This is a genomic window from Amycolatopsis sp. NPDC114484 (assembly GCF_055633755.1).
The window spans coordinates 334,960-390,957 of sequence record NZ_JBVKDQ010000006.1 but is presented as its reverse complement, the minus strand read 5'-3'; the positions used below and the strand labels follow the sequence as shown (position 1 = coordinate 390,957).

The following is a 55,998-nucleotide window of genomic DNA, read 5'->3' as shown; positions in this document are numbered from 1 at the left end:
ACCTGGCAGCGCGAGGCCGCGTTGCTGCCGCTGGCGTTGTACCTCGAAGCCGAGGAGACCGGCGGTGCGGGGTTTCTCGACCGGATCACCGGACCGGCGGTGCTGGCCGTGCGGGAAGGCGGGCCGGGACTCCGGTCGATCGAGGCCCGCCCGCCGACACCGGCGGAACGGGCGCTGGCGTGGCGGGAAGCGCTCGGGAGCGATCAGCCGGTGCTCGACGCGCTGGCCGCGCAGTTCGCGCTCGACCTGCCGGGCATCGCGGCGGTGGCCGCGGTCGCCGGGGCCGATCCGGAAAAGGTGTGGCAGGAGTGCCGCGTCCGCACCCGGCCGCGGCTGGACGGCCGCGCGCAACGGCTCGAATCCACCGCGGACTGGGGCGATCTCGTGCTGCCGGAGCAGGCCCGCCGGTTGCTCGGCGAGATCGCCGACCAGGTGGGGCAGCGCACGAAGGTGCATGACCTGTGGGGCTTCGGCGAACGCGGCCTCGGCTTGAGCGTGCTGTTCGCCGGACCGACCGGAACCGGCAAGACCATGGCGGCCGAGGTGCTCGCAAACCGGCTGGCGCTGGACCTTTACCGGATCGATCTGTCCACAGTGGTCAGCAAGTACATCGGGGAGACCGAGAAGAACCTGCGGAAGCTGTTCGACGCGGCCGAGGGCGCGATCCTGTTCTTCGACGAGGCGGAGTCGCTGTTCGGCAAACGCGGCGAGGTCCGGGACGCGCACGACCGGTACGCCACCATCGAGGTCGACTATCTGCTGCAGCGGATGGAAGCCCACCGCGGTCTCGCGATACTGGCGACCAACATGCGTTCGACGCTGGATACCGCGTTCATGCGCCGGCTGAGGTTCGTGGTCGAGTTCGTCTTTCCCGGCCCGGCCGAGCGGAAGATCATGTGGCGGAAGGCGTTCCCGACGCGAGCACCGTGCGAGGGCCTCGACTTCGACCGGCTGGCGCGGCTTCAGACGAGCGGCGCGATGATCCGCAATATCGCGCTCAACGCGGCCTTCCTCGCCGCGGCCGCCGGGTCGCCGATCACGATGGAGACCGTGCTGGCCGCCGCGCGCACCGAGTTCCGGAAGCTCGAACTTCCCGTGCCGGAACGGGATTTCCGGCAGTGATCGAGATCCGGATCGACCGGCTGGTGCTGACCGGGCTCGCCGAGGAGCCCGGTCAGCTTCGCGCTGCCGTGCGAGCGGAGTTGGCTCGTCAGCTGGCGGACGCGCCGCGCCGGGGTTGGCGGGCAGCGCGGCGGCGCCGGGTAGTGGTGCCGGAACTGCCGGAGGGAACGCTCGCGGAGGCGATCGCCCGCGCGATTCACCGCGGGATTCGCGAGGCGGCCGGCTGAGCGGTGACGCCTCGGTGACGCGGTCCCGGCACGCTTTGGGGCAAGGCGTTCCGCCGTTCGCTGGGGAGGACTACGACGATGACCACCTTTCCGCAGAGCCTGAATCCCGTCCGGGGCGGGTTCGTGCTGGTGGATCCGGACAGCGGGCGGGCGTCGAAGACGATTCCGTTCCAGTACAACCCGGACACGCTCACCCGCACCCTGCAGGTGCAGGGCATCGGCGGGGAACCGGGCGACCGGCTGGAAGCGTTGCGGCTCAAGGGTCCTTCGCACGAGTCGTACCGGTTCGAGGCCGAGTTCGACGCCACCGCGGCGCCCGACAAGTTCCCGGACGGATTGTTTCCGGTGCTGTGCGCGCTCGAAAAAAGCCTTTCGCCGACGTATGACCAGCTGCGCAACGAAGACCTGCTGGCCGGACAGGGACAGCTGGAAATCGTGCCGGTGGAGGCACCGCTGACGGTCCTCGTGCTCGGTCCTAAACGCGTGTTGCCGGTGCGAATCACGGACTTCAGCGTCGCCGAGGAAGCGTTCGACGCCGCGCTCAATCCGATCCGGGCCAAGGTCAGCGTCACCGTCCGGGTGCTCACTGTGGACGATCTCGGCTATCCGCGTCCCGGCGATCCGGGAGGGCGCGCCAAGGGCGGAACGCTGTACCTGACGTATCTCCAGCAGAAAGAACGATTCGCCGAGCGCGTCGCCAACCCGGTGACCGACGTCGGCGTGCCGACCGTCTAGGAGGTGCTTGATGTTCTCCGCGACCAGTCGATACTACGGCCTGCCCACCGCGGTCCGCGACCTTCCGGACGGTCGCTCGGTCCGCTTCGTTCAGCGGCGGTTGCTGCCGCGGCCCGAGCAACTCGCGCAGATCGGCGAGCGCGTGGTCAAACCCCGGGACCGGCTCGACCGCATCGCGGGCGACGTGTTCGGCGACGCCGAGCAGTACTGGCGGATCGCCGACGCGAACCGGGCGATGGATCCGGACGCGCTCACCGCGGAGCCGGGCCGTCGGCTGCGGATCACCCTGCCGCCCGGGATCCCGGCGGGAGGGACCGGTGGGTAAGAGCTTTCAGCTGCAGTTGATGATCGGCCGCGTCCTCGCCGCGCCGGTGCCGCACGAGCTGATCGACGCGTTGCAGTCGGTGCAGGTCACCTCGTCCGCGGGCGAGCGCAGCGGGTTCCAGCTGACGTTCGCGGTGAGCCGGAAATCGGTGCTCACCACGGCGTTGCTGCCGTCCGGGCTGCTCGATCCGCCCGCGCGGGTCGTGCTCGCGGTGATCGTCGGCGGTTCGGCGGACGTGCTGATGGACGGGGTGATCACCCGGCACGAGATGAGCCCGGGCGCGGGTCCCGGCGAGTCGAGGCTCACGGTGACCGGCGAGGACCTCACCGCGCTGATGGACCTGCACTACGAGCGGGAGGTCTTTCCCGGGATGTCGCTGCAGCTGCGGGTGCTGAAGATCCTGGCGAAGTACGCGATGTACGGAATCGTGCCCGCGCCGGCGCCGGTGCTGCTGTGGGAACCGGAGCTGCCGCAGGAGAGGATCGCCGGCCAGTCCGGCACCGACCTCAGCTATCTCCGGCAACTGGCGCAGGACGCGGGCTACTCGTTCTACCTGATCCCGGGCCCGGTGCCGGGCGCGAGCATCGGGTACTGGGGTCCGGAAGTCCGGGCCGGGATCGTGCAACCCGCGCTCACGGTCGATTCCGGGACGGCGACCAATGTGGAATCCCTGTCGTTCGGTTTCGACGGGATGTCCGGGAAGCAGTACACGATCCGGATCACCGAACCCCGGACGAAGATCGGGCTCCCCATTCCGGTGCCGGACATCGCGTTGCTGCGGCCGCCGCTGGCCGCTCGTCCCGCGGTGGCCCTGCACGAGGAACCGTTGCCGGACTTGGCGGGCCGGTCCACGACGGAGATCTTGCTGCGCGGCCTCAGCAAAACCGCGAAGGCCGCCGACGCGGTGACCGGACAGGGAAAACTCGACGTGCTCCGGTACGGCCACGTGCTCAAGGCACGCGCGCTGGTCGGGGTGCGCGGCGCGGGGCTCGCCTACGACGGCCTCTATTACGTCAACCGGGTCACCCACGAGATCAAACGCGGTGAGTACAAGCAGAGTTTCGGCCTGGCCAGGGACGGTTTCGTCCCCTTCTCCCAGCAGGTGAGCGCATGACCGAGGAAACGCGGTTCGACGGCACCTACCAGGGCGAGGTGGTGTCCAATGTAGACCCGCTCGGGCTCGACCGGCTGCTCGTGCGGGTCGGCGACGTACTGGGCGACAACGCCGTCTGGGCGCGGGCGTGCACCGCGACGCCGGGCATGAACGTGGTGCCGCTGATCGGGTCCGGGGTGTGGGTCGAGTTCCAGAGCGGCGATCTCGGCCGCGCGGTGTGGACCGGGTTCCGGCGCGACGTGGCCGAGGAGGGACCGCCGATCGCGTCGAGCATCCTGCCCGGCGTGCCGCAGGTCGTCATCGGAACGCCGCTGGCCCCAATCGGCCCGCTGCCGCAGAACTACCTGCTGATCACCCAGCAGCCCGGGCCGACCGGCGGCATCCAGCTGCAGATCATGGGGCCGTCCGGGCCGTACGTGAAGCTGAACGAGACCGGGATCGAACTGTCCTGCGGTCCCGGTCTCGCCTCGATCCGGCTCGCCGGGACCTCGGTCATCATCAACAACGGCACCTTCGTCGTTCCGAACTAGGGGGGTGCGGACATGCCGGGATTCCTGCTGCACAGCGGAATGACGATGACCTGCCCGCATGGTGGCGCGGTGACCGCGATCCCGTCCGGGCCGCCCGCCGCGCTGGTGAACGGAATGCCGGTGCTCACCGCGAAAGACCAGCTGATCGTCGCCGGGTGCGCGTTGACTCCGCCGTGTGCGACGGTGCAGTGGACGAACATGTCGTCCCTGCTGGCGGGCGGGACCCCGGTGCTCACGCAACTGCCGCCGGCCGGACAGGGCGGCGGCACCTGTCTCGGCTCTCTTTCACCCGGTCCGCCGATAGTGCTTGTCATGCAACAGAACGTCGCGGGGAGGTGACCACTGTGGACATCGACTTCCCGTTCCATTTCGACCAACGCGGGCGGGTCGCGGAAACCGGCTACGCGAACCACGTGCTCGACCTGATCGAACAGCTGCTCTTCACCACGCCGGGGGAGCGCGTGATGCGCCCGGACTTCGGCTGCGGACTGCTGGACCTGGTGTTCGAGCCGAACAGTCCGGAGCTGGCGGCGGCGGTGCAGGCGTCGGCGGAGGGTGCGTTGCACCGCTGGCTAGGCGACCTGATCACCGTGCAGCACCTGGAGGTCACCGCCGAGGAAAGCACTTTGCGGATCGAGATCGGCTATCTCCTCCTCGCGACCGGCGAACGGCGCGAGGACGTCATCATCGGGAGGGCGGCATGATCGGCTGTGCGGACGAACGCCGCCGAGCGGACGTGCGCGTCGCGGGCGGCAACGGGATCGACTCGGTGGGCGTGAGCGACGACGGTCGTTCGCTCACGGTGGGATTCTTCGGCAAGGCAACGGAAGGACTGGTACCGGCCAACTTCCGGATCGACGGCGGACGGCGTGTGACCGGGATCGCCGTGGTGGCCGTCGAACTGTGGGGCAGCGATGATCCCGACCTCGCCGACGCGGTGCGGCTGACGGTCGACCGCGCCGGAGACCTGTCGACCTACCGGTTGTCCATTGTGGAGTGCGGACCGATCGGCAAGCCGGGGACGAGACCGTATCCGGGCTTCGATCCGCGGTACTCCTATGTGGACTTCACGTTCGGCAGCTGCGGCGACGTCGACTGCGCGCCGGTCGAGGAAAGCGTGCCACCGGCGGAAGCCGCGGCCGAGATCGATTACCTCAGCAAGGATTACGCCAGCTTCCGGCAACTGCTGCTGGACCGGTTGAAGCTGACGATGCCGTCCTGGACCGAACGACACATCCCCGACCTCGGCATCATGCTCACGGAACTGCTCTCCTACGAGGGCGACCGGCTGAGTTACCAGCAAGACGCCGTGGCCACCGAGGCGTATCTGGACACCGCGCGCCTGCGGGTTTCCGTGCGGCGGCACGCGCGGCTGGTCGACTACCCGATGCACGACGGTTGTTCCGCGCGGGCCTGGGTGTGCATCGAAGCGGCCGACGAGGTCACCCTTCCGAAGGGGACTTTCCGGTTCAGCACGCTGCCCGGTGCCTCCTTGAAGGAAAGCGATCTCCGCGGTGCGCCGGAGGTATTCGAGCCGGTCCACGACGAAGAGGTCCGCCTGATTCCCGCGCGCAACCGGATCAGCCTGTGGACGTGGGGCGACCACGATTGCTGTCTGCCGGTCGGGACGACTTCGGCCGTCCTCGTGGACAGCGACCGGGAGTTGTGTCTCGCACCGGGCGACGTGGTGCTTTTCGAGGAACTGGTCGGCGCGCAGTCCGGTCTTCCGGCCGACGCTGACCACGCGCACCGGCAGGCTGTCCGGCTGACCTCAGTGAGCGAGACAGAAGACGAGCTGTACCGGCAAAAGCTGCTGGAAGTGACGTGGTCTCGCGAGGACGCGCTGACCTTTCCGTTATGTGTCAACGCTCGTGGCGGTCCGGACTGTGTCGACCTCGAGGTCGGGGTCGCTCGGGGAAACGTAGTGCTGGTCGAGCACGGCCAGCGGATCGGCCCGGAGTGCCACTGCGTTCCCGACCCCGCGCCGGAAGAACCACAGTGTCCGCGCGACTGTGGCTGTGGTTGCGGAGAAACCGAACCGGTACCTGCTTACCCGCCGTTACCGGTGGTTGTTCAGCCGCAGCTGCGACACCAGCCGGTCACGCAAAGCGTTCCGTTCCCGGATCCCGCCGACCTCGCGGCCGCGCAGGCGCGCTGGCTGGTGGGTCTTCCCGTCCGGATCCGCGCTCGGCTGACCAAGCTGTGGCGAAGTGAACTGTCCGAAGAGGACATCAAGTTCGTCACCGTGCTTTTCGGGGCCAAGCTCGTGAAGAAGTTCGGCCTCCGTGAACATCCACGACGCGCGCTGCGGTATCTGCTGGCCGGTTTCGACGATTTGCTGGAAACGAAACTGGAGCGGCTGGAAGACCTCGTCCGCCAGGCGCGTGCGGGATACGTGCTCACCGCGAAGAACGAGGGCTGGGAGATCAGCCAGAGCTGGGGTGCGGAGGAAGGCGCGAAGCTCGATGAGCACCGGGCAGCGTTCCGCGGTCCGGCAAGTCTCGCCACGCGACCGGATCCGCGCGCGGCGCTGCCCGCGGTGACGGTCACCGACCGAAACCAGAGTATTTGGCTGCCACAGCGGGATCTGCTCGACAGCGGACCAGCGGACCGGCACTTCGTCGGCGAGGTCACCGACACCGGCGCGACCGTGCTGCGGTTCGGCGACGGCCGCAATGGCGCGAAGTTTCCCTTGGGCGGCGAGCTCACCGCGGCGCTGCGGGTGGGAACCGGTCTGGCCGGGAACGTCGGCCGTGAAGCGATCAGCAGCATCATCTTCGACCGCACGGAGGTGCCCGGCATCCGAAGCGTGCGGAATCCGTTGCCTGCTAACGGTGGAGTCGATCCCGAGCCAGTATCCGAGGTACGGCTGCGGGCTCCGCAGGAGGTCCGGCGTCGGCTGTTGCGCGCCATCACGGCTGACGACTACGCGACGCTGGCCGGTGCCTCGCCGAGCGTGCAGCGGGCCGCGGGCGACTTGCGGTGGACGGGCAGCTGGTACGAGGCGCAGGTCGCGATCGATCCGCTCGGCATGGAGGTCGCGCCGGCCTGGCTGCTCGACGAAACCCGCGCCGGGCTGTACCGCTACCGGCGGATCGGCCATGACCTTTCGGTCTTCACCGCGACCCTCGTCCCGCTCGATCTGACAGTGCACGTCGAGGTGCTGCCCGATCACATCGCCGGACACGTGCGGACGGCGTTGCGGCGGGCGTTCGGCGCGTTCTTCCACCCGGATCGCCTCACCTTCGGCACGCCGATCCGGGTCGGCCAGCTCGTCGCGACCGCGGCGGCGGTACCCGGGGTCCGGCACGCCGAGGTGACCCGGCTGGAGCGGCTGTTCGGCCCGCCCGGCACCGCACTCGCCACCGGCGTCCTCCCGATCGGACCGCTCGAGGTGGCGCAACTGGACGACGACCCGAGCCGGCCCGAGAACGGGCAGCTCACCCTCGACCTGGCAGGCGGACGATGAACGAGTGTGCGCGAACCGGCACAGGGTCCCCGGCCACCCCGGCGACGACCTACCAGCGCCCCGGCCTGCCCGCGCTGTCCCGGCGGATCGGCACCTACGCGCGGTTCCGCCAGTCCATGCTGGCCCGGCTGGCGAGCCGGGAGGCACTGCTCCCGCTCACCACCCGGGACCCGGACGACCCGGCGATCGCGCTGCTGGACTGCTGGGCCGTCGTCGGCGACGTGCTGACCTTCTACCAGGAGCGGATCGCCAACGAGGGTTACCTGCGGACCGCCACCGAACCCGAATCGCTCACCCACCTCGGCGCTCTCGTCGGCTACACGCCGCGGCCCGCGCTGGCGGCGACCACCTACCTCGCGTACACGCTGGATCCCGGCGCGCGGACGGTGATTCCGGCGGGTACCGCCGCGAAGAGCGTGCCCGCGCAGAACCAGCTGCCGCAGACGTTCGAGACCACGACAGAACTCCAGGCCCGCGAGGAGTGGAACGCGCTCCGGGTCGCCACTGCGGACCCGGTGGACATCACCACCGACTCCGCCCCGATCGTCGGACAGATCGGGATCGAAGGCACCGCGGCGGCGCTCAAGCCGGGGGACCGGTTGCTGCTGCTGTTCGGCACGTTCCCGCCGAAGATCCGCGTGGTCGCCGAAGCGACGGCGGACTTCCAGGCCAACCGGACGACCGCGAAGCTGGCCACCACGGGCGTCCGCCTCGAAGACCTGGACCAGGCGATCTCCGTCCTCGTCGAGGCGATCGCCACCGCGGTGCGGCTCCAGCCCGCGCCATCGCCCTGGAGCACCGTCACGATAACCGCGCTGAACGCCACGAAGACCTATTTGCTCAGTCTCGGCACCCCGGCCTCGATGAGCTTCGTCCTGGCCCGCACGGCCTACCACGTGCGCACCGAGCTGGCGGAACACGCCGCGCTCGCCCGGGCGCACGCGAGCTGCGCGATCCAGGAGTGGTTCCGGAATTTCGTCGGACAGGTTGTGGACGCGACCGAAGCGCTGCTGAAGATCTGCGTCGCGGCGTTTCGGGAAAGCGATCCGGAGCTGCGTTACCTGAACAACTTCGCCCGCGGACTGTTCTGTTCGTCGCCGCGATACCGCTCCGACGATCGCGAATCCGACTGCGAATCCGACTGCGGATCCAGCTATGGCACCGATTGCGACCGGGGGACGGCGCTGGTCGGGCTCACCCCGATCCTGCCGTGGCTGCGGCGAGAGCCTTCCCGGCCGCCGCGCAAAGCGATCGACCTTCCGTCCACAGTGGACCAGCTGTTCCATCCCGGTTCGGACGTGCACCCGAAACTGCTCATCGAGGCCGACCCCCGGCTGGGGCCGAACCTGCACCACGCGTGGGCGAACGAGCAGATCGCGCCGCCGCCCGCGTTGTCCGGCCTGCAGGTGCTGCGGATCAGAGCGGTCGCGGGGGATCGGCCAGCCTGTGCGAAGGCGGACGCGGCGGACACCACGACGGTGTGGCTGGACGCGGTGTACGACGGCATCGCCCGCGGCAGCTGGGTCGTGCTGGAATCGCCGGACGGCCAGCAGTCCGCCGCGCAAGTGACGGCTGCGGTGCTGGACACCGTCAAAGTCACCATTCCGGGCAAAGCCGAGCAGATCGGGACCAAGCAGGTCACCAAGATCACGGTGAACCAGGTCGTTTCGCCGGTCCCGGCGGCAGGCACGGTCGTCTGGGCGCGCGGCGAAGCGCTCACCGCGGTCGGCGACCCGATCACCAAGGACGTGGAAGGCGACGAGATCGAACTGTCGCGGGTCTACGACGGGCTCCGGCCGGGCCGGTGGCTGGTGGTGTCCGGCGAACGCACCGACGTGCCGCACACCAGCGGGGTCCAGGCCGCCGAGGTGACGATGGTCGCCGGCATCCGGCAACGGGTCGAACCGTCCCGCCACGGCAGCCGCGTCCGTACGTTCCTGTCGCTGGCCACGGCGTTGTCCTACCGGTACCGCCGTGACACCGTGACCCTCTACGGCAACGTCGTGGAGGCGGATCAGGGCGAGACCCGCACCGAGGTGCTCGGCAGCGGCGATCCGGGCGTGCCCAACCAGATCTTCCAGCTGCGCCAAGCCAATGCGGACAACCCGCTCACGTTCCGGCCGTCCGCCAACGCTTCCGGCGCGGAAAGCACGCTCACCGCGCGCGTGTCCGGCGTGCGGTGGCACGAAACCGACGGGCTGGTCTGGTCCGGGCCGACGAGTCACGACTACGAGGTCTCCGTCGGCGCGAGCGGAACCCGCACGCTTCGGTTCGGGGACGGCGTCCACGGCGCGCGCATCCCCGCCGGCACGGAGAACGTGACGGCGGTTTACCGGATCGGCGCGGGCCACGACGGGAATGTCGCGGCCGGGCAGATCAGCCAGGCCACCGGACGGCCACCGGGCGTGCGTGCGGTGACCAACCCGCTGGCGTCCGGCGGGGGAGCGGACGGCGACGGACCGGCGGACGCCCGGGCGTCGATCCCGCTGCGGATGCTCGCGCTCGACCGGCTGGTGTCGGTCCGCGACTACGAGGACTTCACGCGCGCCCGGGCCGGGATCGGGAAAGCCAAGGCAGTCAAGCTTTCCGACGGCGGACGGCGGGTCGTGCACGTGACGGTCGCGGCGACCGGCGACGCGCGGATCGACTCGTCCTCCGGTTCGGTGGTCGCGCTGGAAGCGGCGTTGGCGGGCTTCGGCGATCACGGCGTCGAGGTGCGGGTCGCGGTGCGGGAACGGGTGCTGCTCGTGCTGCGCGCCGGGATCAAGGTGCTGCCCGACTACTCGTGGGAGCTGGTGGAACCCGCTGTGCGCGCCGCGTTGCTGGACAGGTTTTCCTTTGCGCACCGGGAACTCGGCCAACCCGCGTTCCTCAGCGAGGCGTTCGCCGCGATCCAGGCCGTGCCGGGTGTCGATTACGCCGCGATCAACGTGTTCGACGGGATCGGCGGCGATGTCACGCCGATCGAGCTGGCCACGGTCGCGGACCGGCTCACCGAGGCGAAGCCGTGCGTCGGGGCGTCCGGGGCGCGGTTCGAGGAGGTTTTCGACGAGGTGGGCCATGTGGACTCTTTCGGTACGGACACCTTGACGACCATGGCGCTCCGGCACGGGCTGACGGTGGACGAACTGGTCCGGTTGAACCCGGGGCTGGATTCGACCCAGCTTGAGCCGGGAGAGAAGTTGGCCGTGTACCGCGGAATCCGGCCCGCGCGGCTCGCCGTGCTCCCGGCCGGGGTGCCGGAGGCGTTGATGTTGGTGAGGATCCCATGACCCGCAATCCGGACCGGCTCTACGACCTGATGCCGTCGGTCTACCGGCGGCGCGACGAGGAGAACGCGGGGCCGCTCAAGGCGTTGCTCGGCGTGATCACCGAACAGGCCGACCTGATCGGCGCCGACCTGGACGCGCAGTACGCGGACTGGTTCATCGAGACCTGTCAGGACTGGGTCGCGCCGTACCTCGGCGATCTCGTCGGGTACCAGATCCTGCCCGGTGCCGACGAAACGCTCGCGACGGGATCAGCGGCGGCCCGCCGGTTGTTGTCGGCTCTCGCGCCTCGGCGCGATGTCGCGCACACCGTCGGGAACCGGCGGCGCAAAGGAACCTTGGCGCTGCTGGAACAACTCGCCGCGGACGTCGCGGAGTGGCCCGCGCGGGCGGTCGAATTCCGGCAGCTGCTGGCGGTCTCGCAAGCCGTCCGGCTGCACGGCCGGGATCCGCGAGCGGACCGGCGGAGGCTGACCAGGGGACAGCTGGCCGACCTCCGCGGAGCCGACGCGCTCGACCGGCTCGACGGGCCGTTCGACGAGCTGGCACATTCGATCGACGTCCGGCGGATCACCTCGCACCGGGGGACCGGCCGCTACGGCATCCCGGAGACCGGCCTGTACGTGTGGCGGCTGAAGCCGTATTCGATCACGCGCGGGCCCGCGTATTGCGAGGACCGGGCGCGGACCCGGTTCACCTTCAGCATTCTCGGCAACGACACTCCGCTGATCGTCTCGCCGGTGCGGGAGCCGTCGCCGAATCACATCGCGGACGAGACGAACGTGCCGGTTTTCATTCGGCGGCAAGCGTTCGCCGAGCGCCCGGCTGTCTACTATGGACCCGAAAAGAGCCTGTGCGTCTACCTGAGCGACGGGAATCCGATCCCGCTGGCCGACATCGTGCCCGCGGATCTGTCCGGTTGGCGGTACCGGCCCGCGCACGGGAAGGTCGCGCTCGACCCGGTGCTCGGCCGGCTCGCCTTCCCCGCCCGGCAGGCACCGGAATCCGGAGTCTGGGTCGACTATCACTACGGGTTTTCCGATGACCTCGGCGCTGGTGAATATCCGCGCGCGACGGAAGCGTCGAAGCACGTCTATCGCGTCGGTCCTGGGCATCACGAACTCGTCATGGAAGCCGTCGAGGAGTGGCAGCGGGACAAGGAAACCGATTCGACGGCACGCCAGGCGGTCATCGAATTCACCGACAGCGGGGCGTACCAAGAACAAATCAAGCTGGTGGTCGACCGCGGCGATTGCCTGACACTGCGGGCAGCCGACGGAAAACGTCCGGTGCTGCGCCTGCTCGACTGGACCAGCAACCGTCCGGACGCGCTGCGGATCATCGGGACCGACCGCGGCGCGAAGGACGATCCGCTGCCCAAGGTCGTCTTCGACGGGCTGCTGATCACCGGGCGCAGCGTTCAGGTGCACGGTCCGGTCGGGCAGTTCGCGGTGCGGCACTGCACTTTGGTGCCGGGGTGGTCGCTCGACGCGCGATGCTGTCCGGAACACGAGGAAGAGGCGAGCGTCGAACTCACTGACACGTCAGCGTGTCTCTGCGTGGAACACAGCATCCTCGGCACGATCCTTGTCACCGCCGACGAAGTGCGCCGCGAACCCAACCAGATCCGGCTCACCGACAGCATTCTCGATGCCGCCGGTCCGGACCTCGCCGCGCTCTGCGGTCCGGACGACGGCTGCGCGCACGCGGTGGTCGACGTCCGCCGGTGTACGGTGTTCGGTTCCGTCTTCGCGCACGCCGCCGGATTGCTCGAGAACTCCATTATGGACGGTCGAGTGCGGATCGCCCGGCGTCAAGACGGTTGCGTGCGGTTCTGCTGGCTGCCGGAGAGTTCGCGCACCCCGCCCCGGTTCCATTGCGAGCCGGAGCATTCCGGCGATCCGGTCCGCGTCGTCCCCCGGTTCACCTCGATCCGCTACGGCACCCCGGGCTACGCGCAGCTCGCGCGGCCGGGGCCGGACGAAATCGGCCGCGGCGCGGAGGACGGTTCGGAGATGGGGGTCTTCCACGACTTGTTCCAGCCACAACGCGAGGACAGTCTCCGGCTGCGGCTCGCCGAGTACACCCCGGCCGGCACGGACGCCGGCATCCTGTTCGCCACTTAGGAGACCGCCATGCAAGCCGACTACTCGCGCCGCACCTTCGACTCGCTGAAGCACTTCTCCGCGGTGCTGGCGCAGCAGGGCCGGGTCCAGCTCGACGCGGACGCGAACGAGCAGGCCGCGATCCTGCTCTACCAGCTGCGGACCACGGTGGCCGACCTGCTCGGCCAGTCCGCCGCGCCCGCCGGGGCGCCCGGGTTCCGGATCGACCCGCACCAGGACCACTCGAAAATAGACAACCTGAAGATCTCGGCGGGCCGGCTGTACGTCGACGGGCTGCTGGTCGAGAACGACCAGGCCACGACCTATTGGGCCCAGCCCGAGGGCTACCTCGACCCGGAGAAGGACGAACTCCCCGAGACCGGGCCGTTCGTGGTGTACCTGCGGGTGTGGGAACGGCTGATCACCGCGCTGCAGGACCCGGCGATCCGCGAGGTCGCGCTCGGCGATCCGGGGCCGGACACCGCGGCGCGGGCCAAGGTCGTCTGGCAGGTGGCCTGGTGCGCGGGACAGGGCGTCGGCGATTTCGCATCGTTCCGGCAATCCCTGAACCCGGAGCCCGGTCTTCTCTCCGCCCAGGCGAAACACCCGGGCGACACCGATGCCTGCCACCTGCCGCCGGAGGCGCGGTTCCGCGGCCAGGAGAACCAGCTGTACCGCGTCGAGGTGCACACCGGCGGTCGCGGATGGAGGGATTCCTTGCCTACCAAGGGTTTCGGCCGGACGCTGCACGGCGCGACCTTCAAGTGGTCGCGGGAGAACGCGTCGGTGGTGTTCCCGATCGTCTCGGTGTCCGGCGCGACGGTGACGCTCGGCACGCTGGGCCGGGACAGCAAACTGGACCTGGACGTCGGCGACTGGGTCGAACTGCTCGACGACGCGGCCGCCACCCGCGTCGCGGACGACATCCCCGCGGAGGACCGGCCCGAAGCCGCGCCCGCGCTGCGGAAGGTCGTGGCGATCGACCCGGCGGACCGGCTCGTCACGCTGGACGACGAGCTCGACGAACGCTGTGGCCCCGGCTCCGACGCCGACCTGCATCCGTTCCTGCGCCGCTGGGACCACCTCGCCCCGGACGACAGCGAGGACGGCGCGGTGCCGCTGGTCGAGAACACCTGGATCGACCTGGAGGACGGCGTCCAGGTCCGGTTCGAGGCCCCGCCGAGATCGTCGGCGGAGGTCCCGGCCGGTCAGCCGGGCACCTACCGGCGCGGCGACTACTGGCAGATCCCGGCGAGAACGGTGACCGGAGACGTCGAATGGCCCCGCGACGACGACGGCCCGCGTCCGGTGCCGCCGCACGGGGTCGAGTACCGCTACGCCGTGCTGGGCGTGCTCGACGCGGACGGTGCGGTGACCCATTCGCCGGACGCCTTCGAACCGCTCTTCCGGCCGGGACCGAATCCCGTCGCGCCCGCGCCTCCGGCGGAGACCCCGAAAAAGGCGGCTGAGATCGATACGCCGCCGCCGGTCGCGCATCCGACTGATTCGGTGGTGTTCGCGGCGGAGAAATCAGCCGGTGCGACCGCGGCCTCCGGCTCGAAAGCCGTTGCCCCGGCGGAGAGTCCGGCTCACGCGACGGGCACCGCGGGCGCGGGCGGCAACGGTTCGACCGCATCCGTCGTCGCCGCGCCCGAAGTCGCCACCGAACCGGATTTCCCGAACGACACTGTCACTTCGCCGATCATCACCGAGCCGTCCGCACCGCCGACCCAACCTTCCACCGAGCCGGAGAAACCAGCCATGCCGCAACAGACCACGCAACCGACCACGCAACTCGGCGACCATCTCACCTCCTGGCTGCGCACCGTCGTCCCCGGCCTGTGGTCGGCGCTCGTCGCGTGGCTCATCTCGCTCGGTCTGCCCGCTTCGGTGACCGACGCGGTGTCCGGGCTCGGCAACCAGGTGATCGTTCCGGTCGTGCTGGCCATCGTGTACGCGTTGCTGCGTCAGCTCGAACCGCAGATGCCGCCGTGGCTGACGCGAATCCTGCTCGGTTCCAACCGGCCGCCGAGCTACGCCGAAACCGGGTCGGACCACCATGCGCTGGGCTGACTATTCCGCGGGCCAGCCAAGCCCGGGGTCGCTCAAAGCGGCCGGTTTCGACGGCGTGATCCGCTACGCCGGGCTGGGCCGCGGCACGAAACGGCTCACTGACACCGAATACCGGAGACTTGTCGGCGGCGGGATCACCGTCGCGCTGGTCATCGAACTGGGCACCGACGACGCGTGGGGAAGCGGCAACGACGACGACTTCGCCCGCGGCGTCGCGTTCGGACATGCGGGCCTCGCCGACGCGCGCGCGATGGGCGTCCCGGACTCCGCGCTGATGGCCTGCGCCGCCGACAGCCACGCGGCGGCTTACCAACTCGACGACGTCGTGCGATTCGCGAGCGGGTTCGCCAGCGTGGTCGGCCGGAACCGGGCCGGTTTCTACGGGTTCTCCGAGACGCTGCGCGCGGTCCACGACGCCGGAGTCGTGTCGTGGTACTGGCGCTGCGGTTCGCAGCCCACGGCCGCGGAACGGACCTGGACCCATCTGTGGCAGCGCAACGACGGCAAGGTCGAGGTCGACCGGATCACGTGCGACATCGACGAGCAATACATCCCGCTTCCCGGCGGCGGCGCCGGACCCGCCCCCGGCAATGACGAGGAGACTCTGATGCTGATTCCCGCAGCCCCGAACGGCGACCACTTCTACCTTCCGCTCGCCGGCCGTCCGCCGTATCTGTACCTGTTCGCCGGATACGGCGACACCATCGAGATCAAGCAGATGGACTTCGTGCGGTCGACCAAGGAAGGCAACCAGGGCGACTTCGTGCCCGGCGCGCAGATCCGGAACTTCACGTTCCTCTCCGACCGGCCCGGCCCGCTGGACCTGCGCAGCGCGGCGGCGGCCGGGGCGATCGGCATCTCGATCTGGTACCAGGCCAAGCATTCCTTCACCGCGTACGTCGGCTGAGGTGGGCTCGTTACGGTGCCGCGGAACACCGGCTCGCGCCAGGGGAGAACCCCGAGCGCCGCCGATACTGCACTCCCCACTGAGAAACCTTCATCGGACGCGCCCGATGAAGGTTTCTCAGTGGGGAGTGTGCGGCACGACCTCTCGACGGGGTTTTCGGGCTGTGCTCTGTGTGGCGGGGTTTGCGGTCGGAGGCTCGCCAGCCAGAGAACCACCGCGCCCTGTCGACGTCGAACCGGCTACCGGCAAATCCAATGCGATAGCTCAGCCAGGCAGCTGGGCGCCGTCCGGAAAATCGGTGGACCGGCTCAACTCGGCCCACTCCTCGATCTCCTTGTCGACCGCCGCGCGGCCATTGGCGACGAGACGCAGCGCGTCCGAGCCGAGGACCAGGTGCGCGGGCGGATTCGGGACGTCGAGGATGTGCAGCACGGCTTCAGCGGCCTTCCGCGGGTTGCCGAGCTGTTTGCCGCTGGCGGCGAGGCGGTGTTCTCGGATGGGGTTCATCACCTGGTCGTAGTCCGGCACGGAACGCTCGGTGCGGACCATCGACCGGCCCGCCCAGTCGGTGCGGAACGATCCCGGCGCGATCGCGGTGACGTGCACGCCGAACGGGGCGACCTCTTTGCCGACCGTTTCGAGAATGCCTTCCACGGCGTACTTGCTGCCTTGGTAAAAGGACGTGCCCGGCACGGTGATCAGCCCGGCCATCGACGTGACGCCGAGGATGTGCCCGCGCCGCCGCTGCCGCAGATACGGCAGCACCGCCTTCACTGTCGCGACGACGCCGAACACGTTCACCTCGAACTGCGCTCGCAGCTCCGCCATCGTCGACTCTTCGAAGACACCCTCGTGGCCATACCCGGCGTTGGCGATGACGACGTCGATCGGGCCCACTCCGGCCTCGATCTCGTCGACGGTCCGGAACACCGCCTCGTCGTCGGTGACATCGAGGATGCGCGCGAGGGATTTCCCCGGCTGGAGCCGCTCGAACTCCGAAGCGTCGGCCTGCTTGCGGACGGTGCCGACGACGGTGTGGCCGTGCTGGAGCGCGGCTTCGGCGAACGCGCGGCCGAGGCCGGAGCTGGCGCCGGTGATCAGGAAGATCTTGGTCATAAAACAAACTCTACACCGCGTTGAGAAAAATCTGCACAGTGTCAAAAATAGTCGGCGTGTGATAGAACGTGCTGGTGGAAGAGCGAGGCACCCGTACCCGCCGCCGGACGGCTCCGACCAAGGGCGACCTGCGCGAACGCGCGATCCTCGACGCGGCGGAGCAGCAGTTGGACGCCGCGGGCGCGGACGGCATGACCGTGGCGACGATCGCGCAGGAGGCCGGGATCACCCGGGGCGCGCTCTACTTCTACTTCGGATCCAAGAACGAGGTGCTCGCCGCGCTGGTCGAGCGGACGGTGACGAGACTGCGCACCGAGGTCGACGCGGTGGACGCGGCCGCCGCGGCTCCCGGCGACGCGGTCCGGCAGGGGATCGAGCAGACCGCGCGGATGTGGCGCGAGCACGGCACGGTGATGCGCACGGCCGTGGAACTGTCGCCGTCAGTTCCAGCGATCGATCAGGCATGGCGCTCCGCGGTGGTCGCGCTCGCCGACACCATGCGCGGTGTCGCCGAGCGCGCCGGAATGCCGTCCGGAACCGCGGCGGAGGTCGCCTCGGCGCTGGTCTGGATGACCGAACGCGTCTTCTACCAGGCGTTTGTCGCGGACAGTTCGCTGGACGACGCGGCCGCGACGCTGACTCGGGTGTGGCTGGCCGCGCTCGGCATCTTGGCCTAGCCCGCCGCGATCGCGACTTTGGACGTCCGCCAGCGGAGCCGCCTTCCACCAATGCGTGTGCTTGCGCGATGTCGGACAGCGGCAGCACGGCATCGATCACCGGCCGGAGCTTGCCCTGGTCGACCAGCCGGCCGAGGGCTTCGAGCTTCGCGCGGCCGGGGCTGACGAAGAGAAAGTGGTAGGTCCCGTTGACGCGGCCACGCGGCGAGCAGGTTCTGCGGTTCAAGAATATCCACAATGGACACCACGCGGCCGCGGTCGGCGAGTGCTTCCGGTCTGTGGGTGAGGGTGTCTCCGCCCACCGTGTCCAGCACGACGTCCGCCCCGCCTAGTGCGCGGACCTGCGGCACGTAGTCGCCGGTCGAGAAGTCGATCGCGGTGCTGGCGCCCAGCTCGGCGTAGTTGCCCGGCCCGGCGAACACCGGTGCCAGGTACCAAACCTCGTCGCCCGGCTCGAAGTCGTCCGCTCCGGGGCCGGTTTCGACCACCACGCCGGAGACGTCGTTGCCGATCACCGCGGGCAGCGCGACCTGGTCGCGGTAGTCGCCGCTCCGGGTCTGCAGGTCGAGCGGGTTCACGGAGGTGGCTTCCACCCGCACCAGCACCTGGCCGGGGCCGGGAACGGGTCTTGGCAGCTCGCGGGCGGTGAACGCGGTGTCCGCGGCACCGAAGCGGACGAGTTCCGCCACGCGCATCGAAGTCGGCACGCGGCGCGCCCTGTCCAACCCGACCCGCCGCCAGATGCTGGTCTGGCTCAAGGATCCGCTGGGCTTACCCGGCCAGGAGCCCGAGGACGTCGAGATCGGCGTCTGCGTGACCGACATCCAGCGGCGCGCGGGCCTTGGCCAGTCGACCACCTCGCAGTACCTCGCGATGTTGCGGCAGGCGGGGCTCGTCGTCGCCACCCGGCGGGGCAAGTGGACCTGCTACCGCCGAGACGAGGCGAACATCGCCCTCCTTCTGGAGACCCTGCGCGACGTGTTCTAGCCGGGGTTGCGAAGCCCGCCGTGGTCCTGCCCGCACGGACCAGGCGGGGGCGACATTGGGGCAACTATGGCTCCCCGCGGAACTTCGGAGCAACGTCCTCCGGTGCTTCACGTCTTTGGGGTTAGAGATTCGCCAAAGACGCCAAAGACACGGAAGCCGGGGAGAGCACAATGGGATTCACCGCGATGAAGTCGATGAAGCTGGTCATGGTCGGCGGGGCGGTCGCCGCGACCGCGTTGCTTTCCGCGTGCAGCGGAAACAATGTCGACGGAAATGGTTCCGCGGCGAAGAGCGTTTCCGACGCGGCGGCGGTCAAGCAGGGTCCGCAGGGCGGTTCGGCCGGTGCCGCGGGCACCGCGGCCACGTCGAACGGCGACGTCAACTGCAGCAAGCACGGCGGACAGGTCGGTCCGGCTGGCGGCGAGCAAATGGACCTGATCGCGGTGCAGAGCACCAACGGCAGCATTCCCGGATGCACCGAGGCATTCAATGTGATGACGAAGTACTACGAATTGGTGCCGTCGCAGGGCGAAGGCCCCGGTCACCGCGTTCTCGGCGTTGAGGGACACTGGGACTGCGCATTGGGCGCGGAAGAAGAATTCACCCAGGGCGTCGTGAACTGCGGCAAGGACGGCGGCACCGAGTTCATGATCAAGACCGCGCCGACCGCGGGCAAGGGCCAGCAGCCCGCCGCCCCGACGCGCCGCTTCCCGAACACGACGCAGACCGTCAAGTTCACCGGGTTCGACCGTTCGGTCAACATGGCCCAGTTCCAGCTGATCACCTGGCAGAAGGGCGGCCCGGACAACGGCCACTTCGTGCCGGTTCCCGGCGACGGCAAGACCTACCGCCTGCCGGTGAGCAAGACCGCCCAGGTGTTCGGCGCGGCCGAGCTGTGCCCGGGCGGCGACGTCGCCCTCGACCCGCAGGGCCGCGGCACGAACCCGTGCACCGAGCAGGCCCTGATGGAGGCGCTGTCCGGCGCGAACCCGCCGCACGCCGAGATCCACGTCGACAAGAACGACAACATCGACGTCGTCAAGGAGCTCTACCGCCCCTGAGCGGATAGCTGTTGCGACCGGCGGCCGGGTGCTCGAAACCCCGGCCGCCGGTTCGCGTTACGCGTCGAGTTTCTGTTGCCCAGCATCGAAACTGCGCAACGCGGCACCCACGGCTGCGGCGACGGTGATCTCGTAGACCTCGTCCTCCTGATATTTCGAGGCCAGCTCGGCGAAATCAGCGTCGGTGAGCCGGTAGGACGCGTCGCGGACCTTCGCCGCGAACGGCTGCAACGGCGCGGGCAGGCCATCACCGCTCGCCGCCGCGCCGCGAAGCGCCTGATCGGTCACTGCGGGCGCGGTGAACACCGAATACCGCATGTTCTCCACCGGATCCTCGTGCGTGTCCGCCGGGCCGCCGGCGAGCAGGAAGCCCGGGAACCGGTACCCGAATTTGTGCAGGGCACGGGTTCCGCTCTCCAGCTGACCTTCGCGGAGCACGAAACCGAATGCGTTCGCAAGCCGGTTCACGATGTTCCACACCAGATTCACCCGCAGCGCTTCGCGAATCGCCGCGGGCGGGAGATCCGGTAGCGCGATCTGGTCCGGGTTCAGCGTGACGGTCTCCAGAAACGCCCGGATGGTGCGCACTTCGGGCCGCGCCGCGTCGGGCCGCGACGGGTCGATCTCGCCTTGTCCGGCGATCCGGGTCAGCTCCGCGTGCGAGTCGACGCAGAACGGGCACTCGTGCAGCAACGCCGTTGACATGGCGAGGAATTCGCGTTCCCCGGCCGTCCAGTACGACGGGCCGCGCATCGCCGGAGCGGTGAGATCCAGCAGCGGCCGGGTGAGAAAGCCGGGACGGTACAGCAGCATCTTCACGATGTCCGGCGGCTGTTTCGAGGTGATCGACAGAAACAGCCTGGCCCGCAGGCGATGCCCGTTGTCGAGAATGGACAGTCTCATCAGGACTCCAAGGTGGCTAAGCGGCCCGCGAGGAATCGCCGGTCGGCTGGGTTGACGGCGAGTTCGTGAGCGCGCCGGTACGCGGCCATCGCGTCGGCGGCACGGCCGAGACGGCGGAGCAGATCGGCGCGCGCGGCGTGCAGCAGGTGATACCGGTCAAGGCCTTCGATGCCGTCGATGAGCGCGAGACCTTCCGCCGGGCTGGTGGCCATAGCGACCGCGACGGCGTGGTTCAACGCGATCACCGGCGACGGATTCGTTTCGGACAACCGCTGATACAGCCCGGCGATCGCCGCCCAGTCCGTGTCCGCCGCGGAACGAGCCTGAGCGTGCTGAACGGCGATGGCGGCCTGCAGCTGATACGGCCCCACCAGCTCGAATCGCAGCGCGCGGTCCAGCAGCCCGATCGCCTCGGCGATTTCGCTGTGGTCCCAACGACTTCGGTCCTGGTCTTCGAGCAACACGACGTCGCCGTCCGGGGTATACCGGGCGGCGGCGCGCGAATCGTGCACGAGCAGCAGCGAAACCAGGCCGAGCGCTTCCGGTTCGTCCGGCATGAGCGTCGCGACCAGTTTCGCCAGCCGGATCGCTTCCTGTTGCAGCTCCCGGTGTTCCGGTGCGGTGTAGCCTTGGGTGAAGATCAAGTACAGCACCGCCAGAACCCCGGACAGCCGCTCGGACAGCAGATGATCGGGCGGGACCGCGAGGCTGATCCCGGCGTCGCGGATCTTTCGCTTGGCCCGCACCAGCCGCTGCGCCAGCGTCGCCTCGCTGACCAGGAACGTCCGCGCGATCTGCCCCGCGGTCAGCCCGGCCACCGCCTGCAGCGTCAACGCGACGCGCGCTTCCTCGGCGAGCGCGGGGTGGCAGCAGGTGAAGACGAGGCTGAGCCGTTCGTCGCCGATCGCGAGCAGGCGTTCCTCGGCCGGCCCCACGCTCGTGGCTGGTTCTTCGAGCTGAGCGAGTTTCTCCTGGCCGCGGCGGGCGCGCCGGAGCCGGTCGATGGCGCTGTTGCGGGCGGCGGTCAGCAGCCACGCCACGGGGTCGTCCGGCGGCTCGTCGCCCCAGTTGCGCAGGGCGAGCGCGCACGCGTCCTGCAGTGCGTCCTCGGCGAGTTCGAAGTCGCCGAGGACGCGGACCAGCGCCGCGAGCATCCGGGCCCGGTGCTCGCGGTAGGACTCCCGCAGCAACGCCGACGTCATGCCTGGTCGGACAGGCCGGGCACGTCGGCGACCGGACGCACCTCGACGGTGCCGACCTCGGCCATCGGGCACAGCGCGGCGAGTTCGAGCGCTTCGTCGAGATCGCGGCAGTCGAGGACGTAGACGCCGCCGAGATGCTCGTGGGTCTCCAGGAACGGCCCGTCGGTGATCAGCGTCTTCCCGTCGCGGACGCTGACCGTGGTCGCGGTGTGCTCGCCCCGCAGCGGATGGGCGGACACGAACGCCCCGCGCCGGCGGCATTCGTCGGCGAACGCGTTCACCCTGGCCAGCGCGTCCGGGAAGGCCGGGTCACCGGGTTCGGGACGGTCGCAGTCGTAGATCACCAGCAGGTACCGCATGTGTCCTCCGAGGGCCGGTCCGGCGTCGTCGTAATGGAAGACGAATGAGCCGACCGTAACTCGACACCGCGGTCCGGGCTTCCCGGAAAAACGGAGAACGGCGGGCCCGGGGGAGCCCGCCGTTCTCGTGGGAGGGGATCAGCCCTTCTGCCACAACGCTGGCGCGTTGGGAGGTTCCCAGCCCTGCTGGGCGGTGTGGCCCTGGAGGCACACGTAGCCGACCCCGTTGAACGTGACGCGCGTGCCGGCGGAGTACGCCTTGCCCGCGGACCAGGACGTCCCGCCCGGCTGGCCGGTCGGCGTCGTCGGCCCGGTGCTCGGCCCGCCGGTCGGCGTCTGCTGGACGCTGAGGACGAAGTCGAACGCGGCCTCCTTGGCGTTGTTCGGGGCGTCCCGGACGGTCATGAGCAGCCGCGGGTCGAAGATCGTGTCGGTGTTGTTCCGCGGTTCGCCCGGGAAGTACAGCTGCGTCGTCAGGATCGGCTGGCCGGGGGCCTGCACCTTGACGTGGATGTGCCGCGTCCGGCCGGGGTAGAGGCCGGGCACGATCGTGGTCAGCTTGAACTCGCCGAGATCGTTCGTGTACTGGTGGCCGCGGAAGTTGAAGCCGTCGTTGTCGTAGGCGCCGTTCACGTCCGCCTGCCAGAAGTCCAGCAGGGCGCGGCCGATCGGCTGGCAGGCCAGTCCGAAGACGTACCCGCTCACGGTGAGCCGCTGGCCCGGGGTGCTGTCGTCGACGAGCACGCCGCGCTCGGGCGAGTCCGGCTTGAAGTACGGGCCTTCGGTCTGGTCGATCGTCGGCTCGTCGCCGTCATGGCAGTACGGGGTCGGCTCGACCTTCTGCCCGCCCGCGAAATTCGTGCGGGCCAGCGCGGGACCGCCGACGAGCGCGACCGGCGCGGCGACTCCGGCGGCCAGCGCGGCCTTCAACACTGCTTTGCGGCTGAACTTCCTGTCTTCGTTCATGCCTGCTCCTCGGTGGGGGCTCGGGATTCCCCTCGACCGTAGGGAGGAGATCAGCCCGCAGCGATGGACGGAGTCATGCAGTCGTGGTGAATCTTCGGGGCGGTGTCGCCGGTGCGGCGGAATCCGCCGGGGCTCAACCCGGTTTCGCGCCGAAAGAACCGACAAAAGTAGGCTGGATCGGCGAATCCGACGCGGCTCGCCACCTGCCGCACGGACAGATTCGTCCGCAGCAGGAACCGTTTCGCCTCCTGCGTTCGCGCTTCGCGCACCAATTCCGCCGCGGTACGCCCGGTTGCCGCCTTGACGGCCTCGGTGAGATAGCCGGGAGTGACGCCGAGCCGTTCGGCGTGCGCGCGCACCGACCACAGTCCCAGCTCGGATTTTTCGGCCTGCTGCGCGAATTCCGCCGCTACCGCGCGGGCGCGGGCGGGTGCTGGCGCTGGCGGAATGCCGGGAAGCCTTCCGGCGCGCACGATCAGCACGTGCAGCAGCGCGCGCAGCACGGATTCGCCGTCCTCGCCGCCTCGGCGGAATTCCTCCTCGAGTTCGGCGATCAGCCGCGCGGTCCGGTCGTGCTCGTTCCGGTCCAGCCGCAGCCACGGCCGTTCTCGCAGCCTGCGCAGGGTTTCGCGGTCGGCCGGATGGTCGAAGAGGAAGTCGTCGGTGAACAGCACGACCGATCCGGTGAGCCCGCTCGCCTCCCAGTGGTGCACCTGGCCCGGTGTGACGACGCCGAGGTGCGGCGGGCTCAGTTCCCACCGCGTCAGGTCGACGACGTGCGCGCCGGTCCCTCCGGTGACGAGCACGATTTCGTAGAAAGTGTGCCGATGCGGGAATTCCGCCCGCGACAACGGTCCCACCGCGTCGAAAGAGCCGACCGCGAACGGCACCGCGTCGGGCGCGGGCACCTCGAGCCGGTGCAGTGGAAGTTCACCGGTTTTGACCGGTCGGCAGCACATTCCCGGGGGCACGGTCGTCCCTCGCATCAGTCCGTCCTTTTCGCCGGTTTCGGAACGAAAAGTCTAGACCAATTCCCGGGTTGATGCCTCCGGCGGAAGTATCAGTAACTCGGCGGAGTGACGCTCACGAGGAACCGGGCGGTGGTCCGGCCGTCGTTGCGGAAGCGATGCGGGATGGTCGAATCGAAGTGGCAGCTGTCGCCGGTCTTGAGCACGTGCGTCTGCTCGCCGACCTGGACGGTCAGCCGTCCGGCGATCACCACCACGCATTCCTCGGACGGATGCGAGCGCAGTTCGTCGGACGAGACGCCGCCGGGTTCGAGCACGCCCTCGAGCACTTCGAGCTTCGCGCCGCCCGGAGACGCGCGGGTGTAGGTGATCGCGTGGTGCGGCGAGGAGATCCGGTAGCGGTCGTCGTGCCGGATCACCGCGACGGTCTCCTCGTCCGGCTCCTGGAACAGGCTGAACAGCGGGATGTCGAGCACCTCGGCGATCCGCCGCATGGTTTCCAGGCTGGGGTCGGTGACGCCCCGCTCGACCTGGCTGATCAACCCGGTCGACACTCCGGCCTGGTCGGCAAGCTGGCGCACGGTCAGCCCGCGCAGGGTGCGGAACTCGCGGATCCTCGTCACGGTCACTCGATCATTATCATCAAACGGCGCTTCGGCGCAGGTCACCGGCCTCTGCGGGCCCCGGTGAGCGGTCCCCGGCCCCGACGTCGATCGCGGTTTCCGATGGCGGCCGGGTCACCAGGCTGACCGCCACCGTCACGATCAGATTGACGACGAGCGCGGGCAGTCCGACCACGGTTCCGGGCGGCATCGTGTGCGCGACGAGCGAACCCAGCGCGGGCACGCCGACGATCAGTCCGCCGCACAACGCACCCGCCGCCAGCCCGGGCGCGGTGACCCGTCGCCACAGCATCGAGAGGAACAACGCGGGGGCGAGCTGCCCGACGGCGCTGTACACGTTCGTCATGATGCTCAACAGTTTTTCGTTGCTGTGTGCGACCAGAAGTACGGAAAGCGCAGTGAAAGCGAGAACGCCTACGCGCATCGCAGGCAACGACGAGGCCAACTTCTTCGAGCGAGCGCCGAGCACATTGCGGGTGAACAGGCTGCTTGCCGCGAGCACGAGAACAGCGGTCGGCACGAGCGCGACGAGAATGCCCGCGCCGCCGAGCAGTCCGATGACCCATTCCGGGTACTTCTCGCGCACGAAAATCAGCAGCGACGCGTTGGCCTGTTTGTCGGTCAGCTTCGGCAGCGCGAGCACCGCGGCGAGCGCGATCATCACGATCAGGACGTAGAACAGCGAATACAGCGGCTGGACGACCTGATTGCGGCGGATCGTCGCGACGTCCTTCGCGCTGTAGGACACCTGGAACATGTGCGGCAGCGCGAACGAGCCCAGCGGGGTGAGCAGCAGGAAGCTCATCCACCACCAGGTGTTCGTGGCGGTCGACCCGTGCAGTCCGGGCAGCGTCGCGCCGCTCGGATGCGCTTGTTTCATCGCGTCGAACACGCCCATCGGACCGCTCACGCCCGCCGCGTTCGCCGCGCCGATCGCGACCACGAGCAGGATCGCGATCAGCAGCACGTCCTTGACGATCGCGGTGAACGCGGCACTGCGCATCCCGCCGACCAGCACGAACCCCGCGACCAGCGCCCCGCCGGCGATGACGTAGACCAGCGACGGGACCTCACTGCCGAACAAGCTCGCCAGGATCAGGCTCAGCCCGGTCAGCTGGACCTGGGCATACAGCAGCAGCGCGACGATGCCGAAGACGGCGACCAGTCCGCCGAACCAGCGGGCTTCGAAGCGGGTGGTGAAGTAGTCGGCCATGGTGACCAGGCCGTGCTGCTTGCCCGCGCGCCAGATCTTGGGCACCACCCAATAGCCGATCGCCGCGGTCAGCACGACCGTGCCGAGGACGTAGAACCCGGGCGCGCCGTTGCTGAAAACGCCTTGCGACGCGCCGAGCAGTGCGAAAGTGGTGAACGTTTCGCCGACCAGCAGGAACCAGAACAGCCAGGTGCCGAACCGGCGTCCGCCGACGGACCATTCCTGCAGGTTCATCGCCCGGCCGCGCGCGGCGGCGAGGGTGCCCCAGACGATCGAGCCGACCGCGATCAGGAGAGCGAGCGCCAGTGCCATCGCGCTACACCCGGTCCAGGTCGCCGCGGCGACGATCGATCGCGTAGACCAGGCCGATCGCGCCGGAGCCGATCAGCACGCCCGCGGTCATCCACACCAGCAGGAACGGGATCGAGCCGAAGACGTAGTCGATCCGGTTGACCAGGGGAATCGCCGCGACGCACCACGCGAAGGGGACGACGAGCAGCAGCCAGTGCCAGCGGCGTCTGACGGGTCGGGCCATGATCGCTCCTCAGCTATCCACGTCGCTGTGTTCAGCCTGGATGAATGTGCATCAGTGTGAGCGATGACTTGTATCGCGTCAATGACGACAATTGTGGCGGCGCGAGAGAGGCTTGCGTAGTGGGAGTGCTGGCTGTTCACTGTGGCTGACGGCAGTTCTCGCGGAGGTGACTCGTGGATCCCGACCGGTTCCGTGCCCAGTTCCCCAGTTTGGTCGACACCACGCACCTGGCTTCGTGCAGCCAGGGCGCGGTTTCCACGCAGGTCACCGCGGCGTTGGGGGAGTTGGCGTACTCGCTGCGCGACCAGGGTGCGCCCTGGGGGCCGTGGATGACCGAAGTCGAGCGATTGCGTTCTGCGGCAGCGGGTTTCCTCAACGCGCAGCCGGGCGAGATCGCTTTGGTGCCGTCCGCGTCGCACGCCGCTTTCCAGGCGGTCAACGCGGTCGACTTCGACGACGGCGGCGTGATCGTGTCGATGGCGTCGGAGTTTCCGAGCGTCGGACAGGTGCTGCACGCGCGGCGTCCGGCGGGCGAGCAGATGCGGTGGGTCAGCCAGGACGCGATGCGGTCGCTCGGCGTCGTCGAGGCTTATCGCGCTCAGATCGACTCGTCGACCCGGCTCGTGTCGATCCCGTTCGCCTTGTACACCAACGGTTCCTTGCAGCCGGTGAACGAGATCGCCAAGCACGCGCGGGCTGTCGGCGCCCGCGTGCTGGTCGATGCGTACCAGGCGGTCGGTGTCGTTCCGGTCGATGTCGCGCAGCTGGACTGCGACTACCTCGTCACCGGAACCCTCAAGTATTTGCTCGGCCTGCCCGGAATCGCGATCCTGTTCGCCCGCTCCGGCGTCGAAGACCACCAGCCGCCGCGCATGACGGGCTGGTTCGGCCGCGTCGACCCGTTCGACTTCGACCCCGCGCTCCTCGACGTCCCGGCCAGCGCCCGGCGCTTCGAATCCGGCACTCCGGGAATCCCCGCCGTCTACGCTGCCCGAGCAGGCCTCGAAGTGCTCGGCCAACTCGACCCCGGGGCGGCCTGGGCCCACGCCGAACGCCTAGTGGCTTCAACGGCCGAACGCCTCGCCGACACTGGCGAAACGCTGAACGGACCCGCCCCGGACGCCCGCCCCGGCCCGCAAGTCGCACTGGTCGACGCCGATCCCGTTGCCCTGGCGGATTTCCTGGCCGCCCGCCGGATCGTCACCGCACCACGCGGGTCGAACCTCCGGCTGTCCTTCCACTGCTACAACACCACCGGCGACATCGACCGCCTCTGCGCGGCGATCGCGGAGTACCGGAGGCAAGCATGATCTTCGCAGCCGCGCGACTGCTGACCGACGCGTCCGCCCCGCTGATCCACGACGCCGCCGTGGCCGTCTCGGACGGGGTGATCACCTATGCCGGGCCACGGAATTCCGCCCCCGCCGGCGAAGTCGCCGACCTCGGCGACGTCACCCTGATGCCCGGCTTGATCGACTGTCACGTCCACCTCTGTCAGGACCCGGGTTCTGGCGAGGTCACCCTGGAAATGTCCGCCGACGACGACGCATTGACCCGCCGGATGGTCGCCAACGCGCAGCGATTGCTGGACGCCGGGGTCACCACCGCCCGCGACCTGGGCGCTCCCGGCACCCTGAGCACCCGCGTACGGGACTTGCTTGCCGCCACCCCGCAAGCGACGCCACGGATGCTGGCCGCGAACGCACCGATCACCGTCGCCGGCGGCCACGCCGCGTCGATGGGCGGCATCGCGGACGGAGTCGACCAGGTTCGCGCGAAGGTCAAGCAACACGCTGACGACGGCGTCGACCTGATCAAAGTCATGACCACCGGCGGCTTCATGACTCCCGGCAGCCATCCTTCCGAAGCGCGGTACACCGTGGCCGAGTTGACCGCTTTGGTGGCTGAAGCGCACGCCTGTTCCTTGCCGGTCACGACGCACGCGCTGGGCGTCGAAGGCATCGAGCGAGCCGTACTCGCCGGTGTCGACTGCATCGAGCATTGCGGCTGGGTCACCCGTACCGGCACGGAATTCGATCCCCGGGTCGCCGAGATGATCGTCGCGCGCGGAATCGCGGTCAGCCCGACGATGAACACCGCTTGCACCGCAACGGATTACATGTGCCCGTGGGATGAACGCGACGCCGTCGTCGGCAACCTTCGCGCGCTGATTTCCTTGGGTGCCATCATTGTCGCCGGGACCGACGCCGGAATCCCGTTAGTCCACTTCGAACGCTACGCCGACTGTCTGGACACCTTCGCCGAGGCCGGAATGTCTCCCCGGCAGGCAATTGCCAGTGCCACCTCGGTCGCCGCGCAAGTCTGCGGCTTGGCAGGCGTAACCGGTCGATTGGTTCCCGGGCTCCGCGCGGACATCATCGCGGTAGACGGTGATCCAACCGAGTCGCTGGACTCCCTGCACCATCCACGCTTCGTCATGGCCGATGGGCTCCGCCACGAAGTCCGCAGCAGGGACCTGGGAACGGGCGATTCGGCGGCCAGGGACCGGATCCGCCGAAACCTCGAACAGGGAGCCGGACGATGACAGACTGGAGGTCCGCTGTCCGAAGGGGGACTTGATGCTTTTCGACTGGACGCCGCAGGCGGTCGTCTTCGACTGCGACGGCCTGCTGATGGACACCGAACCCTGCTGGTCTGTCGCCGAAACGGAGCTCTTCGCCCGTCGCGGCCTCCCGTTCGGTCCCGAGCAGAAGGCGCTGGTCATCGGCAAATCGGTCGCCGCGGCCGCCGGCGCCATGGCCGAGGTGTTCGGCGAACCGGGCAACGGCCCCGCGATCGCGGACGAGCTCCTGTCGATGGTGACCGACGTGGTGTCCGCCAAGGCCGAAGCGATGCCCGGCGCCCACGAGCTGGTCGAACTGGCCGCCGCCGCGGTACCGGTCGCAGTGGCCAGCAATTCGCCCCGCGCGCTCTTGGAAGCCGCGCTGGCGCGAGGCGGCTTCGAGTTCCAGATCAGCGTGGCCGCCGACGAGGTCGCGGAGCCGAAGCCAGCACCGGAGATCTACCTGACGTCCTGCGCCCGGCTAGGCGTGGCTCCGGCGTCCGCCCTCGCCTTCGAGGACTCGATGACCGGTCTGCGGTCCGCCCGCGCCGCCGGCGTACCGGTGGTAGGCGTCCCGACGTTGTCCGCCGCCGAGTTCCCCGCCGACGTCGTGGTCCCGTCCCTGCGGGACACGGAACTCCTGACCTGGGTCAAGCGGTGGCGATGACCCCGCCGGAACGACCACGCCAATCCTCTCCTCGGGCATCCCGCCCGGCTCGTGATTGACTGGCCGGCATGGCCGTACTTCCGCATCCGGGTGCTCGGGGTCCGCAGTGACCTCCGAACCGGCCGCGGCCACCCGTCCGCGCAACCGCAAACAGCTCATCGTCGAAGCGGCGGGCCGCGCCTTCAGCGAACGCGGCTACCACGCGGCGTCCATGGAAGAGATCGCCGCCGCCGTCGGGATCACCGCGGCGGCGCTGTACCGGCATTTCCCGAACAAGTACGCCCTGTTCACCGAATGCGCCAACGTGATGGCGGACCGGCTCGTCGCCGCCCTGGACACAGTCCCCGCCGAGGCCCCCGCGGACGACGTCCTCCGCCCGCTGGCCCGGGTCACCGTCGCCCACCGCGAGTCCGGCGGCCTGTACCGCTGGGAGGCCCGTTACCTCGACCGTGCGGACCGGCGCGTCCTCAGCGCGAAATTCGCCCAAGTCGTCGCGCGGGTGACAGACGTGGTGCAGCCGTCGCCGGACGCGGACCTCCGCGCCGCAGCCGCGCTCGGCGCGATCGGCTCGATCACCATGCACCGCACCTCGATCGCCCACCACCGCGCCGAGAACTTGCTGACCGAATCCGCCCTGCGCCTAGTTACCGCGACGACCACCGTGCCGGTGCCCTCCGTGGCTCTGCCCGCCCAGCCCGTCCCGCGAACCCGCCGGGCGCAAATCCTCGCCGCCGCCGTCCCGCTGTTCGAACGCGACGGATTCGCCACCGTCACCAACGCCCGAATCGCCGAGGCAGTGGGCTTGGTTCCTTCTGCCCTCTACCGCCATTTCCCCAACAAAGCCGAGATCCTGGCGGCCGCCTGCCTGCAAGCCGCCGGGCTCCTGTCGCAAGCCGTAGAACAAAACCTCCACGGCACCACCGGCGCGGAAGCCTTGCCCGTACTAGCCGCGACCTACGTGGCCTACAGCTTCGAACACACCGCCCTGACCAACGTCGCCGCCGCCGAACTAGGCGGCCTCCCCGCCGCGTTGCAACGCCCGTTGAACCTCGCCCAACGCGAGCACATCGCCGTCTGGGAACAACAACTCCGCTTGGCACGCCCGGATCTGGACGCACACCAAGCCCGCGTGCTGGTGCACGCGGGCTTCGGCGCGGTAGTCGAAACCGGCCGGCGGCTGCGGTGGGAGGACACCCCCGGCCACCGCGCCGCCGCCACCGCCTTCCTGCTGAGTGCGCTGGGGCTCTAAGCGCCCGGCCGATTCGCCGCGGGTAGCGTGATCGGCGTCTGCGTCGGCGACGTTCCGTTGTTGAGGTACAGCATCGAAATGCCGCGCACGAACTGATCGAAGAGATAGAAACTGCCCGGCATGATCTTGGACGCGCCCTCCCGAAACGCGACATACGCCGGCCACTCGATCCGTATCAACGCCGCCTGGGCGTAATCGCGGGGGAGTCCGAGCCAATCGCCCACCTGGTCATTGAGCAGATACCGCACCAGTTCGTTGACGAACCCGGAATCGAGCCCGAGCGTCGGCTTCTCGATATACCCGAGAAGCGTCTTCGCCAGGCTGACCCCTTCGTCGGTCGGCCCGAGCACCGGCCACAACATCTGCTGCGCCTGTGCTTCCGCGTCCGCCCAGGTCTGCGGAATGAACTGCTCCTGCACGCCAAGCAGATGCAGCGCGACCTGCCAGGCATGCAGATCCGCGTCCTGCTCCGCCGTCGACAACGCGATGTTCCACTTGAGCATGTTGCTGCGCGCGAACGTCGCCACCGAATGGAACGTCCGCAGAATGTCGCCATTGCTGATCGGCTTCGGTTGATCCGCTCCGGCCTGGTACTTCGCCGAGGTCGGCAGCAAATTCCGCACTACAGCGTGCACCAACCGGGTCTTGTTGGCGGTAACGACGAAATGCCCGTCCGGTGCCCAAGCCTTGGAATTGTGCAGGTCGTACCCGAAAGTGAACGTCTTGGCCGCCCGCTGCTTCATGTCCGCGCCGCCGGCCGACCAGTAAACCGCCCGCGCCTCTCGCGGAATGACGGTGCTCATGATCCCGCTGCCCAGAGTCTCCGAGACGAACAGATAACTGCTCAACCGGGTATAAAGCTTCTCCGAAGCGGCGAGCTTGGCCGGATCCGCCCACGAGGGAAGCTTGTTGACCTGCCGCAGATACGCCACCAGATAGTCCGGCATGCCCGCGGGCAACGGAGCGCTGTTGTCGATCCAGCCCTGCCAAGCCGTATTGACCGCCGGAATCCTGCCCTCGTTGAGCAATGCCCTGGCGACCGCGTCCGCCGTGTCGTCCCAAACCTGGAACGGATCGGCTCCCGTCCCGCTCCCGGCGATCGACCCCTTGCCCGACCACGCCCACGCACTGCCGGTGGTGCCCGCCATCCCCGCGATGCCCAACGCCGCGCCGAGGGTCAGCATCTTCCTTCTGCTGAGATTCTCCATGTACTTGTCTGCCTCTCTGGTAGGCGTCGTTGCCATCCCATCACCGGCCAGGAGCGGCTCGCCGCTCCCTGTCGACAGTCTCGGAAGAAGTGATTTCTCATTAACATAACGGCGCCGGTCGGCTGGTGGCAAGAGGTGTCGCCGCTCCGGATCAACACGGAAGCGGCGACACCTGCGACCATCGGTCAGGCGCAACAACCCTCGGGCTGGGCGGCTTCCTCGGACGTGCAGCAAGAGGCGAGCGCGGCACTGTCGGAGCCATACGTCTGGGAGTCCGCCTTGACGGTATAAACCTCCCAGGGCTCCTGGCCGGGACCGTGCACCCACACCTTGTCCTGCACGGCGTAGCAACAGGTGGTGTTGTCCTCGGTCAGGGTCTCCAGGCCCTCGCCGGTGAGGCGCTTGCTGGCCTCGTCGACCTCGTCCGTCGACTCGACCTCGACGCCGACGTGGTCCAGAACGGTGGCCTGGCCGGGCTCGCCTTCCAGCAGCACGAGCTTGAGCGCGGGCTCAGTGACGGCGAAGTTGGCGTAACCGGGCCGGAGCTTGGCCGGTTTGACGCCGAACAGCTTCGAGTAGAAGTCGATCGAACCCGTCAGGTCTCCGACCCGCAGTGCGAGCTGAACTCGGGACACCGGTCCTCCTTGAATAGATGATTGTCGAAACAAGGCAGGACCTAGATTGCTGTCTATCTAGAGACCTGTCAAGATAGACGCATGTCGAAGCAACTGCCGCTGGTCGCGTTGGACGCGTGTTGCTCCCCGTTGGCGCGCGAGCCGCTGACGGCCGACCAGGCCGTGGAGCTGTCGAAGCTGTTCAAGGCGATGTCCGACCCGGTGCGGCTGCGGTTGCTTTCGCTCATCGCGTCCCACGCCGGCGGGGAAGCGTGCGTGTGCGACCTGACCGACGCGTTCGACCTGACCGGTCCGACGATTTCCCATCACCTGAAGGTGCTGCGCGAATCCGGTCTGATCACCGGGGAACGGCGTGGCACCTGGGTCTACTACCGCGTCCACCCCGAAGTGCTGGCCCGGCTCTCGGCCGTGCTGGTCCCGGGCGGCGCGGAGGCGCTGGCATGACGACCGAAACCGGCGTCGTCGGCAAGCTGTCCATTTTGGACCGATTCCTTCCGGTGTGGATCGCTGCCGCGATGGTGCTCGGACTGCTGGCGGGCCGGTGGATTCCGGGCCTGGCCGGGGTGCTGAACGCGGTCTCGGTCGACGGAATCTCGTTGCCGATCGCGCTCGGACTGCTCGTGATGATGTATCCGGTACTGGCGAAAGTCCGCTACGACCGGCTCGGCGACGTGACCGCCGACCGGCGGCTGCTGTGGCCGTCGCTGGTGCTGAACTGGCTGATCGGCCCGGCGCTGATGTTCGCGCTCGCCTGGCTGCTGCTGCCCGACCTGCCGGAATACCGGACCGGACTGATCATCGTCGGCCTCGCCCGCTGCATCGCGATGGTGATCATCTGGAACGACCTGGCCTGCGGCGACCGGGAGGCCGCCGCGGTGCTGGTCGCGCTGAACTCGGTGTTCCAGGTCGTCATGTTCGGCGTCCTCGGCTGGTTCTACCTCGCCGTGCTGCCCGGCTGGCTCGGTCTGCCGCAAGCTGATCTGAGCGTTTCCGCGTGGCAGATCGCGAAGAGCGTGTTGGTGTTCCTGGGCATCCCGCTGCTCGCTGGCTATCTCTCGCGGAAGCTGGGCGAACGCGCCAAGGGGCGTACCTGGTACGAATCCCGGTTCCTGCCGAAGGTCGGGCCGGTCGCGCTGTACGGACTGCTGTTCACCATCGTGGTCCTCTTCGCGCTGCAGGGCGACCAAATCACCAGCCGTCCGCTCGACGTCGCCCGGATCGCGCTGCCGCTGTTGGTCTACTTCGGACTCATGTGGGCAGGTTCCTACGCAGTCGGCAAGGCGGTCGGCCTTTCGTACGAACGGACCACGACGCTGGCGTTCACCGCCGCGGGCAACAACTTCGAGCTTGCTATCGCCGTCGCGATCGCCACTTTCGGCGCTACGAGCGGACAAGCCCTCGCCGGAGTCGTCGGACCGCTCATCGAAGTCCCGGTCCTTGTCGGACTGGTCTACGTATCGCTCGCGCTTCGACGTCGATTCGCAACTGCGGAGGTTTCGCCGTGACTGTCCCCGAAGTGCTCTTCGTCTGCGTCCACAACGCCGGGCGTTCGCAGATGGCGGCCGGACTGCTGCACCATCACGCGGACGGCAAGGTCGTCGTCCGCTCCGCCGGTTCCGCGCCGGCCGACACGATCAACCCCGCCGTCGTCGCGGTCATGGCCGAACTCGGCATCGACCTGTCCCGCGAGTTCCCCAAGCCCTTGACCACCGAAGCGGTCCGCGCCGCCGACGTCGTGATCACGATGGGCTGTGGCGACGCCTGCCCGGTGTTCCCCGGCAAGCGCTACCTCGACTGGAAGCTGGACGACCCGGCGGGCCTTCCGGCCGACCAGATCCGCCCGATCCGCGACGAGATCGACCGGCGGGTCCGGGCTTTGCTCGCCGAACTGGCCAGCTGACCCCTTCATCGTCTATCGTCGATGGACGATGAAGGGGGTCGTCATGCTGGACCGAGCCGCCGCGGAGACCTACGCCGGATGGTTCCGCGCGCTCGCGGATCCAACGCGCGTCCAGGTTCTGCACCTGATCGCCTCCGCGGATCGCCCGCTGTCGGTCGGCGAGATCGTCGAGCAGGTGAGCGTGAGCCAATCGACCGTCTCGGCGCATTTGAAGATCCTGACCGAAGCCCGGTTCGTCCTCGTGCAACCGCACGGCACCGCCCGGATGTACCGGGTGAACGAGCAGTGCCTGTTCTGCTTCCCCAGTGCGGCCGACGTCGTGATGGGCCGCGCCGCCGTCCCCTTCGCCGACATCGCTTGCGAGGTAACGAGATGAGGCCAGACCAGGACGCGATCCGTGACCGCTACGCCAATGCCGCACGCCGGGCACTGGCAGGCGAGGCCACCGGCCTGCTATCCGAATCCGAACGACTCGGCGCAGTGCACTACACCGAAGAAAGCGTCCCGGAAACGCTGGCAGCCACCAGCCTCGGCTGCGGAAACCCGCTCGCCGTCGCCGACCTGCGACCCGGTGAAACTGTCCTCGACCTCGGCTCCGGCGGAGGCTTGGACGTCCTGCTTTCCGCCCGGCGCGTCGGGCCCGCCGGCCGCGCCGTCGGCCTCGACATGACCGACGAAATGCTCGCGCTCGCTCGGCGGCACGCCGCGCAGGCGGGGCTCGCGAATGTCGAGTTCGTCAAGGGCGCGATCGAAGCCATTCCCTTGCCGGACAACACGGTGGACGTCGTGATCTCCAACTGCGTCATCGCCCTGTCGCCGGACAAACCGGCTGTCTTCGCGGGCATCGCACGCGTTCTGCGTCCTGGCGGCCGCCTCGGAGTGACTGACCTCCTCGCAGAGGAAACCCTGACCGACGCGGAGCGTGCCGCCGCTGACGAGGAATGCCTCGGCGGAGCACTCACAGCTGACGATTACCTGGTCCTGCTTCACTCCGCGGGCCTCGTGAACGTGGACGTCCGGCGTACTCACGAGGTCGGAAACAAGCTGTACTCGGCAATCATCCGCGCCGGCAAGCCTCACTGACGGGGCAGCGGCCTCACTCCCGGAACCCGGGTGATCTCCTCCGCGAGAAAGTCCCGCAAAAGCCGCACCCGAGTCAGCTCCGCTCGCTCCGGCACGACGAGCAGATTCAACGGCAACGGCGCACACCCATATCCCGGCAGCACCGCTTGCAGCATCCCGTCGTGAAGAAGATCGTCCACCAGCCACCGCGGCACCGGCGCGATCCCGCGTCCAGCGACAAGCGCCTCCCGCGCAGCAAGCCCATGATCGACGCGAAGCCGAGGCGTGAAGGTCGCGACGTGCGCCGTGCCCTGCTCGTCGATGAGCGTCAACTCGCCGCTCTTGGCGACGCTCGTCCGCCGGATCACGTCGTGCGACGACAGGTCTTCCGGCGAATCAGGCGTCCCACGCCGCGCGAGATAGCCGGGTGACGCGACGAGGATCTGGTGCGCCATCCCGAGCGGACGCAGGCGCAGTTCACTGTCCGGCTGCGGTCCGATCTGGATGGCGACGTCCACACCGTCGCGGATCAGGTCGGAGCGTTCGTCGGTGAGGACGAAGTCGACGCGAATGTCGGGATAGCGATCCTGGAAGTCGAAGATCAGCCTGCTCAGATGCATGACGCCGAAGAACGCCGAACAGGAGATCCGCACCTTTCCGGACGCGCCCGCCTTGGCGTCCTCGACCTCCTGCCGCGCCTCCTCGACCAGCCGGAGGATCTCCGTGGCGCGGGCGTAATAGCGACGCCCTTCCTCGGTCAGCGAAATACTCCTGGTGGTACGGCTGAATACGGACACCCCGAGCGCCTCTTCCAGGTCGCCGACGTGCCGGGTGACGGTGGACTGCCCGACGCCGAGATCCCGTGCGACAGCGGAAAAGCTGCCGCTCTCGGCGACCCGGACGAACGTGCGCATTCGATCGAGCGTGACTTCTGGCTTATGCATCGTGTGGATAAATCCTCTCCGCCGACGAGGCTAAATGAATCGCTCTTCCGCGGCTACCGTCAGGACCATTCCGACGGAAAGAAGCGGAGAGTGCCCATGGGACCTGTGCGGGCTTGGCCGGACGGCAAGAAGGTCGCGGTGAAGATCTGCGTCGCGCTCGAATCGTGGTCCGACGGTCATTGGCCGGTCTACGCGCCGATGGCCGCCGCGTGGCCGCTGCCCCAGGTCGAGTGCCGGCACAGCATGTCGTGGGCCGAATACGGGGCGACGACGGGAGTCTGGCGGCTGCTCGAGATCCTGGACCGGCATGACCTGCCCGCGACATTCGGCGTCAGCGGCCTTCTCGCGGAACGGCACCCCGAACCCGTGCAAGCCGCGCACGCCGCCGGTCACGAGATCGCCGCGCATTCCTACGCCCAGGACATCATCCCCGGACAGCTCAGCGCCGAAGCCGAAGCGGCGAACATCAATCGCTGCACCGACATTCTGCGCCAGGTCACCGGCACCCGGCCCACCGGCTGGCTCAGCCCCCGCGCCACCGAATCCCGCAACACCCCCGCTCTGCTCGCCGCGTCCGGCTACCTCTGGTCCGGCGACCGCAGCGACCAGGACCTGCCCTACGTCAGGACCACTTCCGCAGGCCCCTTGGTGTACCTCATGCACAGCGACTTCACCGACGTACGCGGCGTAATGGCGGGCCCGCGCGCGTACCGGGACATCCACGTCGACTTTCTCGACTATCTCCTCCGCCAGCCGACGCCAGGCATCCTCAACCTGACCGTCCACGCACATGTCGGCGGCCGCCCACTGTTCGCCGACCAGTTCGAACAGTTGCTCCAGCAGATCGCCCTCCTTCGAGACGACCTCTGGATCGCCACCCATCACGAACTGGCCGAGCATGTGCTCAACACCGAGAAGGTCGCATCATGACCCGCACCCTCATCATCGGCGGCACCGGAGCCATGGGCAGCCGAGTCGTCGCGCGCCTCCTCGCCGACACCGACGACGAGGTCACAGTCCTCACCCGCGACCCAGATTCGCCACGCGCAGCGGCCCTAGCCCACGACCGCGTGCGCCTGGTCCGAGGCGACGCGGGCGATCCGCGAAGCATCCAGACCGCGCTGCAGGACGTGTCCAGGGTCTTCTGCAACACCGACTTCTTCTCCGCCAAAAGCCCGCTCGCCGAGTTCACCCAAGGCACGAGCATCCTCGAAGCAGCCCGACAGCACGGCGTCGACCGATTCGCATGGTCATCGCTGGACAGCGCCGCGACGCTGACCTCCGGACGCGTTCTCGCGCCGCACTACGAGGCCAAAGCCGCTGTCGCCGCACACATTCAACTCCACCGATCCGAAGAAATGATGCGGCACGAATCGGACGGCTGGTACACCGAACACGTCTCGGTCCTGGTGACCTCGCCGTACTTCGAGAACCTCCAATCACGCCTGTCACCCGCCGCCGCACTCGACGACGGCGTGGTCTTCACCCTGCCCCTAAGATCCGGCCGATACCCCATGATCGCCCTGTCCGACATCGCCTGGTTCGCAGTGCATATGTTGGAATACTGGCAATCCTGGGGCGCACGCGATCTAGCCGTCTCCGCGGACAGCCTCACCGGCGCCGAGATCGCCGCGACTTTCGAACGAGTGACCGGAACGCCCGCCCACTACAAAGATCTGCCACTCGACGCCCTCCGAACCGAAATCCCCGACGTCGGCCACGACTACGCCGGAATGTTCGGCTTCTTCCAACAACACGACGTCGCCACTCACGACCGCGACCTCGCCTTGCTGCGGCGAATCCACCCCGGCCTAATGACCTTCGAAGACTGGCTGCACCACACCGGATGGGACGGCAGCCGACGCGAGGTCCAGCAATTCAGGCCCCGCTCATGACCTACACGTCCGTCCAAACCGAACTGCGCACCGCTCTAGACAAACTCCGCGCCGCAGACCTATACAAGACCGAACACCTTCTCTCCTCCCCACAATCACCGCGGATTGTCGTTGCCGGACAGGAGTTCTTGAACTTCTGCGCCAACAACTACCTAGGCCTGGCCAACCACCCCGCAGTAATCGACGCCGCCAAACGAGCCCTAGAAGATCACGGATTCGGAATGGCAAGCGTCCGCTTCATCTGCGGCACCCAAAGCCAACACGCCGACCTCGAAGCACGCCTGTCAGCATTATTGGGAACCGACGCGACGATCCTCTATTCCTCCTGCTTCGACGCGAACGGCGGCGTATTCGCCACCCTGCTGGACGAGCAGGACGTCGTGCTCTCCCACGCCCTCAACCACGCCTCAATCATCGACGGCATCAGACTTTCAAAGGCGCGCCGCCACCTATACCGCACCCTGATCGACCTAGAAACCCAGTTGGCGCCCGCCGCCCGCCGCCGCCTCATCGTGACCGACGGCGTCTTCTCCATGGACGGCACCATCGCCCCACTGCGAGAAATCTGCGACCTAGCCGACCGCTACGACGCCCTGGTCATGGTCGACGACTCGCACGCCACCGGAATCCTCGGCCCGACCGGAGCCGGAACCCCCGAACTGCTGGGCGTCCGCGACCGAGTAGACATCGTCACCGGCACCCTCGGCAAAACACTCGGCGGCGCCTCCGGCGGGTATGTCAGTGCCCATACCGAGATCGTGGAACTCCTGCGGCAGCAGTCCCGCCCGTACCTGTTCTCCAACGCCCTCCCACCCGCCATCGTGGCAGGCGCCCTGGCCGCCCTGGACCTCGCCGCCGACCCCTCCCGCCGCGAGGCCCTCCACCGAAACGCCGCTCACTTCCGCTCTCGGATGAAGCGGTCAGGTTTCCGCCTCCTACCGGGCGAACACCCAATCGTGCCAATCATGTTCGGCGACGCAGGCGAGGCTGCCCGCGTGGCCGAACGAATGCTGCGGCTGGGCGTCTACGTGACGGCGTTCAGCTATCCAGTGGTGCCGTTGGGGGAGGCCCGCATCCGGGTGCAGATCTCGTCGGAACACTCCCGCGAGGACCTGGATCGCTGCGTCGCCGCATTCGTCGCCGCACGCGATGCGCACGGCTCCGAGGCTAGGTGTTGAGGCGTCGAGCCAGGTAGATGTGCCAGTTGTAGGCCGCGCTTGCGGCGAAGAACGCCACAAAGATCCACGAAGTCCACGGGCTCAAGAACACGGCCAGGGCAAGCCACATGAGGACGCCGCACGTACTGGCGATGGCGCAAGCGAGAACCCACCGTCGCTGACGCCGACTGAGCTGGGCTGGATAGCCGCCTATCCATCGCTGTCGGTCCACCTGCACATTTTCCACGTGGCCTGCCCTGAGCGAAGCGTCGCCGGAGGGTCAATAGTGCGCATTAGCTCGGACGTGCGGCGATTCAGATGCACAAAAACGGGACGGCAGCCGAGGAATTCCCTCGACCGCCGCCCCGTGCCCGGTAGGTCGTCACCTGATGCCCTTCAACGGCCCGGTGACGCCCCCTCGCATCACACGTCGTAGTACAGCGAGAACTCGTACGGGTGCGGGCGAAGCCGCAGCGGGTCGATCTCGTTCTCGCGCTTGTACTGGACCCACGTCTCGATCACGTCGGGCGTGAAGACGCCGCCCTCGAGCAGGTAGTCGTGGTCCTGCTCCAGGGTGTCCAGCACGGTGCCCAGGTCGCCCGGGACCAGCTTGACGTTCTTGGCCTCCTCGGGCGGCAGCTCGTAGAGGTCCTTGTCGATCGGCTCCGGCGGCTCGATCTTGTTCTTGATGCCGTCGAGCCCGGCCATCATCATCGCGGAGAACGCGAGGTACGGGTTGCCCGAGGAGTCCGGGCAGCGGAACTCGGCGCGCTTGGCCTTCGCGTTGTTGCCGGTGATCGGGATGCGCACGCAGGCGGAGCGGTTGCGCTGCGAGTACACGAGCGAAACCGGTGCCTCGAAGCCCGGCACCAGGCGGTGGTAGGAGTTCACCGTCGGGTTGGTGAAGGCCAGCAGGCTCGGCGCGTGCTTGAGCAGGCCGCCGATGTAGTGCCGCGCCGTGTCGGACAGGCCCGCGTAGCCGGACTCGTCGTGGAACAGCGGCTGGCCGTCCTTCCACAGCGACTGGTGGCAGTGCATGCCCGAGCCGTTGTCGCCGGCGAGCGGCTTCGGCATGAACGTCGCGGTCTTGCCCGCGGCGAACACGGTGTTCTTCACGATGTACTTGAACAACTGCAGGTCGTCCGCGGCGTGCAGCAGCGTGTTGAACTTGTAGTTGATCTCCGTCTGGCCGGCGGTGCCCACCTCGTGGTGCGCGCGCTCGATCTCGAAGCCGGAGTTCGTCAGCTGGCGGACGATGTCGTCGCGCAGGTCGGCGAAGTGGTCGACCGGCGGGACGGGGAAGTAGCCGCCCTTGAACTTCGTCTTGTAGCCCTGGTTCCCTCCCTCGGTGTCGGCGCCGGTGTTCCACCAGCCCTCGATCGAGTCGATCTCGTGGAACGACAGGTGCTCGGCGTCCTCGAAGCGGACCGAGTCGAAGATGTAGAACTCCGCCTCCGGGCCGAAGAAGACGTTGTCGGCGACGCCGTACTCCGCGATGTACTGCTCGGCCTTGCGCGCGATGTTGCGCGGGTCGCGGCTGTAGGCCTCGCGGGTGAACGGGTCGTGCACGAAGAAGTTCAGCGAGAGCGTCTTCGCCTTGCGGAACGGGTCGATCCGCGCCGTCTCGGGGTCCGGCAGCAGCAGCATGTCGGACTCGTGGATCGACTGGAAGCCGCGCACCGAGGAGCCGTCGAAGGCGAGGCCCTCTTCGTACGCCTCCAGGTCGAACGCCTTGGCCGGCACCGTGAAGTGCTGCATGACGCCCGGCAGGTCGCAGAACCTGACGTCGATCGACTCGACCTTCTCGTCGGCGATGAGGCGCTGAATGTCGTCTGGAGTAGTGGGCACCCTCGGTGACTCCTTCTCGTTCGTTACCGGCGGCTGTACTCTCTTCGGCTCACGCTAAGAGGGCGGTGTTGCCCGACCGTCACCCGAATGTTTCGCGGGTGTTAACGGGCCGCCGTCACTGCCCAGTCGACCAGGCCGGATGTGGTCCGCGCCACCGGCATACCCTGGACGGGTGGCGAGATGGACGGGTGAATGGCTGCCGGGCGCGGGCGACGGCTCCACCACTGCGGGCCCGCGCGAGGCCCCGAAGTGGCGCGGCGAGTCGATGGGCCTGCCCGAAACCGGCGTGGGCGCGGTCGCGAGCGGCGGCCCGCGCTTCCTCGCGCTGGTCATCGACCTGGTGCTCGCGTCCCTGATCACCGCCCTGTTCGTGCGCTATGACCTGCAGAACGCCGCCGCGATGCAGACGTTCAACCTCTGGGCGGGCGCGGTCTGGGCGGTCATCACGGTCGCCCCGGTGACGTTCTTCGGTTTCACCCCCGGAATGGCGATCCTGGGCATTCGGGTGGCTCGCCTGGACGGCGCGACGATGGTCGGCGCGTGGCGCGCGCTGGTGCGGATGGTGCTGACAGTGCTGTTGCTCCCGCCGCTGGTGCGCAACGCCGACGGCCGCAACTGGCTCGACCGCGTGACCGGCACCGTCGTCATCCGGATGCGCTGACCTCGGTCTCCCGAACACAAAGAACCCCCGGTCGGCACCCGACCGGGGGTTCTTCGCAAGAGGTGTCAGCGACGGCGGATGGTGCGCTGCACGTTCCGCATCTTCGCGCCCGCGGGCATCGGTCCCTTCGGCATCGCCGCGCCGCGCGAGCCGAGGGCGGCCAGCTTCGCTTCGAGGGCGTCGACCTGGGCCGGCTTGAGGTTGCGCGGCAGCTTCGCCAGGTGCGACTGCAGCTTCTTGAGCGGGATCTGCTTGTCCTCGTGGCCGATCGTGACGTCGTAGATCGGGGTGTCGCCCACCAGTCGCGACACGCGTTTCTTCTCCTGCGCGAGCAGGCTCTTCACCCGGTGCGGGGCGCCTTCGGCCACGAGGATGACGCCGGGGTGGCCGAGCACGCGGTGGACGGCGTCGAGCTGGGTCGTCGCGGCGACGGTCGGCGTGACCTTCCACTTGCCGCGCATGTTCTCCAGCGCCCAGGCTCCGGCGCCGGGCTGGCCGTCGGCCTTCCCGTAGACCGTGCGCTGCACGCGCCTGCCGAAGATGATCACGGCGAGCAGGATGCCGAGCACGATGCCCAGCGGAAGCAGCGTCCACTGGATGTCGAAGAGGAACCCGATGCCGAACAGCACACCGGCGACGACCACGATCGAACCGACCATCCAGGGGATGAGCATCGGGTCTTCGCGGCGCTGCATCTTGAACGCCTCGAACAGCTGGCCGCGCCGGGCCTTGCTCGCAGCGCGCTTTTCCCGCTTGGCCTGCTTGGCCGCTTCCTTGTCCTGCTTGCCCGCCATATGACCAGGATACGGCCGCGTGCCCGGCCGGGAATCCGTCGGCCCCCTCTGCGAGGATCGCGGGGTGGCCATCGCATCGTCTCCCCAGAGCCGGCAGAGCCGCCAAGGCCTGCTCGACGGGCTTGATCCCGAGCAGCGAGCCGCGGCGGCGGCCCCCCGCGGTCCCGTGTGCGTCCTCGCCGGCGCGGGCACCGGCAAGACCCGGACGATCACGCACCGTATCGCCCACCTGGTGCAATCGGGCCACGTCTCGCCCGGTCAAGTACTGGCGGTCACTTTCACGACGCGCGCCGCGGGGGAGATGCGCACCCGGCTGCGCGGCCTCGGGGTCGACGCGGCGCAGGCGCTGACCTTCCACGCCGCCGCCCGCCGTCAGCTCCGCTACTTCTGGCCGCGGGTCGTCGGCGACCGGCCGTGGGACCTGATCGACAACAAGTTCCGGCTCGTCGCACAGGCCGCCCAGCGCGTCCGGCTGAGCACCGAGACCGAGGTGCTGCGCGACCTTTCGAGCGAGATCGAGTGGAGCAAGGCGTCGCTCGTGTCGCCGGACGACTACCCCTCGGTCGCCGCGCGGATGCAGCGCGACACTCCCGCGCCGGTCGCTCAGGTCGCCGAGGTCTACCGCTGGTACGAGGAGCTGAAGACGAACGCGCAGGTCCTCGACTTCGACGACCTGCTCCTGCAGACCACCGCGGTGCTGGAGAAGCACGAGGCGGTCGCGGCCGAGTTCCGCGACCGGTACCGCTGCTTCGTGGTCGACGAGTACCAGGACGTCACGCCGTTGCAGCAGCGGCTGCTCGACGCGTGGCTCGGCGGCCGCGACGACCTCACCGTCGTCGGCGACGCCAACCAGACCATCTACTCCTTCGGCGGCGCCTCGCCGAAGTCGCTGCTGGAGTTCACGCGGCGCTTCCCGGAGGCGACTGTCGTGCGCCTCGAACGCGACTACCGGTCCACGCCGCAGGTCGTCGCGCTGGCGAACCGCGTGATCGGCGCCGCGCGCGGACGTCCGGCAGGCTCGCGGCTGAAGCTCATCGGACAGCGCCCGGAAGGCCCGGAGCCGCGGTTCGCCGAGTACGAGGACGAGGCCGCTGAGGCCAGCGCGGTCGCGCGGCGGGTCCGCGAACTGCTCGACGCGGACGTGTCGGCGAGCGAGATCGCGGTGCTGTTCCGGGTGAACGCGCAGTCGGAGGCTTACGAGCAGGCGCTCACCGAAGCTGGAATCCCGTACCTGGTCCGCGGCGGCGAGCGGTTCTTCCAGCGCACCGAGGTGCGGCAGGCGATGTCGGCCTTGCGCACGGCGTCGATGGAACCGACCTCGTTGGAGCTGGTCACCGCGGTGCGCTCGGTACTCGCGCGGGTCGGGCTCACCGAGCAGCCGCCGTCCGGCGGAGCGGCGAAGGAACGGTGGGACGCGCTGCTCGCGCTGGTGGAGCTGGCCGAGGAGCTGGCGGCGTCGGTCGAGGACGCGGACCTGCCGCGCTTCGTCGCGGAGCTCGAACAGCGCGCGGCGGCGCAGCACCCGCCGACGGTCGAAGGCGTCACGCTCGCGTCGCTGCACGCGGCGAAGGGGCTCGAGTGGGACGCGGTGTTCCTCGTCGGGCTGTCCGAGGGCACCATGCCGATCCTGCACGCGGACGGCGACGACGCCGCGATCGAAGAAGAACGGCGGCTGTTCTACGTCGGAGTCACGCGGGCTCGGGAGCATCTGTCGCTGTCGTGGTCGCTCTCGCGCGGGCAGGGCCGAGGACGCAACCGGCGACGGTCGCGGTTCCTGTACGGGCTGATCCCGGAGGACCACCCGGCGGCGCGCATCGCCCGTTCGCAGCAGGTGTCGAAGCCCGGGTCGAACGTCGCGCGCTGCCGGCTGTGCGGCGGTCCGCTGGTGCAGACCATGGAGGTCAAGCTGGGGCGGTGCGGGAAGTGCCCGTCCACAGTGGATGAGGATCTGCTGGAGAAGCTGAAGACCTGGCGCGGGGAGCGTTCGCGGGAGTTGAAGGTCCCGGCGTTCGTCGTGTTCACCGACGCGACGCTGATGGCGATCGCCGAACAACGGCCGACCGACGACGGCGCGCTGGTGTCGATCTCCGGGATCGGCGCGACGAAACTGGAGCGGTTCGGCGCGGAAGTGCTCGACGTGGTCCGCGCGTCGATGCGATCTTGACCGCGTCTTCGCGGTGATCGATGCGGCGAACCTGCTGCTAGGGGGCGATCTTCGTCTCTTCGGCAGAGATTTGGGAAAATAAGTTGCCCCGGTTGAGGCGGGGCGCATAACCTGCGTAGGCACCCGGGCGAGAGCCCGGTCTGGGGATGAACACGACGGCTGCCGCTTCGAGCGGCGCGGTCCGACAGAGAAAGGCGGTGCCGGTGAAATGATCAGCAATCTGATGCACACGAATCCTGGCACCGGTCTGTCGCTGTGCATGACCGTCCCCGCTCCGCGCCAGGGCACCGGTGTGTCCTCGTTCGCGCACGTCGACGGAACGCGTCGTCACATCGACGGATTGCGTCGCATCGAGCGCAACGGGGCCCCGGCCGGCATCACTCTCGCGACCGCCGCCGTTGTTGCCGCGTACCCGCAGGTTGATGTCGATCTGCCGACCATCAAGCAGTTCCGTGTTCCGTTGTCGATACGGGAGCGAAGTTCCTGACCTAGTCAGGACTCAAGGCTCACGAAGGCCGCGGAACCGGTAACCCGGATCCGCGGCCTTCGTGTTTTTTTGGCTGCACAACAAGAAGGAACAAGTTGTCCAGTTCGATCGCCCACCGCCACACCACCACCGAATCGCAAAGGAGCATGGAAATGTCGTCTGCCATCGCCCTCGCCGAGGGCCCCTTAGTCGAAGGGTTCGACATCGGCGACCTGCTCGACGGGGTAGCTGAGCCCGAACTCCCCTGCCGCTCGCGCGACGCGGACCTCTGGTTCGCCGAATCGCCCGCGGAACTCGAGCGGGCCAAGGCGTTCTGCGCCGGCTGCCCGGTCCGCGAGGCCTGCCTCGCGGGTGCACTCGCCCGGCGTGAGCCGTGGGGTGTCTGGGGAGGGGAGATCTTCGAGCGCGGTGCGGTGATCGCGCGCAAGCGGCCCCGTGGCCGTCCGCGCAAGAACGCCGCCCTCGAACCCGCCGCCGCAGCCCGGAGCGCCGCCGCATGACCATCGACCTCATCACCACGCGCGATTTCGAGGCCCGCACCGGAAAACCGGTCCGTGTGCAGCCGAAACCCAAGCAGAACAAGTCTCAGGAGACCACGAAGATGTTGCTTCACGAAGAACTGTCCCGAGCGCGAATACGCGACCTGATAACCGAACACGAGATCCAACGCCCATGGCGCCAAGCGCGAGCCGCGCGCCGCTGGTCGCGGGTAGCCCGCTGGGCGACCAGCCGAGCGGAGCGATACCAACCACCGAACTAGAGGGTGGCCCGGCCCGGTCAGGCAGATCCAGCTTCGGCTGTCCCCGCCTGACCCGGCCGTTGCCCCGTGCCCGGGAACCCGTGCCCGGGAACCCGTGCCCGCCACCAGGATTGTCTCCAGTCCTGGTCGGCGAGCGTCGGTCGCCCGGGCTGCTCCCACCTCCGGCACGATTCCGCACTGCCCGGCTCATCCCCGGCCGCGCGGCTTCGGTCAGGTCCCGTCGCCCGATCACCCGGCTGCGAACCAGGCGATCAGACGTCGACCTGATTCGCCTTGCCCAACCGACTCGGACGACGAGCAACCCTTCGCGGCGAGCGCCCGCGCAACCGCTTCGGGGCAGGCGACCATTCCGCCGCTGATTCACGACTTCACCGGAAAGAGCCTGGACAGTCCGTCGGGGGACCGTCCAGGCTCATTCTCGTCCGAGGCCCGCGGACGGGTGTTCAATGAGCCCCGTGTCCGGACATACGCACGACCACATCGACTGGGCTGACCGGCTGGTTCTCCTCCGCGCAGCCGACACTCTCGACGCTCCCGCCCAGGCCGCCATCGCAGCACGCCTAGTCGCGAAACTCCCCGCCAACCCGACAGTGATCGACCTGGGCTGCGGCGCTGGCGGGATGAGCACCCACTTCGCCGAAGCCCTGGCCGCCGGGGACGGCGGCACGATCATCCTGGTCGACGCGACCCCCGAACTGCTCCACGAGGCCGAGCGAGCCGTACGCGCCGCCGTCGACGCAGCACAACGCAACCGCGCAGACAACCCATCCCTCACCCCCGAACGCGGCGTCCACCCCACGACCGATGGAGATCGGACCGACCTCGCGACTGGCGCGGATCCGAGCGGCCACCTCGCCGCCAAGGCAGGCGCAGGCGGCGAGGTCTCAAGCAACCACGCCGCCCCCGCTGAAGACTCGGGCAGCCGCAGCCCAGTCCGCGAAGGCCCGGACGACCACACCACGGCCGACGGGGACGCGGAACGCCTCGCACCGGCCAGAGACGCGGCCCCGACAGCCGAGGCTCGCGCGGCGATCGCCGACCTCGCCGATGAGGACGAGGGACACCTCGAAGCAGCCGGAGCCACCGCGCCACCGGTCGCGATTCGCGCGTCGGTCGTCGATCTCGCCGACGGAGATGCGGAAGGCCTCGCACCGGTCGGAGGCACCGCGCCGACAACCGATGCTCGTGGGGTGGTCGCCGACCTTGCCGATGAGGACGCGGAACACGTCACACCGGTCGGAGGCACGGCCCCGGCAACCGAGGTTCGTGCAGTGGTCGCCGCCGGAAACGCGGAAGGTCTCGCATTGGCCGGAGGCGCCGCGTCGACAATCGAGGTTCGTGCGATCGTCGCTGACCTCGCCGACAGTGCCTTGCCCGACTTGCTTCCCGCCGCGGATCTCGTGTGGGCGTCGCGGGTGGTGCATCACCTTCCGGACCAGCAGGCCGCGGTTGGCACGCTTGCCGCTGTCGCGCGGGCTGGCGGGGTGGTCGCCCTCGCTGAGGGTGGGTTGTCTTTTTCTTGCCTCCCTTGGGATCTCGGAGTCGGACGGCCCGGGCTAGAAGACCGGCTGCAGGCCGCGCAGGCTGAGTGGTTCGTCGGAATGCGCGAGGGCATCGACGGCGCCGTGCCGATGCCCTACGGCTGGACCGTCGCGCTCGAACGGGCCGGGCTCGCCGACGTCAGTTCGTTCAGCGCGTTGGTGGACCACCCCGCACCTGGTCCGGACGGTCTCCCTGACTACGTGCACCACCACCTTTCCCGTCTTGCGACGCATGGTGCCGACCATCTCGCGGACGAGGACCGCGAGACGTTGGCTTCTTTGCTCGATCCGGACAGTTCCCACTACCTCGGCAAACGCCGCGATCTCTTCCTGCTCGGCGCGCGCACCGTGCACCACGGACGTCGGTCGTGACCGCGCCTGAGCCGACGTGCTCCTGGTGCGGTCGAGCACGTGCTGCCGAAACGGACCCGCTCGCGACCCTGGCGTGGGTCAGCACCAAGGAAAACGGCGAGCAGCGCTGGCTCTGTCCGGACTGCGCGCGCAACCACGTCCGGGACATCGAGGGCAAGCTGCCGGACGAATACTGGTGATCGTGCGAGCAATGAGGTCCAGCCAGCCTGGCGAGTGTCGGTGACTGGACTGCGTGCTCAACGACGAACAGGGGAGCGGAGCGCTGGCTGCCCACCTTGCGCGCAACGACCGCGTGGCCGCCGAAGCAAGTTGTCTGCCGAGCGCTGATGGCAGAGCCGGTCCCCGTCCCGCGTCGTCTCGCCCGGTGCGTCAGGGTTGGGTCATGCGGCATTTCCTGTCTTGTAGACAGCGCGCACTTTCGGGCGGGGAGTGCGCGCCGCGTGGCGGTAGGCGTTGAGAAGCTCGGTGCTCATCTCCTCCGGTGAATCCCGGAGTTGGCGTGGGGTGCACCGAAACAACACAGCGCCGGTCGCGGCTAGGGCTAGATGGCTGAAGTCTTCGGGGCCGGCCGCCGTTCGGTAGCGCCAGGCGAGGCCGATTTCGTCCCACCAAGCATCCGCGGTACCGAGTCGTCGGCCGCGGCGGTCGCATACTGCGACGTTCCATTGCGGGGTGGGCAGCGGTGTTCGTTGGAGGACACGGAGTGCTTGTCCGTGCGCGAAGGTTTCTTGGTCGTCGAGGCCGCGCAGGACTGTGCGTACGGCCGCGGAGCCGCGCTGGTTTCCGTTGTCCAGTTCGCGCGTCAGCTCCGCGCGGTCCGCTAAGCCCCAATACAGCGGCAGCGAGACCAGCCTTGCGATCTCGTCCGGATCGTTTTCCCGCCGGGCCAGGTCGAGAGCGGCGCGGGCGGCGCTTGCGTAGGGCAGGCCGTCGATCAGGATCGCTTCGGGCATCCGGGCGGTGCGGTACGTGATGACGCTCGGTTCGTTGGCAGGCCTTCGGTTGTGCGGCACCAGCACATGGATCTCCGGGGTCCGGGGATGGCTGATTCCGTGTGCGCACAACGCATCCGTGCCGGTGATGACGGTTCCGGGACCGTACCGGGCAACGGCTGCGTGCAGAAGTTCTTCCCGGCTCGGAGGTTTGTCGTGCACGAGGTACACGCCGGAGTACACCTGTCGCCACGGTCCGCCCGGGCCGGAAAGCTGTGCGGCTCTTCGGTCTGAGATTCCCGCTACGCGCAAGTGCCGGCGGTGGAGAACTCCGTGCGAGACCAGATCACCGAAAGCGAGGGAATCTGTGCTTGTCGTAGTCGTCATACCTCGAGAATGACGGCTTGATCAACTCCGCGAAACCACCCTGCGCAATCTGTGGACAACTCGGCGTTATGCTCCTGCCTTGTGGATAACTCAGGCGGCGAACCCCGGTTGCCACCGTTCCACGATGCCGCGAGCCGGGATCTCGGCGTCAAGCTGGCAGAGGATGCCCGTCGATCCCGCCGTGACCCGGTGGATCATCAGGTACTCCGGCGGCAGGTTCAGCGAGCGGCCGACGTGGAAGTCGTTGCCTCGGGAGTCGCCGACGCGTCCCGCTTGCCTTTGCATCCAGCGACGCGTGAAGTGGAACGTCGGCTCGGCCAGCGGTTCGGTGAACGGCGCGAGATAGGCCAGCACCTCGTCCGCTTCCAGAGACGAATCCGCGCGCACGAAACGGTTCTCGCGCAGCAGCCGCATCAGTTCGTCGGAGTGGCCGTCCAAGGCGAGTCGCGTGATTTCGCCCAGGTGCCGGGGAATTCCGTGCGGCAGCTTCGCGACACCGCCGAAGTCGATCACGCACAGCCTGCCGTCGCCGGTGAGCATGAAGTTGCCGGGGTGCGGGTCGGAGTGCAGCAGATGCGCCCGCGCCGGCGACGAGTAGTGGAACTCCGCGAGAAGCCGTCCGGCGAGGTTGCGGGCGGCCGGATCGCCGTCCGAGATGATCTTGGCCAGCGGGGTGCCGGTGGCCCACTCGCTGACCACCACCTTCGGCGCGCTCGCCACGACGCGCGGGATCAGGAATTCGGGGTCGCCCTCGAACGCCTTCGCGAACGCGCGCTGGTTGTCGGCTTCGGCGAGGTAGTCGAGCTCCTCGTCCATCCGCTCGGCCAGCTCCGTGAGCAGCGGTTTCACGTCGGTGCCAGGGACGAAGGCCTGGAACAGCCTGCTGAAGCGCTGCAACTGGCGCAGGTCGCTGCGCAGTGCCTCGTCCGCGCCCGGGTACTGGACCTTGACCGCCACCTCGCGACCGTCGTGCCAGGTCGCGCGGTGCACCTGGCCGATGCTCGCCGCGGCGGCAGGCTCGTCGTCGAAGTGCGAGAACCACCCGACCCACGATCGGCCCAGCTGCTCGGCGAGCACGCGATGGGTCTGCCGGGCAGGCATCGGCGGTGCGGCCGACTGCAGCTTCGTGAGCGCTTCCCGATACGGCTGCGCCATGTCGTCCGGCACCGCGGCCTCGAAGACGCTCAGCGCCTGGCCGAACTTCATCGCGCCGCCCTTGAGCGTGCCCAGCACCTCGAACAGCTGCTCAGCGGCCTTGGCCGAGAGCGTCGCGCTCACCTGCTCAGCGCTCTGCCCGGCCAGCCGCTTGCCCCAGCCGCCCACGGCTCGTCCGGCGATGCCGAGCGGAAGGCTCGCCAGCTTCGCGGTACGGGCAGCACCGCGACGCGGCATGGCGGAATCGCGGTCTCCGGTTCGGTCGCGAAAGTCGGTCACCCTGCGATTCTGCCTTGACGAGCACGACGCCCGCAGCCCGCTGACCGCACCCAGGTGTGTCCTACGTCTCCTGAAGCACCTCCTCGGGAGCTTCCTCCGCCGGTGAGGGGCCTTCCTCGACGGGAACGGGCGCTCCGCAACCGCAGTCCGGGTGTGGCTCCCAGTTCCGGCGGTGCACCTTCCCGTCGAAGTTGTCGATCTCCAGCGTGGCGTTCCAAGCCGGCGGCGGGGTTTCGCTCGGCGAGAGCAGCCGCATCGCCTGCGCGACGGCGAGTGAGGCGCACGCGTGGACGGCACCCAGATCGGCCCGTGGAATCCGGCCTACCAGCTGCGTCGCGATCCTTGGCCACGACAGATCAGCGTCGGTCCGGTGCAGGTCGCAGCAGCGAAGGCAGGCGCTGCGGCCAGGCACCACGAGCGGGCCGACGATGCCCGTGCCCTCGCACACTCGGACCGGCAGGTGCGAGGTGGCCGAGTCGACCAGCTCGGCCACTTCTTCCGGTGGCGGCACGAGCGTGTCGGTGAGCAACACGAGATCGGGGAGGCGGCGCTGATTCCGGGCGGTGGTGACGTCGGGTGCGATCCGCGCGACGACGGTCCGGATCGCGCGTTGCCTGGGTTGGCCCAGCTCAGCAGTCGTGAGCCCGGAACCGAGGTCGGCTTCGGTGACCCTGCCGGACGCGCGGATGTCGAGGTGCCCGACGCCGGACGCCGCGAGCAGTGCGGCGACTGCCACGGCGATCCGTCCGCTGCCGTGGACCGCGATGAGGCTTTGCCACCGACGGTCCGTGAGCGCTGGCTGGTAGTGCCGGGCACGCAGCGACCACATACCGGTCTCGACCCGTTTCGCGCCCTTCTTCGCCGCTTCGGTGACCAAACCGAGCGCGGCGAGCTGTTTCAGCAGCAGATGGAACTGGTCCCGGTGTTCGCCTACAGCGAGCAGGACGTCCTCGAGCCCGCGTCGCCCGTCGAGCCTGCGGACGCTGTCGACGATCGGAGCGGGCAGGCCGTTGGCGATGATGCCGTGGCGGGGGTCGAGGCCGAACTGGATCTCGTTGCCGTCGCGTTCGAGCACGTGGATGCCCGGAAGCAACGTCGGATACGCCGGGAGGAGCACGTCCGGCGGCGGAACACTGGACAGGGTCATGCGGCCAGCTTGGCAGCTTCGGAGAGCCACTCGCGGGTGAGAAGCTGAGTTGTCCACAGGGAAATCTACTTGTGGACAACTCAGGGCTGTGACCTTTCGGCGCTCCAAGTTGTCGGTGCGGAGCCTTACCGTTGTCGAGTGGTCGAAGCACGGATGCCCTCACTGAGAGGCAGGGGCGAGAAGGCCCCGTCGGACACTTCTCAACACAAGGTCGAGGTGCGGCGCAGCCAGCGCAGGCACCGGACGGTCACCGCGTACTGGAACGAGGACACCCTGGTGGTCCTCATCCCGGCACGGATGACCAGCGAGGAAGAGAAACACTGGGTCGCGGAGATGGAGCGCAGGCTGCTGCGCTCGGGAGGACGGAAGGCAGCGCCGCCCAAGGCGTCGGACGCGGCGCTGCTGGCGCGCTGTGCCCTGCTCGGGGCGAAGTACCTGGACGGAAAAGCGCTGCCGGCGAGCGTGCGGTGGGTGCCGCCGATGCGCACCAGGTGGGCGTCGTGCACGCCGGTGGACGCGACCATCCGCGTCAGCGACCGGCTCCAGCGGGTGCCGCAGTGGGTGCTGGATTACGTGCTGATCCACGAGCTGGCGCACCTGAGCGAGCCGGGGCACGACGCGGCGTTCTGGACGCTGGTCAACCGGTATCCGAAGACGGAACGGGCGATCGGGTATCTGGAGGGGCTTTCGGCGGCGGCTGGGTGGGGGATTTCGGAGGAGGACTGAGGGGCGGCCGGGTGCGGTTGGGTTGGTGCTTGGAGGGGTTGGCGGACGGTTGGTCTGCGGTGGTGCGGAGGGGCGGGGAGGAGATGGGGCGGGGAAGAGCGCTGGTGGCCCGGCTGGGTGCGGCTGCGCGGGGACGCGTGGGCGATTCGGTGAGCGGCTGGGGCGTTGAGGGATGGTGGGTGGTTGGCCGCGGTTGCGGAGGACTTGGAGGAGGGTCGGGCCAGCGCGGCTGGGCGAGGCTGGATTGAGGCGGTGGATGGTCCGGCTGAGCACGGCTGGATTGGAGCGGTGGAAGGCGCTGTGGGGAAGGGCTGGCGTGGAGGGCGCTGCGCGGAGGGACCTGCGCGGAGGGCTGGATCCGGGCGGCGGAAGGCCTGGCTGGGTGAGGCTGGGTGGGGGGCTGTGGAAGGCCTGGCTGAGTGCGGCCGGATCTGGGCGGCGGAAGACCCCTGGCTGAGTGAGGCTGGATGGGCGCTGTTCTTGCACACGGAGCGTGCGGAGGCCCGGCTGAGTGAGGCTCGATGGGCGAGCGCATGCGGAGCCGGAGCACGGGCCGTAAAAAACCGCGCGGACCGTCTCAACCAGGTGAGACGGTCCGCGCGGTGGGGCTGAACTGCAGCGTAGCCAGGGCACGCAGCCTCAGGAAGGCGAGTTCCCCTCGTCCTTCGGGGTCTCGTCGCCCTTGTCGTCGGAGGCGGAGGGAGAAGCGGAGCCGGAGTCAGCGCCGGAGTCGTTGGCCTCGGCGGCCGACTTGGCCTCGCGGGCCTCTCGTTCGGCCTTCTCCGTGCGCTCCAGCTCGGCGATCGGGTCCAGGTCCGACGCGAGAGCGGGCGGTTCGGCCATGCGGTCGGCGAAGTCCAGGGGCTCGTCCAGGTCCTCGGCGGTAGGCATGAGGTCGGGGTGGGACCACAGACCGTCGCGCTTCTCGAGGCCGTGGCGTTCTCCTACGAGATTCCACAGCGACGACGCGGCGCGCATCCGGCGCGGGCGCAGTTCGAGGCCCACCAGGGTCGCGAATGTCTGCTCGGCGGGGCCGCCGGTCGCGCGGCGGCGGCGCAGCGTTTCGCGCAGGGCTTCGGCTCCGGGGAGGCGGTCGCCGATGGCCTCGGCCACCACCACGTCCACCCAGCCTTCCACCAGCGCCAGCAGGGTTTCCAGGCGCTTCAGGGCCGCCTGCTGCTCGGGGGTGGTTTGCGGTTCCAGGAGACCGGACGACATCGCTTCCTCGATGCTCGCCGGGTTCGCCGGGTCGATGCTTCCGGCCAGGGACTCCAGCGCGGAGGTGTCGACGGTGATCCCGCGGGCGAACTCCTCGACCGTCGCCAGCAGACGCTGCCGCAGCCACGGCACGTGCGCGAACAGCCGCTGGTGGGCGGCCTCGCGCGCGGCCAGGAAGACCAGCACCTCGCTGGCGGGCAGCTCCAAGCCTTCAGTGAACTTCTCGATGTTCGCCGGGAGCAGCGCCGACGTCGTGGCCTCGCCGAGCGGCAGGCCGACCTCGGTCGACGTGAGCACTTCCTGGGCGAGCTGCGCCAGGGCGTTGCCGAGCTGGGAACCGAAGGCCATCCCGCCCATCTGGCCCATCATCGACAGCAGCGGGCCGGCCGCCTGCTTGGCCTCCTCGGGCAGCGCCTGCATCCATGCGCCGGACACCTGCTGCGCCACCGGATCGCACAGCCGCTGCCAGGTCGGCAGAGTCTTCTCGACCCAGGTGCGCGCCGACCACGACACGGTGGTGGTCGCGCCCGCGGGGAGGATCGTCGCCGCGTCGAGCCACAGTTCCGCCAGGTGCGCGGCGTCGCGCACGGCGGTGGCGGAGTCGCCGCCCTCAGAGGTGAAGCCGAGCTTGGCGTCGTCCCGTCCGCTCAGGTTCTGGAGTGCGATCTGCTTCGCCAGGTCGTAGTTGACCGGCCCGCTCGACGAGCCCGCCTGGCTCAGCATCTGACCCAGCTGGCTCAGCATCTGCCCGAGCTGGTTGAACGCCTCGGCTCCGCCGGGCTGGCCCGGGTTCGAGGGGTCGTTGTCGCCTCGCTTGTCGGGATCGGGCGGTCCGAAGCCGAACGGGGGATTGCTCATAGCTCCACCGTACGCGGGTACGACCCGGCTCAGCGCGTCAACCGTGGCCTTCACCGGGAAGCGAACACAGTCACCGTACGCTGTCGCTCGTGACAAAACCGGACGAGGACACCGCGAACCAGTCCCGCCGCGCAGAGCCGTCGCGCGCGCCGGCCCGCAGCGACCGGCGGATGACCCGCCGCGGATGGACGATGCTGGTCAGCGGCGTGCTGTTCCTGGTGTTCGTCGTGGCCGGGTTCCTGGTCCAGGTGCCGTATGTCGCGATCAGCCCCGGGCCCACCTACGACACCCTCGGCCGCGACGCCGCGGGCAACCCGGTGATCCAGGTCAAGGGGCAGCAGACCTACGGCACCAGCGGCGAACTGCGGATGACCACCGTCTCGCTCAACGACGGCATCAACCTCTTCACCGCGCTCGGCCTCTGGGCCAGCGGCCGCTACGCGCTCGCGCCGCGCGAGGAGTACTACAAGCCCGGCGAGACGAACGAGCAGGTCAAGCAGGAGAACATCCAGCAGCTGCAGAACTCGCAGAGCAACGCGCAGGTCGCCGCGCTGCGCCACCTCGGCTATCCGGTCCAGGTCGTCGCGAAGCAGATCGTGTCCGGCAGCCCGGCCGACCACATCCTCGCCCCCGGCGACAAGCTCATCGCGGTCAACGGCAAGCAGGTCCACGAGGCCGCCGAGGTCGCCGCCTCGATCGCCAACACCAAGCCGGGCGACAGCGTCCAGGTCACCTTCCAGCACCTCGGCCAGCCGGAACGCACCGTGCCGGTCACGCTCGCCCAGCGCGAGGACCGCACCCAGGGCTTCCTCGGGCTGACCGCCGTCGACCGCGCGGTCGCGCCGTTCTCCGTCGACATCTCGCTGCAGGACGTCGGCGGTCCTTCGGCCGGGCTGATGTTCA

55 protein-coding genes and 2 pseudogenes (2 of these 57 cut by a window edge) are annotated in these 55,998 nt (G+C 68.7%); 37 read left to right on the top strand and 20 right to left on the bottom strand.

Features of this window, described 5'->3' with window-relative positions:
• The 13 genes from ACZ7SW_RS18670 to ACZ7SW_RS18610 form a co-directional block, all read left to right on the top strand.
• Positions 1–1,122, top strand: partial view of an ATP-binding protein gene (locus tag ACZ7SW_RS18670; protein ID WP_470231646.1) — the 3' portion only. 693 nt of this gene lie to the left of the window's left edge; 1,122 of the gene's 1,815 nt are visible here — the last part of the coding sequence; its start codon lies off the left edge, out of view; the stop codon is at positions 1,120–1,122.
• Positions 1,119–1,349 carry a hypothetical protein gene (locus ACZ7SW_RS18665; protein ID WP_470231645.1) on the top strand — a complete coding sequence of 77 codons (231 nt, stop codon included), beginning with the start codon at positions 1,119–1,121 and terminating at the stop codon, positions 1,347–1,349. Before ACZ7SW_RS18670 ends, ACZ7SW_RS18665 begins: the two co-directional genes overlap by 4 nt.
• 78 nt (positions 1,350–1,427) lie before the next feature.
• Entirely contained in the window at positions 1,428–2,084 is a 657-nt protein-coding gene (locus ACZ7SW_RS18660) for a hypothetical protein (protein WP_470231644.1), read from the top strand.
• 10 nt (positions 2,085–2,094) lie between these two features.
• A complete protein-coding gene (locus ACZ7SW_RS18655; RefSeq protein WP_470231643.1) occupies positions 2,095–2,409 on the top strand; it encodes a LysM peptidoglycan-binding domain-containing protein in 315 nt (104 codons plus the stop codon).
• A complete protein-coding gene (locus ACZ7SW_RS18650; protein WP_470231642.1) occupies positions 2,402–3,523 on the top strand; it encodes a hypothetical protein in 1,122 nt (373 codons plus the stop codon). The genes ACZ7SW_RS18655 and ACZ7SW_RS18650 overlap by 8 nt, the downstream gene beginning before the upstream one ends.
• Positions 3,520–4,053, top strand: coding sequence for a phage baseplate assembly protein V (locus tag ACZ7SW_RS18645; RefSeq protein WP_470231641.1), 534 nt, complete (start codon positions 3,520–3,522; stop codon positions 4,051–4,053). Before ACZ7SW_RS18650 ends, ACZ7SW_RS18645 begins: the two co-directional genes overlap by 4 nt.
• A 12-nt stretch (positions 4,054–4,065) precedes the next feature.
• Positions 4,066–4,392, top strand: a complete 327-nt coding sequence (locus tag ACZ7SW_RS18640; RefSeq protein WP_470231640.1) for a hypothetical protein — start codon at positions 4,066–4,068, stop codon at positions 4,390–4,392.
• Positions 4,393–4,397: 5 nt separating this feature from the next.
• Positions 4,398–4,757, top strand: coding sequence for a GPW/gp25 family protein (locus ACZ7SW_RS18635; protein ID WP_470231639.1), 360 nt, complete (start codon positions 4,398–4,400; stop codon positions 4,755–4,757).
• On the top strand, positions 4,754–7,522 hold the full coding sequence (locus ACZ7SW_RS18630) for a putative baseplate assembly protein (protein WP_470231638.1): 2,769 nt from the start codon (positions 4,754–4,756) through the stop codon (positions 7,520–7,522). The genes ACZ7SW_RS18635 and ACZ7SW_RS18630 overlap by 4 nt, the downstream gene beginning before the upstream one ends.
• Positions 7,519–10,794 (top strand): putative baseplate assembly protein, encoded by a 3,276-nt coding sequence (locus ACZ7SW_RS18625; protein ID WP_470231637.1) that lies wholly within the window; start codon positions 7,519–7,521, stop codon positions 10,792–10,794. Before ACZ7SW_RS18630 ends, ACZ7SW_RS18625 begins: the two co-directional genes overlap by 4 nt.
• Entirely contained in the window at positions 10,791–12,917 is a 2,127-nt protein-coding gene (locus ACZ7SW_RS18620) for a hypothetical protein (protein WP_470231636.1), read from the top strand. Before ACZ7SW_RS18625 ends, ACZ7SW_RS18620 begins: the two co-directional genes overlap by 4 nt.
• Positions 12,918–12,926: 9 nt before the next feature.
• Complete coding sequence (locus ACZ7SW_RS18615; protein WP_470231635.1) at positions 12,927–14,969, top strand: DUF6519 domain-containing protein; 2,043 nt, start codon at positions 12,927–12,929, stop codon at positions 14,967–14,969.
• Positions 14,956–15,876, top strand: a complete 921-nt coding sequence (locus tag ACZ7SW_RS18610) for a glycoside hydrolase domain-containing protein (RefSeq protein WP_470231634.1) — start codon at positions 14,956–14,958, stop codon at positions 15,874–15,876. Before ACZ7SW_RS18615 ends, ACZ7SW_RS18610 begins: the two co-directional genes overlap by 14 nt.
• Before the next feature lie 264 nt (positions 15,877–16,140).
• Here ACZ7SW_RS18610 and ACZ7SW_RS18605 read toward each other — a convergent pair whose 3' ends face one another.
• Entirely contained in the window at positions 16,141–16,992 is an 852-nt protein-coding gene (locus tag ACZ7SW_RS18605; protein WP_470231633.1) for an oxidoreductase, read from the bottom strand.
• 74 nt (positions 16,993–17,066) lie between these two features.
• Here ACZ7SW_RS18605 and ACZ7SW_RS18600 point away from each other — a divergent pair, with 74 nt between their 5' ends.
• Complete coding sequence (locus ACZ7SW_RS18600; protein ID WP_470231632.1) at positions 17,067–17,669, top strand: TetR/AcrR family transcriptional regulator; 603 nt, start codon at positions 17,067–17,069, stop codon at positions 17,667–17,669.
• An 85-nt stretch (positions 17,670–17,754) separates the two neighbouring features.
• Here ACZ7SW_RS18600 and ACZ7SW_RS18595 read toward each other — a convergent pair.
• Together ACZ7SW_RS18595 and ACZ7SW_RS18590 are read right to left on the bottom strand one after the other, a co-directional pair.
• A pseudogene (locus tag ACZ7SW_RS18595) lies at positions 17,755–17,895 on the bottom strand (zinc-binding dehydrogenase); the annotation flags it as partial.
• A 184-nt stretch (positions 17,896–18,079) separates the two neighbouring features.
• Positions 18,080–18,364 (bottom strand): annotated as a pseudogene (locus ACZ7SW_RS18590) (alcohol dehydrogenase catalytic domain-containing protein); the annotation flags it as partial.
• Positions 18,365–18,410: 46 nt separating this feature from the next.
• On the opposite strand from ACZ7SW_RS18590, the gene ACZ7SW_RS18585 reads away from it, so the two are divergent.
• Positions 18,411–18,656: an ArsR/SmtB family transcription factor gene (locus ACZ7SW_RS18585; protein WP_470231631.1), complete on the top strand. Its 246-nt coding sequence runs from the start codon at positions 18,411–18,413 to the stop codon at positions 18,654–18,656.
• A gap of 170 nt (positions 18,657–18,826) precedes the next feature.
• Complete coding sequence (locus tag ACZ7SW_RS18580) at positions 18,827–19,717, top strand: hypothetical protein (RefSeq protein WP_470231630.1); 891 nt, start codon at positions 18,827–18,829, stop codon at positions 19,715–19,717.
• A 57-nt stretch (positions 19,718–19,774) separates the two neighbouring features.
• Here ACZ7SW_RS18580 and ACZ7SW_RS18575 read toward each other — a convergent pair whose 3' ends face one another.
• From ACZ7SW_RS18575 to ACZ7SW_RS18540, 8 genes are all read right to left on the bottom strand, one after another.
• A complete protein-coding gene (locus ACZ7SW_RS18575) occupies positions 19,775–20,620 on the bottom strand; it encodes a carboxymuconolactone decarboxylase family protein (protein ID WP_470231629.1) in 846 nt (281 codons plus the stop codon).
• Positions 20,620–21,822: an RNA polymerase sigma factor gene (locus ACZ7SW_RS18570; RefSeq protein WP_470231628.1), complete on the bottom strand. Its 1,203-nt coding sequence runs from the start codon at positions 21,820–21,822 to the stop codon at positions 20,620–20,622. Before ACZ7SW_RS18570 ends, ACZ7SW_RS18575 begins: the two co-directional genes overlap by 1 nt.
• Positions 21,819–22,181 carry a YciI family protein gene (locus tag ACZ7SW_RS18565; protein ID WP_470231627.1) on the bottom strand — a complete coding sequence of 121 codons (363 nt, stop codon included), beginning with the start codon at positions 22,179–22,181 and terminating at the stop codon, positions 21,819–21,821. The genes ACZ7SW_RS18570 and ACZ7SW_RS18565 overlap by 4 nt, the downstream gene beginning before the upstream one ends.
• A 138-nt stretch (positions 22,182–22,319) precedes the next feature.
• Positions 22,320–23,147, bottom strand: coding sequence for a dioxygenase family protein (locus ACZ7SW_RS18560; RefSeq protein WP_470231626.1), 828 nt, complete (start codon positions 23,145–23,147; stop codon positions 22,320–22,322).
• Positions 23,148–23,197: 50 nt separating this feature from the next.
• A complete protein-coding gene (locus tag ACZ7SW_RS18555; RefSeq protein ID WP_470231625.1) occupies positions 23,198–24,133 on the bottom strand; it encodes a helix-turn-helix transcriptional regulator in 936 nt (311 codons plus the stop codon).
• 74 nt (positions 24,134–24,207) lie between these two features.
• Entirely contained in the window at positions 24,208–24,744 is a 537-nt protein-coding gene (locus ACZ7SW_RS18550; RefSeq protein ID WP_067593027.1) for a helix-turn-helix domain-containing protein, read from the bottom strand.
• A gap of 13 nt (positions 24,745–24,757) precedes the next feature.
• A complete protein-coding gene (locus ACZ7SW_RS18545; RefSeq protein WP_470231624.1) occupies positions 24,758–26,263 on the bottom strand; it encodes a sodium:solute symporter family protein in 1,506 nt (501 codons plus the stop codon).
• A gap of 4 nt (positions 26,264–26,267) precedes the next feature.
• The gene (locus ACZ7SW_RS18540) at positions 26,268–26,486 is read right to left on the bottom strand and encodes a DUF3311 domain-containing protein (RefSeq protein ID WP_470231623.1); all 219 of its coding nucleotides are present in this window, start codon (positions 26,484–26,486) and stop codon (positions 26,268–26,270) included.
• Positions 26,487–26,659: 173 nt separating this feature from the next.
• Between ACZ7SW_RS18540 and ACZ7SW_RS18535 the strand changes: the two genes are divergently transcribed.
• The 4 genes from ACZ7SW_RS18535 (at position 26,660) to ACZ7SW_RS18520 (ending at position 30,965) form a co-directional block, all read left to right on the top strand.
• On the top strand, positions 26,660–27,796 hold the full coding sequence (locus tag ACZ7SW_RS18535) for an aminotransferase class V-fold PLP-dependent enzyme (RefSeq protein ID WP_470231622.1): 1,137 nt from the start codon (positions 26,660–26,662) through the stop codon (positions 27,794–27,796).
• Positions 27,793–29,031 (top strand): metal-dependent hydrolase family protein, encoded by a 1,239-nt coding sequence (locus ACZ7SW_RS18530; protein WP_470231621.1) that lies wholly within the window; start codon positions 27,793–27,795, stop codon positions 29,029–29,031. The genes ACZ7SW_RS18535 and ACZ7SW_RS18530 overlap by 4 nt, the downstream gene beginning before the upstream one ends.
• Before the next feature lie 34 nt (positions 29,032–29,065).
• Positions 29,066–29,716 (top strand): HAD family hydrolase, encoded by a 651-nt coding sequence (locus ACZ7SW_RS18525; protein ID WP_470231620.1) that lies wholly within the window; start codon positions 29,066–29,068, stop codon positions 29,714–29,716.
• A gap of 106 nt (positions 29,717–29,822) precedes the next feature.
• Positions 29,823–30,965: a TetR/AcrR family transcriptional regulator gene (locus ACZ7SW_RS18520; RefSeq protein WP_470231619.1), complete on the top strand. Its 1,143-nt coding sequence runs from the start codon at positions 29,823–29,825 to the stop codon at positions 30,963–30,965.
• On the opposite strand, the gene ACZ7SW_RS18515 is transcribed toward ACZ7SW_RS18520, so the two are convergent.
• On the bottom strand, positions 30,962–32,173 hold the full coding sequence (locus ACZ7SW_RS18515) for an oxygenase MpaB family protein (RefSeq protein ID WP_470231618.1): 1,212 nt from the start codon (positions 32,171–32,173) through the stop codon (positions 30,962–30,964). The two genes, ACZ7SW_RS18520 and ACZ7SW_RS18515, sit on opposite strands and share 4 nt — an antisense overlap.
• A 185-nt stretch (positions 32,174–32,358) precedes the next feature.
• On the bottom strand, positions 32,359–32,808 hold the full coding sequence (locus tag ACZ7SW_RS18510) for an ArsI/CadI family heavy metal resistance metalloenzyme (protein ID WP_470231617.1): 450 nt from the start codon (positions 32,806–32,808) through the stop codon (positions 32,359–32,361).
• 81 nt (positions 32,809–32,889) lie between these two features.
• Here ACZ7SW_RS18510 and ACZ7SW_RS18505 point away from each other — a divergent pair, with 81 nt between their 5' ends.
• Genes ACZ7SW_RS18505 through ACZ7SW_RS18485 form a run of 5 tightly spaced genes read left to right on the top strand, consistent with a single transcriptional unit; the run spans position 32,890 to position 35,791 of the window.
• Positions 32,890–33,252 (top strand): ArsR/SmtB family transcription factor, encoded by a 363-nt coding sequence (locus ACZ7SW_RS18505; RefSeq protein WP_470231616.1) that lies wholly within the window; start codon positions 32,890–32,892, stop codon positions 33,250–33,252.
• Entirely contained in the window at positions 33,249–34,313 is a 1,065-nt protein-coding gene (gene arsB / locus ACZ7SW_RS18500) for an ACR3 family arsenite efflux transporter (protein WP_470231615.1), read from the top strand. The genes ACZ7SW_RS18505 and arsB overlap by 4 nt, the downstream gene beginning before the upstream one ends.
• Positions 34,310–34,708: an arsenate reductase ArsC gene (locus ACZ7SW_RS18495; protein WP_470231614.1), complete on the top strand. Its 399-nt coding sequence runs from the start codon at positions 34,310–34,312 to the stop codon at positions 34,706–34,708. Before arsB ends, ACZ7SW_RS18495 begins: the two co-directional genes overlap by 4 nt.
• 43 nt (positions 34,709–34,751) lie before the next feature.
• Positions 34,752–35,084, top strand: a complete 333-nt coding sequence (locus ACZ7SW_RS18490) for an ArsR/SmtB family transcription factor (protein WP_470231613.1) — start codon at positions 34,752–34,754, stop codon at positions 35,082–35,084.
• On the top strand, positions 35,081–35,791 hold the full coding sequence (locus ACZ7SW_RS18485; protein ID WP_470231612.1) for a methyltransferase domain-containing protein: 711 nt from the start codon (positions 35,081–35,083) through the stop codon (positions 35,789–35,791). Before ACZ7SW_RS18490 ends, ACZ7SW_RS18485 begins: the two co-directional genes overlap by 4 nt.
• Here the strand turns inward: ACZ7SW_RS18485 and ACZ7SW_RS18480 are convergent.
• Positions 35,785–36,684: a LysR family transcriptional regulator gene (locus ACZ7SW_RS18480; protein ID WP_470231611.1), complete on the bottom strand. Its 900-nt coding sequence runs from the start codon at positions 36,682–36,684 to the stop codon at positions 35,785–35,787. The genes ACZ7SW_RS18485 and ACZ7SW_RS18480 overlap by 7 nt on opposite strands.
• Before the next feature lie 126 nt (positions 36,685–36,810).
• Between ACZ7SW_RS18480 and ACZ7SW_RS18475 the strand changes: the two genes are divergently transcribed.
• The 3 genes from ACZ7SW_RS18475 to ACZ7SW_RS18465 are packed head-to-tail and all read left to right on the top strand — an operon-like array spanning position 36,811 to position 39,787.
• The gene (locus ACZ7SW_RS18475; RefSeq protein WP_470231678.1) at positions 36,811–37,644 is read left to right on the top strand and encodes a polysaccharide deacetylase family protein; all 834 of its coding nucleotides are present in this window, start codon (positions 36,811–36,813) and stop codon (positions 37,642–37,644) included.
• The gene (locus tag ACZ7SW_RS18470) at positions 37,641–38,609 is read left to right on the top strand and encodes an NmrA family NAD(P)-binding protein (RefSeq protein ID WP_470231610.1); all 969 of its coding nucleotides are present in this window, start codon (positions 37,641–37,643) and stop codon (positions 38,607–38,609) included. Before ACZ7SW_RS18475 ends, ACZ7SW_RS18470 begins: the two co-directional genes overlap by 4 nt.
• On the top strand, positions 38,606–39,787 hold the full coding sequence (locus ACZ7SW_RS18465; protein WP_470231609.1) for a glycine C-acetyltransferase: 1,182 nt from the start codon (positions 38,606–38,608) through the stop codon (positions 39,785–39,787). The genes ACZ7SW_RS18470 and ACZ7SW_RS18465 overlap by 4 nt, the downstream gene beginning before the upstream one ends.
• A 402-nt stretch (positions 39,788–40,189) precedes the next feature.
• On the opposite strand, the gene glnA is transcribed toward ACZ7SW_RS18465, so the two are convergent.
• Positions 40,190–41,614, bottom strand: coding sequence for a type I glutamate--ammonia ligase (gene glnA, locus ACZ7SW_RS18460; protein WP_470231608.1), 1,425 nt, complete (start codon positions 41,612–41,614; stop codon positions 40,190–40,192).
• Positions 41,615–41,786: 172 nt separating this feature from the next.
• On the opposite strand from glnA, the gene ACZ7SW_RS18455 reads away from it, so the two are divergent.
• On the top strand, positions 41,787–42,275 hold the full coding sequence (locus ACZ7SW_RS18455; RefSeq protein WP_470231607.1) for an RDD family protein: 489 nt from the start codon (positions 41,787–41,789) through the stop codon (positions 42,273–42,275).
• A 65-nt stretch (positions 42,276–42,340) separates the two neighbouring features.
• Here the strand turns inward: ACZ7SW_RS18455 and ACZ7SW_RS18450 are convergent, their stop codons facing one another.
• Entirely contained in the window at positions 42,341–43,069 is a 729-nt protein-coding gene (locus ACZ7SW_RS18450) for a DUF4191 domain-containing protein (protein WP_470231606.1), read from the bottom strand.
• Positions 43,070–43,133: 64 nt separating this feature from the next.
• Between ACZ7SW_RS18450 and ACZ7SW_RS18445 the strand changes: the two genes are divergently transcribed.
• The 6 genes from ACZ7SW_RS18445 to ACZ7SW_RS18420 all read left to right on the top strand — a co-directional run bounded on the left by ACZ7SW_RS18445 (position 43,134) and on the right by ACZ7SW_RS18420 (position 48,572).
• The gene (locus ACZ7SW_RS18445; protein WP_470231605.1) at positions 43,134–45,233 is read left to right on the top strand and encodes an ATP-dependent DNA helicase UvrD2; all 2,100 of its coding nucleotides are present in this window, start codon (positions 43,134–43,136) and stop codon (positions 45,231–45,233) included.
• A 208-nt stretch (positions 45,234–45,441) separates the two neighbouring features.
• The gene (locus tag ACZ7SW_RS18440) at positions 45,442–45,720 is read left to right on the top strand and encodes a hypothetical protein (RefSeq protein WP_470231604.1); all 279 of its coding nucleotides are present in this window, start codon (positions 45,442–45,444) and stop codon (positions 45,718–45,720) included.
• 152 nt (positions 45,721–45,872) lie between these two features.
• Positions 45,873–46,220 carry a WhiB family transcriptional regulator gene (locus ACZ7SW_RS18435; protein ID WP_470231603.1) on the top strand — a complete coding sequence of 116 codons (348 nt, stop codon included), beginning with the start codon at positions 45,873–45,875 and terminating at the stop codon, positions 46,218–46,220.
• A complete protein-coding gene (locus ACZ7SW_RS18430) occupies positions 46,217–46,480 on the top strand; it encodes a hypothetical protein (RefSeq protein WP_470231602.1) in 264 nt (87 codons plus the stop codon). The genes ACZ7SW_RS18435 and ACZ7SW_RS18430 overlap by 4 nt, the downstream gene beginning before the upstream one ends.
• A 455-nt stretch (positions 46,481–46,935) precedes the next feature.
• Positions 46,936–48,393: a methyltransferase domain-containing protein gene (locus ACZ7SW_RS18425; RefSeq protein WP_470231601.1), complete on the top strand. Its 1,458-nt coding sequence runs from the start codon at positions 46,936–46,938 to the stop codon at positions 48,391–48,393.
• Positions 48,390–48,572 carry a hypothetical protein gene (locus ACZ7SW_RS18420; RefSeq protein ID WP_470231600.1) on the top strand — a complete coding sequence of 61 codons (183 nt, stop codon included), beginning with the start codon at positions 48,390–48,392 and terminating at the stop codon, positions 48,570–48,572. Before ACZ7SW_RS18425 ends, ACZ7SW_RS18420 begins: the two co-directional genes overlap by 4 nt.
• A 201-nt stretch (positions 48,573–48,773) precedes the next feature.
• Here ACZ7SW_RS18420 and ACZ7SW_RS18415 read toward each other — a convergent pair whose 3' ends face one another.
• The 3 genes from ACZ7SW_RS18415 to ACZ7SW_RS18405 form a co-directional block, all read right to left on the bottom strand.
• The gene (locus tag ACZ7SW_RS18415) at positions 48,774–49,568 is read right to left on the bottom strand and encodes a hypothetical protein (protein ID WP_470231599.1); all 795 of its coding nucleotides are present in this window, start codon (positions 49,566–49,568) and stop codon (positions 48,774–48,776) included.
• 234 nt (positions 49,569–49,802) lie between these two features.
• Positions 49,803–51,104 carry an ABC1 kinase family protein gene (locus ACZ7SW_RS18410; RefSeq protein WP_470231677.1) on the bottom strand — a complete coding sequence of 434 codons (1,302 nt, stop codon included), beginning with the start codon at positions 51,102–51,104 and terminating at the stop codon, positions 49,803–49,805.
• A 103-nt stretch (positions 51,105–51,207) separates the two neighbouring features.
• Positions 51,208–52,293: a ThiF family adenylyltransferase gene (locus ACZ7SW_RS18405; protein ID WP_470231598.1), complete on the bottom strand. Its 1,086-nt coding sequence runs from the start codon at positions 52,291–52,293 to the stop codon at positions 51,208–51,210.
• Positions 52,294–52,509: 216 nt separating this feature from the next.
• On the opposite strand from ACZ7SW_RS18405, the gene ACZ7SW_RS18400 reads away from it, so the two are divergent.
• Entirely contained in the window at positions 52,510–53,019 is a 510-nt protein-coding gene (locus ACZ7SW_RS18400) for a M48 metallopeptidase family protein (protein WP_470231676.1), read from the top strand.
• Between the two features lie 639 nt (positions 53,020–53,658).
• Here the strand turns inward: ACZ7SW_RS18400 and ACZ7SW_RS18395 are convergent.
• Complete coding sequence (locus tag ACZ7SW_RS18395) at positions 53,659–55,095, bottom strand: zinc-dependent metalloprotease (protein WP_470231597.1); 1,437 nt, start codon at positions 55,093–55,095, stop codon at positions 53,659–53,661.
• A gap of 191 nt (positions 55,096–55,286) precedes the next feature.
• Here ACZ7SW_RS18395 and ACZ7SW_RS18390 point away from each other — a divergent pair, with 191 nt between their 5' ends.
• Positions 55,287–55,998, top strand: partial view of a YlbL family protein gene (locus ACZ7SW_RS18390; protein ID WP_470231675.1) — the 5' portion only. Its footprint extends 308 nt past the window's final position; the window shows 712 of its 1,020 coding nt (coding positions 1–712); its start codon is at positions 55,287–55,289; the stop codon falls past the right edge of the window.

Bases quoted from the DNA above. Each gene is read 5' to 3' on its own strand.
- ACZ7SW_RS18660 (WP_470231644.1), top strand. From the start codon at position 1,428: ATGACCACCTTTCCGCAGAGCCTGAATCCCGTCCGGGGCGGGTTCGTG.
- ACZ7SW_RS18655 (WP_470231643.1), top strand. From the start codon at position 2,095: ATGTTCTCCGCGACCAGTCGATACTACGGCCTGCCCACCGCGGTCCGC.
- ACZ7SW_RS18645 (WP_470231641.1), top strand. From the start codon at position 3,520: ATGACCGAGGAAACGCGGTTCGACGGCACCTACCAGGGCGAGGTGGTG.
- ACZ7SW_RS18640 (WP_470231640.1), top strand. From the start codon at position 4,066: ATGCCGGGATTCCTGCTGCACAGCGGAATGACGATGACCTGCCCGCAT.
- ACZ7SW_RS18630 (WP_470231638.1), top strand. From the start codon at position 4,754: ATGATCGGCTGTGCGGACGAACGCCGCCGAGCGGACGTGCGCGTCGCG.
- ACZ7SW_RS18625 (WP_470231637.1), top strand. From the start codon at position 7,519: ATGAACGAGTGTGCGCGAACCGGCACAGGGTCCCCGGCCACCCCGGCG.
- ACZ7SW_RS18620 (WP_470231636.1), top strand. From the start codon at position 10,791: ATGACCCGCAATCCGGACCGGCTCTACGACCTGATGCCGTCGGTCTAC.
- ACZ7SW_RS18615 (WP_470231635.1), top strand. From the start codon at position 12,927: ATGCAAGCCGACTACTCGCGCCGCACCTTCGACTCGCTGAAGCACTTC.
- ACZ7SW_RS18610 (WP_470231634.1), top strand. From the start codon at position 14,956: ATGCGCTGGGCTGACTATTCCGCGGGCCAGCCAAGCCCGGGGTCGCTC.
- ACZ7SW_RS18605 (WP_470231633.1), bottom strand. From the start codon at position 16,992: ATGACCAAGATCTTCCTGATCACCGGCGCCAGCTCCGGCCTCGGCCGC.
- ACZ7SW_RS18585 (WP_470231631.1), top strand. From the start codon at position 18,411: ATGCTGGTCTGGCTCAAGGATCCGCTGGGCTTACCCGGCCAGGAGCCC.
- ACZ7SW_RS18580 (WP_470231630.1), top strand. From the start codon at position 18,827: ATGGGATTCACCGCGATGAAGTCGATGAAGCTGGTCATGGTCGGCGGG.
- ACZ7SW_RS18575 (WP_470231629.1), bottom strand. From the start codon at position 20,620: ATGAGACTGTCCATTCTCGACAACGGGCATCGCCTGCGGGCCAGGCTG.
- ACZ7SW_RS18570 (WP_470231628.1), bottom strand. From the start codon at position 21,822: ATGACGTCGGCGTTGCTGCGGGAGTCCTACCGCGAGCACCGGGCCCGG.
- ACZ7SW_RS18565 (WP_470231627.1), bottom strand. From the start codon at position 22,181: ATGCGGTACCTGCTGGTGATCTACGACTGCGACCGTCCCGAACCCGGT.
- ACZ7SW_RS18560 (WP_470231626.1), bottom strand. From the start codon at position 23,147: ATGAACGAAGACAGGAAGTTCAGCCGCAAAGCAGTGTTGAAGGCCGCG.
- ACZ7SW_RS18555 (WP_470231625.1), bottom strand. From the start codon at position 24,133: ATGCGAGGGACGACCGTGCCCCCGGGAATGTGCTGCCGACCGGTCAAA.
- ACZ7SW_RS18545 (WP_470231624.1), bottom strand. From the start codon at position 26,263: ATGGCACTGGCGCTCGCTCTCCTGATCGCGGTCGGCTCGATCGTCTGG.
- ACZ7SW_RS18540 (WP_470231623.1), bottom strand. From the start codon at position 26,486: ATGGCCCGACCCGTCAGACGCCGCTGGCACTGGCTGCTGCTCGTCGTC.
- ACZ7SW_RS18530 (WP_470231621.1), top strand. From the start codon at position 27,793: ATGATCTTCGCAGCCGCGCGACTGCTGACCGACGCGTCCGCCCCGCTG.
- ACZ7SW_RS18525 (WP_470231620.1), top strand. From the start codon at position 29,066: ATGCTTTTCGACTGGACGCCGCAGGCGGTCGTCTTCGACTGCGACGGC.
- ACZ7SW_RS18515 (WP_470231618.1), bottom strand. From the start codon at position 32,173: ATGGAGAATCTCAGCAGAAGGAAGATGCTGACCCTCGGCGCGGCGTTG.
- ACZ7SW_RS18505 (WP_470231616.1), top strand. From the start codon at position 32,890: ATGTCGAAGCAACTGCCGCTGGTCGCGTTGGACGCGTGTTGCTCCCCG.
- arsB (WP_470231615.1), top strand. From the start codon at position 33,249: ATGACGACCGAAACCGGCGTCGTCGGCAAGCTGTCCATTTTGGACCGA.
- ACZ7SW_RS18490 (WP_470231613.1), top strand. From the start codon at position 34,752: ATGCTGGACCGAGCCGCCGCGGAGACCTACGCCGGATGGTTCCGCGCG.
- ACZ7SW_RS18485 (WP_470231612.1), top strand. From the start codon at position 35,081: ATGAGGCCAGACCAGGACGCGATCCGTGACCGCTACGCCAATGCCGCA.
- ACZ7SW_RS18480 (WP_470231611.1), bottom strand. From the start codon at position 36,684: ATGCGCACGTTCGTCCGGGTCGCCGAGAGCGGCAGCTTTTCCGCTGTC.
- ACZ7SW_RS18475 (WP_470231678.1), top strand. From the start codon at position 36,811: ATGGGACCTGTGCGGGCTTGGCCGGACGGCAAGAAGGTCGCGGTGAAG.
- ACZ7SW_RS18470 (WP_470231610.1), top strand. From the start codon at position 37,641: ATGACCCGCACCCTCATCATCGGCGGCACCGGAGCCATGGGCAGCCGA.
- ACZ7SW_RS18465 (WP_470231609.1), top strand. From the start codon at position 38,606: ATGACCTACACGTCCGTCCAAACCGAACTGCGCACCGCTCTAGACAAA.
- ACZ7SW_RS18450 (WP_470231606.1), bottom strand. From the start codon at position 43,069: ATGGCGGGCAAGCAGGACAAGGAAGCGGCCAAGCAGGCCAAGCGGGAA.
- ACZ7SW_RS18440 (WP_470231604.1), top strand. From the start codon at position 45,442: ATGATCAGCAATCTGATGCACACGAATCCTGGCACCGGTCTGTCGCTG.
- ACZ7SW_RS18435 (WP_470231603.1), top strand. From the start codon at position 45,873: ATGTCGTCTGCCATCGCCCTCGCCGAGGGCCCCTTAGTCGAAGGGTTC.
- ACZ7SW_RS18430 (WP_470231602.1), top strand. From the start codon at position 46,217: ATGACCATCGACCTCATCACCACGCGCGATTTCGAGGCCCGCACCGGA.
- ACZ7SW_RS18410 (WP_470231677.1), bottom strand. From the start codon at position 51,104: ATGCCGCGTCGCGGTGCTGCCCGTACCGCGAAGCTGGCGAGCCTTCCG.
- ACZ7SW_RS18405 (WP_470231598.1), bottom strand. From the start codon at position 52,293: ATGACCCTGTCCAGTGTTCCGCCGCCGGACGTGCTCCTCCCGGCGTAT.
- ACZ7SW_RS18395 (WP_470231597.1), bottom strand. From the start codon at position 55,095: ATGAGCAATCCCCCGTTCGGCTTCGGACCGCCCGATCCCGACAAGCGA.